Origin of the sequence: Embleya sp. NPDC059237, assembly GCF_042754105.1 — a bacterium.
Taxonomy (GTDB): domain Bacteria; phylum Actinomycetota; class Actinomycetes; order Streptomycetales; family Streptomycetaceae; genus Embleya.
In genome coordinates, this window is the sequence record NZ_JBHZAE010000001.1 from 1,624,612 (window position 1) to 1,681,752 (window position 57,141).

Sequence of the window (57,141 nt, forward strand, 5' to 3'; positions counted from 1 at the left end):
CGACCCGGGAAGCCCCCCGGCAGACCCAACCCGACCGCCCACCCACCCGCTCCTGCCGGCCGGGTCTCGCCGAGCAACACACTCGTCTCGTCGGGAGCCCCGCCTCTTGGAGCCCCGCACGCTGGCGGCGGCTGACCACCCGGCTCTGACCGGCCCCGGACCAGCCGGCCCGCAACCAAAGACGCCGCGCCCGCCGGAAACGCCCAGCCCACTCGGGAAGCCCCCTCGGCAAACTCGACCCGATTGCCCTCCTGCCCCGCCGCTGCCGGCCGGTTTTCGCCGAGCAACATGCCCATCTCGTTGGGAGCCCCGAGTCTCGAAGCCCCGCACGCCGGCGGCGGCCCACGCACGAGCCGGACCAACCCCGCACCGGTTACCCGGCAACCAGAAGCGCAACGGGTGCCGGGAGCGGCCGAGCCAATCGGGCAGACCCTCTGCCCGACGCGTGATCCCGCGTGCGTCGCAGCCGGTGTTCGAGCCCGATCCGGGGTGCCGGGTGGTGGATTCGGCGGAGCCGAGTCGGATACGACCCCGGCCCCCCGGCCCGGCCCGCGCCGAGGGCGGGCCGGGCCGGCCGGCGAATGCCGCCGACCCGACCCCGGCCGCCTCTCTCGACCTCGCCTCCGCCGCCCACCCCCTACCCGGCCGCCCGCACCTCCGCCGCATGCTCGTGCAAACGGATCACCGCCTCCGCCACCGTGTCGACCGTGGCCGTTTCCATGTGCGACCACAGCGGCAGTGTCAGGACCCGGTCGGCGATGTCGTCCGTTACCGGCAGACTCCGCGCCGGCAGGTGGGCGTAGGCCTTTTGGCGGTGTACCGGGGGGTGGAAGTAGCGGCGGGAGTCGATGCCCTCCGCCTTCAGCGCCCGCGCCAGCGTGGGGACGTCGAGGCCGAACGGCTCCGGGTCGATCACCAGCGTCAGGTCCTTCCACGTCGATACGTCGCCCTCGGCGAGTACCGGCAACCGCACACCCGGGACGTCTCGGATTGCCGTCGCGAATGTCGCGACCAGGTCGGTGCGCGTGCGTACCCGCTCCGGCAGGCCCCGCAGGGAGACCAGGGCCAACGCCGCGTGGAGTTCGGACATCCGGGCGTTCAGGCCCGGGAAGACGCAGTCGTAGTCGCCCGGGTTGCCGTACCCGCGCCCCAGTCGGCATGCCTGGGCCAGGCCCTCGTCGCGGGTCGCGATCAGGCCGCCCTCGCCCGCGACGACCACCTTCGTCGGGCTGAGCGAGAAGACCTCCGCCGCGCCGAAGCCGCCGATCGGGGTCCCGGCGCGCCGGCTGCCCAGCGCGTGTGCCGCGTCGTAGAGGAGCGGTACGCCCGCGTCGTCGGCGACCTGGGCCAGCTCCTCGACCCGACACGGGGTTCCGTACACGTGCGTGGCCATCAGCGCCGAAGCCCCGGACTCGGCCAGCAACTTCGCCGCGTCGGCCGGGTCCAGGGTCAGCGTGTCCGGGTCGACCTCGGCGAACACCGGCACCGCCCCGGCCCAGTGCGCCGCATGCGCCGTGGCCGAGAAGGTGAAGCCCGGCATCGCCACCGAGCCGTTGACCCCCATCGCCTGGAGCGCGAGCATCAGCCCGCTCGTGCAGTTGGACACCGCCACCACATACGGCACTTCGAGGTGCGCCGCCGCGGCCTCCTCCAACTCGCGGACCGTGGACCCGTCGGTCAGCTGACCGCCCGTCAAAATCGTGTCCAGGCGCCGCGCCAACTCCTCCCGCTCGGGCACCCGTACCCGCGTCAGCGGCAGGCCCTCCGCGAACAGCGCCGTTCCGCCGAGCACCGCCGGCTTGCCGGTCACCGCCATGTCCCATCCCCCCTGAATTCCCCGGGATACCCCGGATCCGTCGAACCTGTCCCCACCGACTCGGAATCGGCCGCGACCGGCATCGTCTGCCGCACGGGCACACGCCGCCGTCTCCGCTCCGAACCGCCGCCCTTCACGGTCTCGGTCCGTTCCGGTTTCGACACCGCGAGCAACACCAGCACGAACGGGAACACCTGGACCCGTTCGCGGGTGAGGATGCCGAAGTTGCGGATGTTCGCGAACGCCAGCGCGAACACCAGTGTGTAGACGATCACGAAGGCCACGTAGGGTCTTCGGATCAGCAGACCCGGAATACGTTTCAACCGGGGCAGCGCCACCACGAACAGGCCCATCAACACCACGCCTTCCAGCGAAGCGACCAGGGCCTGGATGTTGTGCGCCTCGAACGGGAACGGCCGGAACAGCACGGTCACCAACGACTGCGGCAACGCGGCCGGCGAGATCGCCAGCGCCGCCTGGTCGTCCACCGCCTGGGCCGAACCGCCCTGCGCGGTCTGCGTCTGGGTCTTGGCGATTACCTGGTTGGCCTGTGCGGCGCCGATGCCTGGCGTACCGAAGAAGGTGCCCACCTGCTGGAGCGCGAGCACGCAGCCCACCCCGAGCACCACGATGCCGAAGGCCGCGCGCAACGGGCCCAGCGCGGAGGCCTGTTGCGGCCGGTTGCGCAGCAGATACCCCACGCACAACCCGCACAGGAGCAGCACCGTCACGTGCGGTCGCACCATCGTGGTGCCCACCGCGCCCAGGATCAGGAACACGAACGCCCCGCGCTTGCGCACCAGAAGCAGCGCCACGCCGTAGGCGGCCATCCCCAGCGTGAACATCATCCACGTGTCCTTGCCGATCCCCGACGGCCAGAACAGCAGGGACGGCAGGAAGAACAGCAGCTTGCCGTAGCGGCGCCGATCGCCGTCCGGGTATGCCACGTTGAACGCGCGCCAGAACAGGTACAGCCCCCAGAACCCGAGCCACGAGTAGACCAGGTAGCCCGCGAGCAGGGACTGGCCGACGATCGCGTACACGATCCCGGTGACGATCATGATGAAGCCGGTGCCGATCACCTTGCGGCCGATGTCCACGGTGAAGTCGCCGTCCCGGAAGTGCGGCGCGATGGCCCGCCCGACCAGGTCGTAGGTCGCCGCGTCGGCGCGACCCTCGTAGAGCACGAAGGACATCCAGTAGCGGGCGAAGCACGCGAGCAGCTTGGCGACCAGTGCGCCGATCACCAACCGCCGTACCCACGGCGGCTCGTCGCGGGAGAACCGGGACAGCAACGGCACGCTGACGGTCAGCAGCAGCGGAAAGACGATCAGCGCGCCCCAGGTGTCGTAGGGGCGATACTCCATCGCCCACGCGAACACCGAGACGTAGACACCCACGGCGGCGAGCGCGAGCAGCGAACCCCACGGCAGCCGCGGCGAACGACCCGTCCACCGGGTGAACCACGCAAGTCGGGACGACAACGGAACTCCTTGCAGGAACGGCGAACCGGCGCGACGCGGGACGGCGGTGGCGCGCGCGGAACCGGCTCGGACCGGTCCGGCGCGGCATCGGCCGCGGGGTCAGAACACCTCCAAGTCCCCCAGGGAGAGCTGCCACGAGCGCAGGTCGTGGACGTCGATCGGATGCGGGTGCACGGGTCGCGCGACCAGGAGCATGCCGGTGCGCGGCGGTGTGGCGTAGCCCGCGTAGCGGGCCGCGCGGGCCGCCTCCGAGCCGCGCGCCAGGTGCGTCGCGACGTGATCGCACCCGGACATGGCCACCCCGGAGAACAGGGTGCGCGCGGTGTCCCGATCGCCCGGGCGGACCACCATCTGGGACAGCGTGAACTCGACCAACGGCCCGCGCAGGCGCGGCCGGCCGAACACCACGCCGGTCAACTCGCCGTTCTTGTAGGAGGCGACGATCCGGTAGTCCAGGCCCGGCGCATCCCCGTAGCGCCAGCGCAGGAAGTCGCCGGTGAGCGCGGTGCGCAGCCTGTCGTGCCCGATCGCCGCGTCGCCCGCGTCGGCCTCGGCGACCAGCTCGTCGAAGCCGATGGCGGCCCGGGGATCGGAGAAGAACTGACGGGCGGTGGGGAAGCGGCAACGGGCCGCCGGATCCACCGAGTTCCAGGTCTGCGAAGTGCCGGTCAGGTCACCCGAGGCCCGCAACTCCTTGAGCCCGCGCGCGAAGGCGAGCGGCCGGATCGGGTGCAGCGAGATCGGTACCTTCCCGACCTCCTGCCAGCCCATCTTCAGATAACCGGGCAGGCTGTTGCCGTTGGGGGTGTTGAACACCAGCGCGGTGTCCGCCTCGATCCGCTCCAGCAGATCCGTGGTCAGCCGGCGGAACAGGCCGCGGCCCTGCACGTCGGGATGGGTGGCGGTGTCCACCGCGCGCACCGCCCGGATCACCTCGCCGCCGAGGACGAACTCCCAGCGCAGGAAGAGCCGTACGGCCACCACGCGACCGTCGGCGCTCTCCGCGACCAGGCCCGGGCTGGCGCCGAACGGGTTGTCCCGATGCTTCCAGCGGAAGAACTCCGAGGTGCGCTCGCCGGTCGGCCCGCCGGACAGCGCCGTGCCCAGCAGGTCCAACACCCGGGGCTCGTCGTGTTTGCCCAGTTCCCGGACGGTGAAAGGCGAATTCCCGCGTTCCTGCCCACTCACCGCGACCCCTCCAACACTCTCGCGTACACATCCTCGATCCGCCGCTGGGCGCCCGCGACGTCGAACTCGGCGGAACGCTTGTGCGCCGCCTCGCCGCACGCCCGCCGGCGCGCCGGGTCCGCGGCGAACGCCGCCAGCGCGTCGCCGAACGCCCGGGGATCACCCGGCGGCACCACCACGCCCTCGATCCCGTCCGTGACGATCTCGGGCATCCCCCCGACGGCGGTCACCACCGACGGCAGGCCCACCGTCATCGCCTCCATCAACGAGACCGGCAGCCCCTCCTGACGCGAACTCAGCGCGAACACGTCGAAGGCGGACAGCAGCGTCGGCACGTCGCCGCGCGAGCCGGTGAAGACCACCGACCCCTTGAGGTCGACCCGGTTGGCCCGCTCGCGCAGGGTCGCCTCCAGCGGCCCCGAGCCGATCAGCACCAGGAGCGCGCCCACATGCCGCTCGCGGACCCGGGCATGCGCGTCCAGCAGGCCCAACTGGTCTTTCTTGGGCGTGAAGTTGGCCACTGTGCCGACGATGAAGGCGTCCTGGTCCAGGTCCAGCATCCGGCGGGCCCGCTCCCGGGCGCCGGGACCGGCGAACGCGTCGCCGAGGTCCGGGCCGTGATGGATCACCGTCGGGCTGACCCCGGGGCGCAGCCGGCCCGGGACGATGCTGTCGGCCACCGCCGACGAGACCGCGATCACGCCGCTGTTGCGCCGGTACGTCCACGCGTTGGCGAGCCGGGTGGGCCGCCGATAGCGCGGCCACATGTTGTGCTCGGTGTGCACGATCGGCACGCCGGCCGCCACCACGCGGGCGGCGACCGCCGGAACCGGCATGTGCGTGTGGATCAGCCCGTAGCCGCGCGCCCGCACCAGGGTGCGCAGCCGCAGCGGCCAACGCCGCCCGCCGCCCAGGCAGTGCACCGTGATGCCGAGCCCGCGCAGCGTCGGCACCAGCGCGTCCTTCCACGGCAACACGTAGGCGACCTCGACCTCGTAGCGTTCGTCGTCCAGGTGACGGGCGCAGTTGACCAGCAACTGCTCGGCACCACCGCGCCCCAGGCCCTTGGCGAGCCACAGGACACGAACGCGCTCTCCCATCAGCGATCCTCCGAGCCGAGTTCGACGGTGGACCACGTGTCGAAGTGCGGACCCAACCGCGCACCGTCACCGGCGCCGTTGTGCAGCGCCCGCTCGGCGGCCGACTGCACCCGGAAGCCGGCGGCGCCGTCCTCGGTCGAGGCGGGCGGCCCGGTGCGTTGCGAGCCGTGACCGTGCTCGTTCGACTCCGGCTCACCGTCGGTGAGTTGGTTGCGTTTGGCCCAGCTCGGCGCGGGCCGCTCGGCGTCCTCCTCCGGCTCGGTCGGCGTCCCGCCGGAGCGACCGCGCAGCACCAGGCCGCCGGCCGCGCCCGTACGGCCCACCGAGCCGATCCGCGACCCGCGCCCCAGGCCGCCGCCCATCGCCCCGGTCGGATCCACGCCCAGCAGTGCGACGCCGGCGATCGGTACCCCGGTCCGGGTCAACAGCTCGCCCACCCGAGACGCCTGATCGGCCGTCAGGTTGCCGCTGCGGGCCACCACCAGCATCGCGTCGGCGTGTTGTACCAGGTCGTTGGTGTCGTTCGCGTACATCAGCGGCGCGCTGTCCACCAGCACCACGTCCGCGTGGTGCCGGGCGCGCTGGACCACCTCGCCGGCGCGCAGCAGCAGTGCGGCCGGGTAGGCGGCCGGCGCCCCGGCGGTGATCAGCCGCACATTCGGGATGTTCGTCCCGCGCACCACGTCGCCGAGGTCGATCTCCTGCTCGGCCAGCAGGACTTCCGACATGCCCTTGCCCGGCTTGGCGCCCAGGTACAGATGGGTGGCCGGGTTGCGGAAGTCGCAGTCCAGGACCAGCACCGAGCGGCCCGCCTCGGCCAGTGCCGCGGCCAGGTTGGCCACCGTGCTGGTACGCCCGTCGCCCGGCTTCGAGGACACCACCAGGATCACCGGCGCCGGATCGCTGACCCGGCGCACCGGCATCGCGGTGGCCCGGGTCTGCCGCGGGTCGGCGCCGCCGAGCCGATAGGCGAGCCCGGGCGGGCCGGTGAGCAACAGCGCCGAACGCAGCGTGCGATACGCCTCCGCGACCGGGCTGTCCGGGCGCCCCGCGACCAGCACCGCGTGCCCGGCGCGCTGCCGGCGCGGGGCCCTGGGCACCTCGGCGATCACCGGGAGGCCGAACGCGTCCTCCAACTGGATCCGCCCGCGCAGCCGCACGTCCATCCGGTCGACCATGAGCGCGGCGATCAACCCGAGCGCGAGGCCCAGAGCCGCGGCGAGCGCGATCCGCAACGGCCGCGAAGTCGGCGCCAGGATGCTGGTGGTGGAGTCGGCCGTGCTCTTGAGGCCGTCCATCACCTCGATCTTCGGGTCGTTCAGCGGGTTGACCAACTCCTGCTGCTGCCCCACGAGGGTGGTGTACTGGGTCCGCTTCGCGTCGAACTCGGCCTGGAGGGTGGCGCGTTTGGTGGTGTTCTTGTCCAGCGCGTCGATGTCGGCCTTGAGCTTGTCCAACTGGGCGGTCATGCTGTCGGCCTGACCCTGCCGGGTCTTGCGCTGCGAGTCGGCGAACGCGGCCACCGTCTCCTGGGCCCACGCGCTCGCCAGATCCTCGGCGGCCTTGCGGCCGGGCGCCTTCGCGGAGATGGTCACCAGGCCCAGATTCGGGTTCAGTTGCGAGGTGACCTTGGCCGCGAGCACCGCCGGATCCGGGTTGTTCAGCCGCTTCGCCACCCGGCGGGCCACCTCGCCGCCGTCGGTCATCAGTTGCACCGGCGCGAGATTGAACTCCTTCGCCGAGTTCGGCGCGGGCAGCACGTTGACCGAGGCGGTCCACTGGTTGCCCGTGCCCTTGGGGTCCGATGGGGTCAGGATCAGCCCCGCGAGCAGTCCGATCGCCAGACAGGCGAGCACCAGCGGCCAACGACGCTGGAGAACGGAGAAGTAGCTAGAGGTTTCCACCGGTCCCCCTCCGGTTCGAGGTGCCACCGCGCGATGGGACCGCGGGGCAGGCCAAACGTAGAGCACGCGGGGTGCCGAACGACCCCTCGACTGTGCCGGAAGTGTGGAGATTCCGTCGAGATCCGACCCGCCGTGTTCGCGCGGCCGTCACCGCACCGGACCTGACAACCCGTCACGGCCCGCTCCGGGATCGAGTGCCCGGGCATAGAACGCGACCATCCGGTCGCAAACGCTGTCGATCGTGTACTCCTCGCCGAAACGTCGATACGCCGCTTCCGCGCGCATCGCGGTTTTCTCCCGCTCCGTCAGGGCCGAGACCAGCGCCGTCGCCAGCGCCTCGGGCGAATCCGGCGGCACCAGGGCCGCACAGTCGCCCGCCCCGGTGATTTCGCGCACCGGGGGCAGGTCGCTGGTGACGATCGGCGTCCCCACCCCCATCGCCTCGATCAGCACGCTGCCCAGGCCCTCCCAACGCGAGGGCAGTACGAACACATCGGCCGCGCCCATCAGATCGGGCACGTCGTCGCGATATCCCAGGAACCGTACGGGCTCCACCCCGTCCCGGGAATCCCCGGCCAGGCCGGCCGCCGCCTTCCGCAACGACGCGGTCTGCCCACCGGGCGGACCGGCCAGCAACAGCACCGCGTCCGGCACCTCGCGGCGCACCGACGCGAACGCCGCGAGCAGCACGTCCAAGCCCTTCTGGTATTCCTGCCGGGCCGCGGTGACCAGCACCGGCACGTCGGCGCCCAGGCTCAACTCGGCCCGGGTGTACGCCCGTCGCTCGCGCGCGGCGGCCAGCGCCTCGGGATCGCGTCCGCGCGGCACCACCTCGATCCGCGACCGGCGCACGCGCAACCGGCGCGACATCACTTCGGCCACATGCTCGGTCAACGCGTGGAACCGGCGCACCCCCTGCCCGCTGGCCGCGTCCAGACCCTGAGCGGCGCGCAGCTTCCACGGCCGAATCCCGGGCTGGGTACGCATCTCCGCCCCGTAGGAGGTGTTGACCAGGCTCGACACGACCGGAACACCGGTCGCCAGCGCGGCGATTCGCCCGGCGATGTCCGCCTCGTACAGGGTCGTGTGCACCAGGTCCGGTCGGCGATCGCGGATCACCCGCGCCAACCCGCGCACCGAACCTGCGCGCGAGCCACGATGCACCCCGAACAGCGACGCGCCCGCCTCCACCAACTCCGGTTGAAACCCGTCTAGATCCAGGAGATACGCGACATCGAGGGTGATGCCGCGCCGGATCAGTCCCGGAGCCATTGCCGCCGCCGCGCGTTCGGCGCCGCCGACCCGATCCACGCTGTCGATCACCTGGAGCACGTGCACTTGCCTCACCCCTGCCATCCCCCGCGCTCTCCCGACGCGGCCGTCGGTCACGGGACGCCCCCACCCCGCACCGCCGAGCATGTCATCGATACGCCCCCGGCGGGGCGGGATTCGTGACAACCTGTCACCCCATGGGGACAACGACCGATCGGCGTGGGGTCCTGCACGTCGTGACCGACCCCCGACGACGGGGTTCACAGGCGTTCGCCCACGATCTGGACGCGGCGCTGCGCGATCGAGGGCGGTCATCGGCGGTCGTCGCGCTGGCCGGTACCGGGGAGATGGACTTCCCCGTGCTCGGACCGGGGCGACTGCACCCGAGCACGCTGCGCGAACTGCGCCGACGGGCGGCGGGCGCGGGCGTGGTGATCGCCCACGGCTCGACCACGCTGGACGCGTGCGGGATCGCCCTCGCGGGCACCGGGACGCCGTTCGTCTACGTGAACATCGGCGACCCCCGACACTGGGCGCGCGACGCGCTGCGCCGGGCCCGGGTGGGGCTGTTGCTGCGCCGGGCGGCGGCGATCGCCTCGGTGTCGCCGACGGGTCGGGAAATCCTGCTGCACACCTACCGGTTGGCGCCCGGTCGGGTACGGGCGATCCCCAACGGGCGGCGTCCGGAGCGGTTCCCGCCACCGGACTCGACCGATCGGTCCAAGGCCCGCGCCGAGTTGGGGCTGCCGCCGGGCGCGACGGTGCTCGTCGTGGTCGGCGCGCTGGCCGTGGAGAAGCGCGTCGCGCTGGCCATCGAGGCATTCGCACAGCTTGTGGAAGGGGCTTCGGAGCGTGTCGAGGCGGCGCCGGACGGTGCCGAACTCCCGGTCTACCACCTGCTCGTGGCCGGCGAGGGCCCCGAGCGTGCGGCCCTGGAGGCGCTGGCCGCGCGCCGCGCCCCGGGGCGGGTCACCTTCACCGGCAACCTCGCCGATCCGGGCCCGGTGTACCACGCCGGCGACGTGCTGGTGCTCTCCAGCACCAGCGAGGGCGTGCCGGGAGTCCTGGTCGAGGCGGGCATGACCGCGATCCCGGCCGCCGCGACCGACGTCGGATTCGTTCGCGACGTGGTGGTGGACGGGGTCACCGGGGCGCTCGCCGAGGTGGGCCCCGGCGCCGGGGATCCGGCCCCGCTGGTCGCCGCGATCCACCGGGTGTTGGCCGACCGCGACGCGATGGGGCGTGCGGCCAGAGCCCGTTGCCTGGAACGACACGCGATGGAGACCGTGGTGGACGCGTGGACCGCGCTGCTCGACGAACACACGCGCTGACACCGCGGCGTCGAGGGAAGGATCGGGACGACGCCTCGGCGTCGAACGCAGGACTCGGGACGGGGCGTGAGCCCCGATTCCCGTACAGCCGAATGCGACTCGTGGGGAGATCGCATGTGCCAAGGTTGTTGTCGAACCAGGGAGGGGGAGTCCGTGGGGGAGTCTGTGGGGGGTGCCGTCGGCATGCCCGGCGACGGCATGAGCAGAATCGGCGATCTCGGCCGCGCGGCCCGGCATGCCCGACCCGGCGGCAGCGTCGACGAACCCGCCGATCACCGAACACACGTCAACGGAGCGCCCCTCGCGGGCCACGGGGGAGCGACCACGCCGACCATCGACAGTCGCACCGGCACCGGACGACACGCAGCGCCCACGGCCGGCGTCGGCAGCGGCACCGGCCGCATCGCCGCCGCCCAGGCACCCGATCCCGAGGTCAAGGGACCACCGCCGGAACTGCGCTTCAAGCGGCGCACCAGCCTGTTCCGCGGCATCCGGGAGTTGTGGCACTCGCGCGAACTCGTGCGCACCCTGGCCGAGCGCGACCTCAAGGCCCGCTACAAACAAGCCGTTCTCGGCTTCGCCTGGGCGATCATCACGCCCGTCCTGCTGATGCTGGTGTTCACCATCGTCTTCCAGCGGGTGGGCAACCTCAGCGAGACCGCGCACAAGTACGACGTGCCCTATCCGCTGTTCAGCTACCTGGGCCTGCTCCCGTGGACGTTCTTCATGTCCTCGGTCACCCAGGGCTCGTCCTCGCTGGTGTCCAACGGGCCGCTGCTGAACAAGGTCTACTGCCCGCGCGAGGTCTTCCCGTTCGCCACCGTGATCGTGGCCACCGTCGACATGCTGATCGCGTCGAGCGTGCTGGTGGTGCTGTTCGCGGCCTACACCACGCCGCCCGCCGCGACCATGTGGGCGTTGCCGATCCTGCTGCTCATCCAATTCGAGGTCACCCTCGGCGTGGTGCTCGTGTTGTCCGCGGCGGTGGTCTACTTCCGCGACATCCGACATGTGCTGCCGCTGCTCATGCAGATGGGCATGTTCGCCACCCCGGTCGCCTACGGCATGGACCAGATCACCAAGGACTGGCTGCTGCCCTACGTGATCAGCAACCCGCTCGCCGCGGTGATCGACGGCTACCGGCGCTCGATCCTGTACGGACAACAACCCGACTGGGAACTCACCGGTGCCGCCGGTGCATCGGCGACCGTGCTGCTTGTCGTCGGCTACAAGATCTTCAAGAAGCTCGAGGCGGGGATCGCCGATGTCGCCTGACCGCACGTCGACCGCGCTTGCGCCGGCCAAGCCGGGCACCCTCGCGCCGGGCACGATCCAGGCCGAACACCTGTGGAAACGCTTTCGCGCGGACAGCCAACGCATGCTGCTCCGGGACAACCTGGGCCGCATCGCGCGCAAGTTGTCCGGCCGCGACCAGGCCGACTGGCGCTGGGCGTTGCGCGACATCCACATCCACATCGACCCCGGCGAGGCGGTCGGCCTGATCGGCTCCAACGGGTCGGGCAAATCGACGCTGCTCAAGATGCTCACCGGCGTGATGTACCCCTACGCCGGCCGGCTCCAGGTGCGCGGCCGGGTCGGTGCGCTGATCGAGGTGCGCGCGGGCATCCACCCGGACCTGACCGGTCGTGAGAACGCCTTCCTGTACGGCTCGTTGCTCGGCCTCAAGCGAGCCGAGGTGGCCAAACGCTTCGACGACATCGTCGACTTCGCCGAACTGGGCACGGCGATCGACCGGCAGGTGAAGTGGTACAGCTCCGGAATGCAGATGCGCCTCGGCTTCGCGGTCGCCGCGTTCCTGGAGCCGGACGTGCTGCTCGTCGACGAGGTACTTGCCGTCGGCGACGCGCTGTTCCAGCAAAAATGCCTGGACCGGATGCGGGTGGTGCTCGAACAGGGCACCACGCTGGTCCTGGTCTCGCACGACCTGGCGTCGGTCGAGTCGATCTGCACGCGCGGCATCTGGCTGGAGCAGGGCGAGATCCGCACCGATGGCCCGATCCGGCAGGCGCTGCGCGGATATCGGGACAGCGTCGAGGAGGAGACGGAGGCGCGCACCCGCACCGACGAGGCGATCCGCACCACTTACGTCGACGTGCGCGGCGTGGACACCGCCGGTCCCACCACCAACCGGTCGATGGTCGTCGAGGCCGACTTCGTCGGCGACTTCCGCGGCTCGGCCACCGTGCACATCGGCGTCACCGAGGGCACCGCGAGCCCGGTCTTCACCACCCGCCGCGACGTGCGGTTCGGCCCGTCGGGCACCCGGGTCAAGTGCACCCTGGACCGACTGCCGTTGCCCCGGGGGCGCTACGCGCTGTGGATCGGCGTCTACGACGGCGACGGACATCCCCTGACCGCCTGGCATCCGGCCAAACAGTTCGACGTGGCCGGTCCCGAACTCGACACCCCGCCGCGCGCGGTCGTGCTCGCCGCGCCGGTCTACGTCGACCACACCTGGGAGGGGTGAACGAGCGTGCGCATCCTGGTGTGTCCGCACGACATGCAACTGGGCGGCAGCTCGATCAACGCGGTGGACCTGGCCCGCGCGGTGCGCGACCTCGGCCACGAGGTGTGGGTGATGGGCCGTCAGGGCCCGCTGCGACAAAGGGTCGCCGCCGCGGGCCTGCCGCTGCTCGCGCTGCCCGAGCGCGCGCACGTACGTCCCTCGCCCGCCGTCTCGCGCGCCATCGCGGCGGCGGTGCGCCGGCATCGCATCGACGTCGTGCACACCTACGAATACTGGCCGCTGGTCGAGGCGTTCCTGGGCGCGTTCGTCCCGCGCGGCACGCCCGTGCTGGGCACGATCATGTCGATGGGCAGCCTGCCGCCGTACTTCCCGCGCACCGGCGTGCCGCTCACCCTCGGCTACGGCGACCTCTACGAGGAGACCGGGGTGGTGCGCGGCCTGGAGGGTGCCCGCGTGCACCTTCTCGAACCGCCGGTGGACACGGCGATCGATCACCCGATCACGGAGGGGGCCGACGCCGAGGTCGACGTGGACGCCTTCGCCGCGGAACACGGGTTGCGGGGGCCCGCGCCCACCGTGGTGCTGGTCTCGCGCCTGGCCCGCCACCTCAAGCAGGAACATCTGGAACGCACCGTCGACGCGGTGGCCCGGCTTTCCCCGAAGTTGCCCGGGTTGCGGCTGGTGCTGGTCGGTGGCGGCTCGATCGAAAACGAACTCCAGGCCAGGGCCGCGGCGGCGAACGCCGAACTGGGCCGGCGCGCGATCGTGCTGACGGGCGAGATGGCCGATCCGCGACCGGCGTACGCATTGGCCGACGTGGTGGTCGGGATGGGCAGTTCGGTGCTGCGCGGGATGGCCTTCGGCAAACCCACCGTGGTGGTCGGCGAGCAGGGGTTCAGCAAACCGGTCACACCCGAGACGATCGGCGAATTCGACGGCCTCGGTTTCTACGGCCTGGGCGCGGGCCGGGTGCCCGTCGAACAGGACGCATTGGTCGACCAGTTGACCACGCTGTTGGACGACCGGGCCGAGCGCGAGCGCATCGGCGCCTGGTCGCTCGACCTGGTCCGCGAGCGCTTCGCGCTGGACAGCCAGGCGCTGCGGCTCGTGGACTGGTACGAACAGGCCCGCGCCGAACACCCGCCCGCCCGCGGTCGGGTCGGCGAGGCGGTGCGCGTCGGCGGACGTCTGGTCGGCTTCAAGGCCGGGCAGCGCGGTCAGGCACTGCGCCGGCGCACCCGGGGCGGGCGCGGAGCCTCGGCCCGATGACCCGGCCGGCGGGGCTGACCCTGCTGCACGTCGGGGCCTTCTCCGGGTCGGTGCCCGCGCTGTGCCGGGCACTCGCGGAGCGCACAGAGGTGGCCGTGCACGACCTGATGCCGCTGGCCCGCGCGCCGGGGCTGGCCGCCGCCCGGCTGCGGGCAGTGCAGGAGGCGCGGCGGGCCGGTCCCGGAACGCCGTGGACCAAGACCGGCGCGTGGACGGCGGCGCTGGACCGCCGGGTGCGCTCGCGCGGACTGCTCGACCCGGGGCGGCCGGTGCTGATCGTGCAGACGCTGCCCGCGCTGACCCCGCCACCGGGCGTGCGCTACGGCGTGTACACCGACCGGGTCGGCCTGGAGGGCGCGGCGGTCGGCGGTGTGCATCGATCCCGGTACTCCGACGGGTGGTTGGCCCGGGAGCGGCGGTTGTTGCTGGGCGCGCACCGGGTGTTCGTGATGGGGCCCAGCACGGCCGACGTGCTGGTGCGCGAGTACGGCCTGGCCGCCGATCGGGTGCACGTGGTCGGCTCCGGGACCAACGCCGAACCCGCGCCGGAGGGCGATCCCGGTTCGGGCGCCGCGGATCCGCCCCGGCTGCTGTTCGTGGGCACCCAGTGGGAGCTCAAGGGCGGCCCGCTCCTGCTCGCCGCCTTCGCCCGGCTCCACGCCCGCGACCCGCGCCACCGGCTGACGCTGGTCGGCAGCGGTCCGGCGGGGGAGTTGCCGGTCGGGGTGACCGCGCTGGGCCGCGTGCCGCACACCGCGATGGGCGCCGCGTACGCCGCCGCCGACGCGGTGGTCATCCCCACGCACATGGAGGCGTTCGGGATCGCCCTGATCGAGGGCCTGATTCGGGGGCTGCCGTGCGTGGCCACCACGGTCGGCAACCAGCCCTGGATCATCGGCGACGCGGGCCTGACCGTACCCCCGGGCAACGAGGACGCCCTGGTCGTGGCGTTGCGCCAACTGACCGCCGACTACCCCTCGTTCCGCAAACGCGCCGTGGTCCGGGGCGAGGAGCTGCGGGCGAGCATGACGTGGCCGACGGTGGCCGCGCACATTCTGGCGGAACTGCGCGGATAGCGGTTCGGTGACGGCCGGGCGCCGGCCGTTGACAGCCGCTTCGTCCCGGTCTGGGATGAGGCGGTATGGAGACGCTTTTCGAGCACGCGGGCGGACACGAGGGTCTGCGCCGGTTCATCGACATCTTCTACGGCGACGTGCTGGCCGACCCGCTCCTGCAGCCCCTGTTCGGCGCGGGACGCCCAGAGCACGTGGACCATCTGACCGCCTTCACCGCCGAAACCTTCGGCGGACCGGACGACTTCACCCGGACCATGGGCGGCTTCACCCATCTGATCGGGGTCCATCGCGGCCTGAAGATCTCCGAGGAACAGCGCCAACGTTTCGTCGACCTGTATCTCGCCGCGGCCGACAGGGCCGAACTGCCGTCCGACGAACCGTTTCGGGAGGCGCTGCGCTCGCACGTGGAGTTCGGCACCCACGTGGCCAAGCAGAACTCGCACGCCGAGACCGACGACGAACTGCACCCGCTGCGCGAAGTCCCGCACTGGGACTGGCCGCCGATCGTGTGAAGCCGGGCCCGGCGACGTTCCCCTCGCCGCCGGGCCCGGACCGATCCGCCGGGCAGGGCCTAACCCCGGCGCAGCGCGGCGCGTTCGTAGACCCGGGCGAAGCCGTCGAGCATGTGTTGCCGGGTGAAGCGGGCCAGGACCCGTTCCCGGCTCGCCGCGCCCATCCGGGCCCGGGTCTCCGCGTCGGTGAGCAACTCACGGCACGCCATCACCAGTCCGCCGCGATCGCCCGCGCGCAGCAGGCGCCCGGTGACACCGTCGGCGACGACGTCGGTGACCCCGCCCACCGCCGTGCCCACCACCGGGACGCCCGCGACCATCGCCTCGGCGACCGCGAGGCCGAAGCCCTCGTAGTGGGACGTGGACAGGAACAGGTCGGCCGCGTCGAACGCGTCGCCCAGCCGCGGCAGCGGTGGCACCACCCGCACGTGCTTGCCCACCCCCAACCGCTCGATCAGCGCCGGGATCTCCGGTTCCTGGCGGCCGATGATCAGGAACACCACCGGCGGCCCGGAGTCGCCGAGCTTGCGCACCACATCGGCGCCGACCCGCACCATCAGCGGGATGTTCTTCTGCGCGGCCCGGCCCACCCCGACCACCACGAGCGCCTCGGACGCGATGCCCAACTCCGCGCGCAGCGCGGCCCCGGCGGCCGGATCCGGCTCGTGGACCGGCACCCCGAGCGGGACCAGCGGGATACGCTCGGGCCGCCATCGCACGATCGCCGCCGTCGCGTCGCGCACGTGGGTCGAGTGGGCGAACGGCCGGAACCCGGCCGCCTTGACCATGGCGACCTCGATGCCGTTGGTCAACCGCGAGTGCAGGCCGTCCTTCAACGGCTCGTGCACCTCCATCACCCGGGGCAGCCGGGGGCACGCCAGCGCGGCGGGCAGCGAGAGGCGGGCCGTGCCGCTGTGCGCGTGCAGCACGTCCGGGCGCAACTCCCGGACCTTCGCCGCGATCCGCAGCCCCAACCGCACCTCGTCCCGGGGGCCGGCGGGCCCGGTGTGGTCGAGCGAATGCACCGTCACATTCGGCCCGAGTTCGCCGAGTTCGTCCTCCTCCCAGGCGGGTCGGGCGCTGATCGCATGGCAGTCGAAGCGCTCCGGGTCGAGCCCGGCCAGCACCTGGCGGCTCACTTGCGGGATGCCGCCGCCGACACTCAACCGCCACACCACGTGGACGAGCCTGATCCGCGCCTTCACGATTCCCCCCGCGCCGGTCGCCACCGGCGATCCCGGGCCCGGCGGGCCGCGGCCTTCGCGCCGAGGAGCGCGCCGGCCGGACCGCGGGCCACCAACCATGTCGTGTCGTATCGATCGGTCGCGCCGAACCGATGCTTGAACTCCTCGGCGCCGCGCAGGAAGTCGAACGTGGCCACCTTGCGCTCGGCCAACGCGGTCAACGTCTCGTGGAACAACACCGTGCCCAGGCTCGCCTTCGCGTAGGCCGGATCCCAACCCAACTGGTAGTACGCGAACGTGTCCAGCCACAGGAACCCGTACAGCACGCCCACCACCGCGCTCGCCGGATCCCGCGCCACCAACGCGCACGGCCCGCGCCCGGGTTCGGCCCGCGCCGCCAGCGCCGCGTGCAGCGGACGCCGAGAGGCGTCGAACGCGCTGGACGCGCCCATCGTGTCCCGGCGCAGCCGATGCAGCCGCAGCAGGTCGTCGAACACCTCCGGCGTCAGCTCGCCGGGCCCCGCCCAGGTGAAGACGACCCCGTCGGCCGCGAGCCGACGCGCCTTGCGCCGCACCCCCTGGCGGTGCCGAGCCGAGCCCAGGGCGTCCGGGTCGGCGGGCATCACCGGGCAGGCCGTGCGCTCGATCTCCCGTGCGCCGGGCGGTAGATACGGATCGCCCGTGCCCGGATCCAGGTGCGGGAAGAGCATGCTGCGCCGCCGGGCGAGTGTGGCCAGCCAGGCCCGTACGTCCTCGTGCCGGTGCGGCGCGACGGCGAACCCGCAGTGGTCCGCGGCGCCGATCCCACTGCCGAGCACGGTCCAGACCGGCACCCCGCCGGGCAGTCGGGGGTGCAGCCGCTCACGGGTGCGCAGCAGCGGTACGACCGCCTCGGCGGCGCCGTCGTCCCCGCGCCACACCGCGACCAGCACCCGCCCGGCCTGCTCCCGGCCCAGCGACTCGGTCCAGCCCAGCACCCAGTCGGGCGTGGCGAAGTACGACGTCCCGGGCGTCGCGGCGACCAGCGCGCGCCAGGACGGCACCAGCGCCGCCAACTCCCCGGGCGAGCGCAACAACGTGGGCAGAGCAAGCACGACGATCCCCCCGGACCTCGAAACCGACGCCGAACCGGACCCGACCCCTCACCGCCCGCCGCGCAACGCGTGCACGGCCGGATGCAGCCCGGAGACGATGGTGGCGAACCGATCCGGGCGGGTGTTCGAGCCGACCCGCAGGCGGGAGATCCGCAACGGGTGGTCGGGCAGCCGGGGCCCGAGCCGGTGGTCGAACAGGAAGCCCGAACGGTAGCCCAGTTCGTCGAGCAACCGCTCGGCGCGCACGTCCCAGTTCCCGTTCGGATACGCGAACGAACTCGGCGCCCGGCCCAAGAGCTTGGTCAACCGCTCGTGCGCGTCCACCACTTCGGCCCGCACATCCGCGTCGGAGCAGCGGTCGAGCAGCGGATGGGTGAGCGAGTGGTTCTCCACCCGGATCCCACCCGACTCCAGGGTGCGCAGGTCCGCGCCGGTCAACTGCTCGGCCGGCACCGGCTCGTGCCCCTCGCGCAGCGCGGCAAGCAGGCGCAGTCGGCGCTCCTGCGGCACGGTCTTGAGATACGCGACCCACCCGCTCGGTGACCGCTCCGGCTCGCCCGCGACCCGCGCTCCGGCGGCGACCAACCGGTGCGCCTCGTGCCACCAGAACGGCGTGCGCGAGTCGATCGCCGAAGCCACCACGTAGGCCACTCCCGGGATGCCGCGCTCGCGCAGCAGCGGCAGGCCGTGCTCCAGGATGCTGCGCTCGCCGTCGTCGAAGGTCAACAACACCGCCCGGGCGGGCAGCGGGCGTCGATCGCGCAGCGCCGCCTCCACCTCGTCCAGCGACACCGGCCGAGCGATCCGCTTGAGCCGGTCCAACTGACCGGCGAACACGGCCGGATCGGAGATCCCGTGATACCCGAGCACGGCCAGCCGCAGTCGGGACCGGCGGGCGAACCACACCTGCGCCGGCGACCGCCGCAACAGCGCGTCACCACCGCCCCGCAGCGAGGATCGCACCGACGACCCCACCGACGACCGCAACGTCCCCACCCTCGAACCGCCCACCCGCGCCTCCCCGGTCCCGCGGTTCCCCAGCCTCTCGGCTCCCGCTGCCGGAACCGTAACAGCGGGGTCACCTCCCGTCAGCCGGACACCGAACGTCCGCCCGGCCGACACCGCACATCCGCCCGAACTCCCGCCAGGTCATGGCAAGGTCGTCAACGTCGGATATCGCGGAACATCACCCCCGACTCGTGGACGGATCGCGAAACACCCTTCACGCGTGACCCATCCGGCCTAATCTGGTCGGCGGGCGACCCGAGCCCCGACCGTGTGGGGGCGGCGGCGCCGGTCGGGCACAAACGTTCCGATGCTGCTCACATCGGGACCGCGAGGTGGGGGCCGGGCGATGAATCGTGCATCGACCCTGCGCGCAGAGGAGATCGATGGCGATCTCGCTCGCGCGTGGGACGAATTGGTGGTCGGGAGGGGGGTTCAGGCAGACGTCTTCGACACCCCCGCATGGGCGTCGTCGTGGTTGGCGACCCGACCGCAACGTGCCGAACACGTGCGCATACCCGGCGTGTTCGTCGCAGATCGCCCGCTGGCCCTGCTGCCCCTCGAACTCGACTCGACCGGTCGCGCCCACGAACTCGGTCGCGGCCAGCGCGAACGCACACGTGTCGTCATCGGCACCCCCGAACCTCGCCCCGACGTGCTGGGCGCGCTCGCGGGCGAACTGCGCCGGCTCGGCATCCGCGAGTTGACGCTGCACCGCATGCCCAGCCGTGACCCGGCCACGCACGCGCTGCTCGGCGCGCTGCGCGAGGCCGGCTACGCGGTGGACGTGCGCGAGCGGATGACCGACATGATCGAGTCCACCCCCGACGGCTGGTCCGGCTACCGGGCCCGCCATCGCGGCTTCGACAGCGCCGTGGGACAGGCCACGCGCCGCGCCGGCCGGCTGTGGGCGTTGCGGGTCGTCGCGTACGGCGCCCCAGGCGGCCCACCGCTCGCGGGCGGACTGGCAGACCACGAAGAGCTGTTCGACCTGAGCTGGAAGGGGCGACTCGGCGCCGCGCCGGAACGACGCCGGTTGCTCACCCGCGCGCTCGACGAGCGTGGCCTGGCCCGGCTGTACGTGCTCTACGCCGAGGACCGCGCCATCGCGTCCTGCCTCGGCGTGCGGATCGGCCCGGTGATGCACTGGCACACCGTCGCTTACGACCCGGCCGCCGCGCTGCTGTCGCCGGGCAACGTGGTGCACTGGCGCGCCCAGGAACTCGCTTTCGCCGAGGGCGGGTTGACACTGATCGACCTGCTGCCGGGGGCGAGCCCGCTGAAGGACCGGATCAGCAGCGAACGACCCGCGTTGCTCGACGTGTGCGCGGCCCGGGTGCCGCGCCGGGTGTTGCCGCTGCTGCGCGGGGCCCGCGAGGTGCAGCGTGCCGTACCGATCGCCACCCGCGCCCGAATGGGCCGGCTGCGCGCCCGGGTCGGTGCCGTCCCGCCCGGCCACGCCGGCACCGCCCGCCGGCTGGAGGCGCGACCGGCGACCGAGGTACCGGCCCGACCCAGCCCCGAACTGACTTTGGATCAGCCCACCTTGCGCCTGCTCACCGTGGCCTGCGCGCGCCGGGGCCCGCAGGAGATGCGGGCCGACTGGGGACCGGACGACCGCTGGTACCGGATCGGCGCGGGCCCCCTCGCGGTGGCCCGGGTCGACACCGGTGAGCCGGTACCCACCCTGCGCGAGGTCGTGCGCTACGACCCGGCATACACCCTGGAGGCGATCGCGCTGATGCTCGCCGACCTGCTCGCGTCGCCCGTCCGCTACCTGGACGAGGTACCCGTGCGCGACCCTCGCCTGCGCTGGCCGCGCACCTGGACCGGGCCCGATCCCGGTGCCGCCGACCACGCCGCGCTCGCGCACGCCGTTGCCGACCCCGATGCCACCGACCACGCGGCCGCCGCCCCGCTCGCCGAAACCGACGCCGGCGGCCGGGAACACGACGAACACGGGGCCGCCGAGGCACCCGCAGCGCATGGAACATCCGGAGCGCACGAAGCACCCGGAGTACGCGAGGCCCCCGGAACACCCGGAGCGCACGGCGCGCTCAGCCGGGCCGAGGGGGCCTGATGCGGGCCCGCCCGATGCACCCCCTGGAGATCGACGGCGCCTTCGCCGGCTCCTGGGACCGCCTGGTCGCCGCGCGGGGCGTACACGCCGACCCGTTCGACACGCACGCCTGGTTCGCCTCCACCCTGCACGGCCACCACGACCCGCTGGACGACATCCGCGTGGTCTCCGTGCTCGACGACGCCGACCAACCGCGCGCGCTGCTCCCGCTGGAGCGGATCGGCCCCGACCGCTGGGGCGTCTTCTCCGCACACCGCCGCCCCCGCAGCCACGTGGTGGTACACCCCGACGAGCCGCACGGCGCCGACTCGATCGCCGACGCCCTCGCCCGCACCGGCGTACGCGAACTGCGCCTGCACCGCATGCCCAGCCGGGACCCCGAGACGCACCGCCTGATCGCCGGGCTGCGCGCCTGCGGCTACACGGTCGACGCCCGGGAGAAGGCCTGCGACATGCTCGCCGGCGTCGAGGGCGGCTGGGCCGGCCACCGGGCCCGCTTCCGCAGCTTCGACCGGTACGCGCACCGCTTCGCCACCCGCGTCCGCGCACAGTGGGACCTGACCGTCGACCGGATCGGCGGCCCCGGCACCCGCGAAGACGACTTCGACGCCGGCTTCGCCGTCTACACCGACCTGTTCGCCCGCAGCTGGAAGGGTCCGCTCCAACCCGCCGCCGCCGACGCGCGGCGCGACCTGATCGCCCGCGCCGCGCGCCACGACTGGGCCCGGCTGTACATCCTGCGCGTGGACGGCGTGCCCGCCGCGATGCACCTGTGGTTCCGCCTCGGCGACGTGGCCACCTGGCACTCCACCGCCTACGACGAACGATTCGCCGCCCTGGGCATCGGCACCGTGGTGCAGTGGCAGGCCCAGGAACTCGTCCTGGCCGAACCCTGGCCCGCCGGAACCGAGCCGCGCCTGGTCGACCTGATGCCCACCCGCACCCCGCAGAAGTTGCGCCTCGCCCCCGAACGCCCCGCCCTGTGGGACGTCGAGGCCGTCCGCGACCGACGCCTGCTCGCCGTCACCCTGCCCGCCCGCGGCTTCGCCCGGGCCACCCGGATGTCGGTCGAGCAACACCTGCGGGTGCGCCGAGCCAAGATCGCCCCGGTCGAGCCGACCCTGGTCGCCGAGACGGTGATCCCACCCGCGATCAATCCGCACGAGGGCGGCGACAAACCGGACCCGGTACACGAGGCCGGCCTCGCCGACAACCGCGCGATCGCGCTCGCCTGCGGCTACCGGGGCACCGACGCGGTCGACGCCGGCCGCTCCCGCGGCGAGACCTGGTGGCTGGTCGGCGAGGAACCGCACACCCTCGTACACCTGGCCCCGGACCGGACCGTGCACACCGTCGCCGCCCTCGGCGCCGACCGCACCCTGCCGCGCGACCGGCAACTGCACGAGGCCGCACGCAGCGTGGCCACCGCCCTCGGCGAGACGCTGCGCCTGTACCTGCCCGACCCCGCCGGCGCCCCCGGAACCCCCCTGCGCCGAGAACCGGAACCGGTTCCGTGGCCGGTCGCCCGCACCGGCCCGACCCGCCTCACCCCGAAGGGCACCACCCGATGACCGCCATCAGCGGCGACCGCGTGCGCACCACGCTCAAGCGCGGCCTGGCCGCCACCGCCCTCGCCCGCGATCCCGCGCCCGGCGCCACCCTGCTCATCTACCACCGCGTCGGCGGCGGCACCCGGGACGAACTGGACCTGCCCACCGACGCGTTCCGTGCCCAGCTCGACCTGCTGCCCGCCCGGCACGTGGTCTCCCTGGACACCGCCGTGGACCGCCTCGCGGCCGGCGACCCCACCCCGTCGATCGTGCTCACCTTCGACGACGGCTTCGCCGACGTATACGCCAACGCCTGGCCCGAACTGCGGGAGCGCAAACTGCCGTTCACCCTCTACCTGGCCACCGGCTGCATCGACGCCGAGATGCGCTGGGAGGGCTCCACCGGCACCAGCGGCGGATCCGCCGCGCTGACCTGGGACCAGGTGGCCGAACTGGCCGACTCGGGACTGGCCACCATCGGCAACCACACCCGCAGCCACGCCCGTCCCGAAGCGCTCACCGCGACCGAACTCGACGACGCCTCCGACGACATCGAACGCCGACTCGGCCGCCGCCCCGCGCACTTCGCCTACACGTGGGGCGTCGCCGTCCCGGACATGGAACACGCGCTGCGCTGCCGGTTCCGCAGCGCCGCCACCGGCGTGCTCGGCCGCAACCGGCCCGGCTGCGACCCGATCCGGCTGCGCCGGGTCCCGGTCCGGCGCACCGATCCGCCCGCGTTCTTCCGGGCCAAGCTCGGCGGCCGGCTCGGCCAGGAACGCGCCTACGCGGCCGTGGTCGGCCTCGGCAAGAAGGCCGGTGCGCATGCGTGAGCCACGCGGCCCGGGCGGGCGCCCGCTGCGGATCGCCCACCTGACCACCGTCGACATGAGCCTGGCGCTGCTGCTTCGCACCGAACTGGAAGAGGACGTCACCGCCGGCTTCGAGACCTTCGGGATCAGCGCGGCCGGCCCCTACGTGCCCGGGATCGAGGCGCTGGGCGTCACCCACGTCCCGCTGAACTCGCTCACCCGCGCCTGGAATCCGCGCCGCGACGCCGCCGCGGCCGGTGAACTCGTACGCACACTGCGCCGGTTGCGCCTGGACGTGCTGCACACGCACAACCCCAAGACCGGCGTGCTCGGCCGCCTGCTCGGCCGCGCCGCCGGCGTGCCCGTCGTGGTCAACACCTGCCACGGCCTGTGGATCCGCCCCGGCGACCCGTGGGCCCGGCGTGCGTTCGTCCTCGGCACCGAGAGCCTGGCCGCCCGCGCCTCACACGCCGAGCTGTACCAAAACGCCACCGACCACGCCACGCTGCGCCGGGCCGTGCCCGGATGGCGCTCGCGCGTGGTCGGCAACGGCACCGACCTCACCCGCTTTCGCCCCGATCCCGCCGCCCGCGCGACGATCCGCGCCGAACTCGGGGTGGCCGAAGACGAACTCCTCGTCGGCGGAGTCGGGCGGCAGGTCGCGGAGAAGGGCATCCTCGAATACGTGGAAGCAGCCGGACTGCTCGCGGGCAAGGCCCGATTCGTCTGGATCGGACCCGAAGACCCGGACAAGCCCGACGCGATCGCCCGGGCCGCGCACGACTCGCCCGTCGAATTCGTCGGAGCGCGCGCCGACATGCCCGCCGTCTACAACGCGCTCGACGTCTTCGTCCTGCCCTCGCACCGCGAGGGCTTCTCACGATCCGCCATGGAGGCCGCCGCGTGCGCGCTGCCCATGGTGCTCAGCGACATCCGAGGCTGCCGCGAAATCGGCACCCACGGCGAACACCTGTTGCTCGCGCCGGCCGGAGAGTCCCGCTCCCTGGCCGCCGCGATGGACCGCCTGATCAGCGAACCGGACCTGCGCGCCGCACTCGGTGCCGCGGCCCGGAGCCGCGCGCTGGCCGAATTCGACCAACGACGCGTGGCCCGCGTCTCGATCGACACCTACCGGGCCGTGGCCGCACGCCGCGGTCTGGGCTGGACGTGAGGCACACACAAGGCGCCGGCCGGTGAGGGAGACGCCACCGGCGCCCGCGGAACACCACAATCCAACGCCACACCAGGGGAGGGGCATGGCATGCGACGACTGTTCGACATCACCGTGGCCGCGGTGGCACTGGTTCTACTGGGACCGGTACTGCTCGCGATACACGTGATGATCCGCGCGACCATGGGTGGACCCGCGTTGTTCCGTCAGACCCGAAGCGGCCTACACGGCCGCGACTTCGAGATCCTGAAGTTCCGCACCATGCTCGACCCGCGATATCCGGACGAACCCGACGCCACCCGGATCACCCGGGTCGGGCAACTCCTGCGCACCACGAGCCTGGACGAACTGCCGCAACTGATCAACGTGTTGCGTGGGGACATGGGCATCATCGGCCCCCGGCCGACGCTGCCGAGCCAGGTCGTGCACTACAGTCCGCGCCAGCGCGGCCGACTGGACGTGCGCCCCGGCCTGACCGGCTGGGCCCAGGTCCAGGGCCGCAACGCGCTCAGCTGGCCGGTACGGATCGAGTACGACCTGTGGTACGTGCGCAATCGCGGTGCGCGGGTCGACCTGGTCATCCTGTGGCGCACCGTCGGGGTACTGCTGCGCCCGTCCGGGATCACCGCCGCCGGCGGGGTCAACCCGGGCTTCCCGGTGCCGGCCTCGGTCGAGGCGGGCGAGCCCGGGACGCAGCCGCGCCCCGGGCCCGTACGTACTCCGCGTACCGACGCGTTCCCGCTGCCCAGACCCATCGTCTGGAGCGGGCCGATCACCCACTCGCCGGTCGACCCGACCCGCCTGCTGCCCCCGCAGCGGCACGCGGGAGACTCGCTGGCCGAAGAGGTGTCCTGAGGCCGAGGCGACACCGAGACGCACGAATGTCCGTGCCCGATCGTGGGGATCGAGCACGGACATCGTCGTTTCCGGCCGAGCGCCGAGCGCCGAGCGCCGAGCGCCGAGTGCCATGCGTCGGGCGCCGACTGCCCGGCGCCGGCCGCGTCTTCGGATCAGCCCGTGCAGCTCGCCTGGACCTGACCGGCCGCCAGGTGCGCACCCGCGGTGCCGCCCCAGTCGACGCCGCGCGTGACCAGCTTCACCGCGACCTTGCCGTTGGCCACCGGGAAGGTGCCCGCATTCACCCAACGGCCCTTGTTGTTCACCTGGTTGACCTGGAACTGGGCGTACCAGGCACCGGTCTTGTCGTCGTCGCGCGAGCGCAGCACGAAGTACTGCGCCGGGTTCCCGCCCACGTCACGGCCGTTGCCCGAGGGCACGTACACGCTCAACTGGCAGCGCTTGGAGGCGTTGCCGACGTCGAACCACCACAACACACGCGCGCTCGCGTCGTCCTTGTTCTTGTCCCCGGACATCGGCACCGCGTCGAACTTTCCGTTGCAGCCATCCTTGTTCCAGCCGCCGCTGCCCACGGTGTACCAGCCCTTGGAGCCGTCGCTGTAGCGGCCGACCTCGGCGAAACCGCTTGCGCCGTTGTTCGCGCAGCCGTAGCCCGAGGTGCCCAGGAAGGTCTGCTTCGGGGCCAACGAATCGGGCTGCACCGGCGGCGGCGCCGGCTTGTTGCCGGATCCGCCCGGGCTGCCGCCACCGGGCGCGGGCGCCGTGCCGCCCCCGCCGCCGGGCGAACCCGTGGCCGGGTTGCGCGCGTCGGGCGTCGAACCGCCGCCGCCGAACGTGCCGGTCGAGCCGCCCGCCGCCGACCCGCCGCCACCCGACGCGCCCCCGCCGGGGGAGCCGCCGTTCGGGTACGGATAGCCCGGCGGGTACGCCGAACCGCCGCCGGGTGTGCCGGCGCCGGTCGGGCCGGGGTCGCCGGCCGGGTCGCCGGTGCTGCTCCCGGCGCTCGGACCGCTCTGCGGCGCCGCCCCGCCGCCGCTCGGCACTACCTCCACGGGCTTGTCCTGCATGGGCGCGGCCTGCGCCACCGGCTTGCGCCGAGCGCCGTCGTCGCCGCCGAGGTCGATCGCGGAGACGACGGTCACCGCCGCCAGCCCGGCTGCGGCCAGCACCGGCATGCCCAGGCTCACGGCCCAGACCCGGCGGCCGGGCCGCAGCGGTCGCATCGGCGTGCGCACCGAGCGGGCGAACGCGCGCTGGAAGTCCGCGTTCGGGTTGGGTGGTTCGGCCATGTTCAGCCTTTCGGAGTCGGTTCGGCCGCCCGGGCGGGATCGCCGGCGGCCGGAACGAGATCGGGGAGGTCGGGTGCGCGCAGGGAGACCAGATCCTCGGGGGTCACCTCGGCGATGGCGGAGATGCGTCGGGCATGCCGTTCGGTCATCTCCTGGAAGGCCTGCCGCGCGGAACGCCCGTTGCCGAACCGCCGGTCGCGCGGGACCGAGTCGAAGTAGGCCAACAGGCCCGCGCGTGCCGGTTCGTCGAGGGTGTACTCGTAGGCCGCGGCCTGGTGTTCGACGATGCGCACCAGATCCGCCGACGCGTAGTCCTCGAACACCACGGTGCGGTTGAACCGCGAGTCCAGGCCGGGATTGGAGTCGATGAAACGATGCATCTCGTCCGGGTAGCCGGCGACGATCACCACGATGTCGTCGCGGTGATCCTCCATCAGCTTGACCAGTGTCGCGATCGCCTCCTGCCCGAAGTCGCTGCCGCCCGCCGACGTCAACGAGTACGCCTCGTCGATGAACAACACGCCGCCCAGCGCCTTGCGGAAGATCGCCGTCGTGCGTGGTGCGGTGTGCCCGACGTACTCGCCGACCAGCGCACCGCGATCGGCCTCCACCAGGTGACCGCGCGAGAGCATGCCGAGCGCGGCCAGGATCCGCCCGTACAAACGTGCCACGGTGGTCTTGCCGGTACCCGGATTGCCGGCGAACACCAGGTGTCGACTCAGCGGCGGCGGGGTCAGCCCGGCCTCCTCGCGGCGGCGGACCAACTGCATCAACTGCACCAGGGTGGCCACATCGTGCTTGACCCGGGCCAACCCGACCAATTCCTCCAATTCGGCGAGCAACGTGTCCAGATCCGCCGGTGCCCGATCCGTGTCGTCCGCCGCGCCGGAGCCCTCGGCGAGGCCGTTCGGACCCGCCGGCAGCGTTGTACCCCGGCCGGACACCAGGACCTCGGCGACCCCGTGGGCCACGCAGTCCGCGAACACCGCCGAGGTCTGCTCCGGGTCCTCGATGGTCGCATCGCCCGGGCAGTCCCGGAACGTGCACGCGCGCAGCACGGGCGCCGCGCCGGCGGCCACGTAGACCGCCGGATAGGCCGAGCCGCCCAGCACACAGTCGGTGAACTCGCCGCCGGCGCCACCCTTGAGGTACACCCCGTTCTTGCCCGCGCCGGTCAGCGCGCCGGCCCGGACCACGGGCGCCGCGTCCGTCCACACCACCATCGCCGAACCCGCGCTGTCCGTGACCGCGCAGTCCTCCAGGACGGGCGCCGCTCGTTCGTGCACGACCACCCCGGCGGTGCCGGCGCGGGCGACCCGCACCCGGCGCAGCGTCGGCCGGGCGTGCGGTCCCACCTCGATCCCGGCCCGCCCGGTGGCGGCGAACGTGGCGTCCTCGACCTCCGCGTCGATCCCCTCGTCCACGCGCAGCCCGATCCCGCAGCGGTGCGCCGCGGATGCGTGCAGCCGGGCGGTGCCGGTGCCGCCGAGGTGGATCCCGGTCATCTCGGCGGCGCGCACCAGCAGGCCGGTCGCGGTCACGCCCGCGGCGCCCGCCACGCACAGGCCGTGTTCGGGGGTCGGGCCGAGCACGACGGCGGCCAGTTCGCCGTGCGCGTGCTCGTCCAGGTGTACGGCGGTGAACGCGGTGTCGGCGATCACGACGCCGTCCAGGCCGATCCGGGCCGACCCGCGGGCGAAGACGCCGTTGGCGCCGGTGGCCCGGATCAGGCCGCCGACCAGGTCGAGGCGGGACTCCTCGTCGGCGACCGCGCCGCTGAGCGCGGCACCGACGATCTGGCAGTCCAGCACGTTCGCCGAGGCCTGCCCGATCGCGGCCACCCCGGAGGCCCCGGCGCGGTCGACCGCACTGCCCCGCATGGTCAACTTCGCGACACAGCGCACCAGTACCGCGTCCTCGCCGCTGTCGGTGCAGCGGCAGGCGTCCAGGCCGGCCGTCGCCTCGTTCTCCACCAGCACGGCGTTGTGCGTGCAGCGCACGAACGCGCAGCCGCGCACCTGCACGCTCGCGGTGTCCCGCACGTTCAGGCCGACGCCGGCCTCGGTGACCACCGAATCGGCGAGGGTCACCGTGGCCGACCCGGTCAGGAGCACACCCGCGCCGTCCACCGCGCAGATCCGACACCCCGTCATGGACAGGCGCGCGTCGTCGGCCACCGACACTCCGGCCACCCCGGCGGCCGATATTCGGCAGTCGTTCAGCCGGACCCGGGCGGTGTCGGCGATTTCCACCCGGCCACCCAGGACGCGGCAGTCGTCGAAGGCGACCTCGGCGCCACCGGTGACCCGCACGGCCGGTGCGGCCGCGTCGGCGGCGATCAGGACCACCCCCTCGACTCGGACGCCGACCCCGCCGCGCACGGTCAGCGCGACATCGTGAGCACCCGTCAGGCGCACGCTGCCGGGCCCCTGTTCGGCGACCAGGACCACCCCGCGATCGAGCACGACATGCTCGCGGTACTCGCCGGGGGCGACCAGGACGCGGGCGCCGTCGGGCGCGGCGCCGATCAGTTCTGCGATGGTGCGACCGGTGGTGACGGGGCGACCACCACGCTGGGGGCGGTCGCCGCGGGGGCCGCGATTGCCGCGGTTGCCGAACACACTCACGGCTTTTGTCCGTTCTCGGGCGTGGGCGGGTAGAGATACTTCTCGTTCAGCCCGAGCGCCTTTTGGAAGAGCTTGTTGAGCTGGGCGTCGATCAACTTCTCACCGAACTTGATGCCGAGGTCCAGGATCCCGGACTTGCGCCAGAACCGCCCCGCCGCATAGGCGTCGTAGGCGAACTTGAACGCCCCCGGCCCGAACGCCGAACCGGCCAGCGAGCCGAGCGCCGCGACCCCGCCGAACTTCAGCGCGTCCAGGCCGTAGTGCTTGACGCCGTTCTTGTCGCCGAACACCGCGGCGTTGAGCGACCCGTTGACGAACGCGACGATCGGATTGACCGCAAGTCCCAGGCTGTACTTGTACATCCCCGAGCGCCAGCGCAACGCGGTGTCGAAGTTGGACCAGTCGGTCTTCCAGTTGTCGCCGAAGTAGGGGTTGGTGTTGAACGGCTTGCCGAAGTCGTTGGCGGTGAGCCCGTCCTTGAACTGCTTGGGGGAGAACGCCCCGGGCTTCAGCTTGAGTTCGTGGAAGCGGGCCATCAGACCGGCGAACGACGCGGAGACCGCCGAGTTGAGGAAGATCTTCCCCCAGTCGGCACCGGAGATGCTCCCGTCGTTGATCCACTCGGTGATCATGCCGGCCAGCACGGAGAAGCCGAAGTCCTGCATGAACTCCATGCCGACCTTGGTCCACACCTTCTGCTCGAAGGTCCACTCCGCCGAGCCGGTGACCCGGTCGTAGGCACCCCAGTGCCGCCGGTTGGTGTCCGCCAGAGCCCGGTTGTAGCCGCGGAAGTCGTTCAGTGCGCCGGGATGATCCACCCCGCGCCCGACCAGTTTGAACCGCGAGTCGACGCCCTTGGCCAGGGCCTTGTCGGGGTGCAGCTTGGACTCGATCCGATTGATCAGGCTCGGGTCCGCGGCCTGCGTCTTCTCGAAGATCCGGGTGGACAGGCCCTGATGGACCACGAGGTCGCCGTCGACGTCGTAGATGCGCTGCTGGAGATAGGCGATGTCCTTCTCCAGGTAGCCCACCGGCTGCCCACCGTGCGTGATCGGCTCGTACGAGCGGATTTTGGTGCCGTTGCGCAAGTCGTCCCAGTGCCGCGGATCGGCCCTGCCGTCGGTGACGTGATATTCGCGGATCGCGTCGCCGCGCCCCTCGCGCAGGGTGTGCACGTTGCCGTCGGCGTCGGTGAACTCGTCGTACCACCCCTTCGCGCCGGCGTCCATGTGCCGCACGTCGCCGACCCCGGGCGCCGCCTCGACGGCGCCGTCCCGGCCCCTGACCGTGGTCCGGTAGTTGCCGGCGCCGTCTCGCTCGATGATCGCGGTGCGGCCGTCGGCCAGCGACTTGCGCTCGTAGACCAGTACGTCCCGCCCGTCGATCCGGGCGAAGTCCTTGAACGCGTCGTCGAATCCCTCACCCCACATCTGCGCGCCGGCGCGATTGGTGGTGCGGGTGCCGGTGGTCGGTCCCTCGAAGGGCGGGTTGCCGGGGCCGACCTGTTTGGTCCAGGTGAACTCGCCGTCCGGTCCCTTGCGCATGTGGGCCTCGAGGAAGCCGCCGGGGATCTCGTCCCGACGCGCGACCAGTTGGCCGAAGCGGTTGCGATCCACCCAGGCGCCCGCGTCGCCCACGGTGCCCGGATACTCGCGCACCGTGCCCTTGGCGTCGATGGTCTTGCGGACCTCGATCGTGCGGGCCTGGTCGGCGTAGTCGATCCAGCCCCGGTTGTCGTCGAAGACCCGCGGCCCGCTGCCGGTACCGCCCACCTCCCGCCAGGTGCCGCTGCGCCCCGGGACGTCGGCGGTGAACTCGATCTTGCGCCCGTCGGCCAGGACCCGACTCTCCCGCACCAACTCGCGGTTCGCGGTGAAGTCCTGCCAGGTGCCGTCCAGACGCTGCACGCGCAGCGTGCGGGCGGTGGTCTCCGCGCCGCTCTTCTCCGAGACGGTCCAGTACCGGTACAGCCGACTGTCGCCGGTGACCGGGTTGCCGGGGAAGTCCACGTGCCCGGGGAAGAACGGGGTATTGAATCGTTGTTGCCAGATCCGCCGGACCTTCAGCTCGGTCTCGCCGAACTTGGCGAAGGTGGCCGCCTCCTCGTTCACGTAGTTGCGCTCGATGGAGTACTTGAACTGGTCCGCCGGTTGCGCGTTCGCGTCGAACGTGAACTGCCGGGTGCCGCGGGCCTTGTCGGGCGCGGAGAAGAACTTGTCGCCCTTCATGCTGCCGCGCATGGGCGCGAACCGCTCGAAGGCGACGAGAGGGCGGTCGGCGTCGGTGAGCCGGTGGAATCTGCCGTCGGGTAGCCGGACTTCGGTGGCCCGGGCCCGGAAGCCCAGGTTCGGGTCCACCCGGTATTCCAGCCGTCCCTTCGCCTGAAGCGCGCCCTCGGCGTCCCACTTTTGCCACTGCCAGTCCCGTAGGCCGCCCTTCTCGGCGACGAAGCGGCCCCCGTCGAGCTGCGGGAAGATGTCCCGGACCTTGCCGCCGAACAGGTGTCGGGCGTTGAGGTCGAAGACGCCGTCGATCACGTCGTACGCGGTGGTGTCCCAGCGCACGTATCGCCGGCCGGTGGCGATCGTGCGACCCTCGCCGGTCTTGTCCACCCACCGCCACTTGCCGGCGTGGTCGCGCATCGCCTCGATCCAGTGGCCGTCGACGACCGACGGGTCGCGGGTGTACACGATGGTGCCGTTGCCGTCGGTCAGCGAGCGGATGCCCTTGTACTCGCCGTTCGGCCCGGCGGGCCACTGCTCGACGGTGCCCTTGCGGAAGGGCATGTGTTCCCAGCCGAGGTCGTGGCCGAGCGGGGCGTTCGGGGGGCGTACGTCCTGCCAGGTGCCGTTCGTGTGATCGATCCGCCGAACGACTCCTGGGATGGGACCGTTCACCGGGTATTCGAGCAGCCGATGGTTCGCCAGGTCGGCGTTGTCCCACTTCTCCCAGGTGCCGCGGAGCCGATCGGTGACCCGGAAGTGGGCGGTCTCGCCGACCCGTTCCCCGACGTGTGTGACCTTCCCGCCGTGCACGGCGCCGTTTTGGTCGATCCGGAAGGCATCGCTCGCCCATACCTCGAAGTCGCGGTTGCCGGCCGTGGGCGGACCCTCGAAGACCTGGTATCGCCGGTCGGTCAGCCGGCGGGCGTCCTTGAACACCTCGGGCGCCGCGTCGTCCGCGCCGCGCGGTCCCCAGATCTGGAAGTGGTCGTCGCCGTCGTTGGTGACCCGGAAACGCTCCGTGGCCCGAATGCGGGTTCCGGTCCGGAGCGGGGCGTTGTCCGCGCCCCAGACCCGGAAGCCGTCCAACCGGCCGTGTGCGGCCCCTTCGTACACCTGCCAGGTGCCGTCGCCCAGCACGTACCCGTGCTGCGTGGCCGGCGGCCGGACACCGTTCGCGCCGGCCGGCCCATGGATTCGGAACCGCTCGGCGCTCCCGCGCGGCCCCTCGAACACCTGGAAACGATCCCCACCGAGCGCGTACCCGTCCTCGCGCACCGGATGCACACCGGTGTCGGGGTCCCGGGGTCCCCAGGTCTGGAAGTGCTCGTTGCCGGTGTTGGTGACGTGGAAGTCGCCGGTGGCCGCGCGGTATTGGGCGTGTTTGAGGATGGTGCCGTTGGTGTCGGACCAGATCTCGAAGCTCTGTCCGGGGGTGGAGTGAGGGCCGGCATGGACGTGATACGTACCGTCGGGTTGGGCGCGGGCGTCCCGGAGGAGGGGGTGGGCGCCGGTGTCCGGGTTGCGGGGTCCCCAGGTCTGGAAGTGGTTGTCGTCGACGTTGGTGACGTGGTAGTCGCCGGTGCCGGAGCGGAATTCGGCATGTCCGAGCAGCGTGTCGTCGGCGGCGGAGCGGATCTCGAAGTTGCGTCCGGGGTCGGTCGGGGGCCCGTCGTAGACGTGATGCGTGCCATTGCCCGGGACGTGCACGTCGCGCAGGACCGGGTGGGCGCCGTCGGCGCCGCGCGGTCCCACGATCCGGAAATCGCCCGCCGGGCGGTTCGCCAGGTTCTCGACCCGCCAGGTGCCGTCCGGCAGGCGGTGCGCCTCTCCCAGGACCGGATGGAGGCCGGTGTCGGGGTCGCGGGGTCCCCAGATGCGGAAGTCGTCGCTGCTGCCGCGAGGGCCTTCGTGGACGTGGAACGTGCCGTCCGGTCCCGGGTATGCGGTCCTGAGCACCTGCTCGTCCGCGTGCGCCCAGATCTCGAAGCCGTTGCGGTCGCCCGGCGCGCCATCGGTGACCCGGAAGGTCCCGTCGTCCGAAAGCCGCGCGTCGGCGAGCAGCGGGTGGGCGCCGTCGGCACCCCGAGGCCCCCAGATCCGGAAGTCGCCGTGATCCGTGGTGACCGTGAAATTGGGTCCCCCGCCGCGGAGTTCGCCGGTGGCGAGGCGCGTGCCGCCGGTGTCCGCCCAGATCTCGAAGGAGCTGTCGGCCCCGAACCTGCCGTGGAACACCTGGAAGGTGCCGTCGGGCAGGAGATGGCCGTCGTGCAGCAGCGGCCGTGTCCCGCCCGGGCCCATCGGACCCAGCACCTCGAAGTGGTCGACCGTGTCCCCGGTGCGGAACATGTGCACGACGGGATCGTTGTGTCCGACGACGGAGCCGCCGTGCGGCCACGAATCGGGCACCCGGATCCGCGCGTCGAGCGCGTACTCCACCGGCGGCATCCCACCGGGCAACCCGCGCAGCTTCGACATCGCCTCGGCGACCGCGGGGGCCGCGTGCAGGGGATCCACGCCCCACGCCTTCAACGCCGTGGTGGCATCCTCCAGGGCCAGACGGGCGTTGGCCCGCTCCGCGGTGGCGACCATCAGTTGGGCCCGCACCGTGCCGGAACTGGTGTCGCCGGTGAGCAGTCGGGTCCGCAGCCCCTGCTCGGTGGTCGCGGCCCGGTCGAACGCCTGCTTGGCCCGGGAGTAGTCGTGCCACGCCTGGAACCGCGAACCGGGCAGCCCCTGCGTGGACTTGCCGCCCGGACCCGGCCCGGTCGCCACGTCGTCCAGGGCCTTGGTGACGACCGTGCGCTGCTCCGCGCCGAAGTTCGCCAGTGCGTTCGGCGGCAGCGGTTCGCGGCCGAGCCCGACGGGCGGCGGAGGCGGGGTGGTCGGGGTCGCCGGCGGCGGGGGAGTGTGGCCGACCGGCGGCGGGTCGGCCCGCATCGAGATCTTCTCGCCGACCAGCGCCGACACCGTGTCGATCGCCTTCTGCCCGCCCGCCAGGTCCGGCCGCAGGGCACCGGCGGAGTTGCCGCCGGCGAGGTCGACCGGGGTGAATCGGGCCGAGGCAGCCGGGAGTTGATCGCCGGTGCGGGATCCGCCGGCGAGCAGGTTGAGTGCGTTGTCCTGGTGCAGGGCGGACACGCCCGGCCCGATCGGCGTGACCGGCGGCACGGATGGGGGCGGGGGCGGGGTCGAGCCGCCCTTGCCCGCGCCCGGCGCGAGCAGGTCGAAGACGTCGACCTTGACCGCACCCGCACCGGCGCCCGCCCCCGCGCCGATTCCGGCCCCCGCGTTGGGCGTGTGTACCGAACCCGCCGTCTGCACGGAGTTCGGCGCGTGCACCGACGTCGGCGCGCCCGGCGCGTGTACCGCGTTCGGCAGGGTCGGCGCCGGTACCGCGTTCGCGACCGTGACCTTGTTCGTGAGCGCGTCGGTGTGCGTCGCCACGAATCGGTCCATGCCGGACGTGGTCAGCGTGGTGTCGCCGTGGGTCAGCCGGCGGATCTCCGGCAGCGGCGTCATCCGCACCTCCTCGCCGACACCGATCGCGCTCTTCGTGAACGACTGGGTGCTCTCCACCGCACCGCCGAGCGTGTGCGGCGACAGGGCGCCCACGTCCAGGCCGCGCAGCGCGGATGTCCCGCCCACGGCCTGGTTCAGCACGTCGTGCAGCGAGTTCCACTGGAGTTGCGGCGTGACGCCGTGCCCGATCGTGGTGCCGAGCGTCTGCAGACCCTCGTGCCCGAGCAGGGTGTTGCCGAAGCTGTACACGCCGAGCCCGTGGTGCGCGGTGTACAGCCCGCTCGCGGCCGGCACGAACACGGCGGTGTCGAACGAGCTGCCGAGCCTGGGCATGTCGTGCAGCCCGAAGCCGGTGAACGAGGACAGGTCCCGGCCCGCGCCGAGCCCCGGCGGCATCGGCAACTTGTCCAGGGTGTGTCCGCCGATCTTGCCCGCGGTCCCGGCCGCGGCCGGCGGCACGGCCAGCCCGGCCCGGATGAAGTCCTTCTGGCTGCCCAGGACTCCGCGCTCCCAGAAGCCGATCTTCAGCGCCCGCGCCAGCCCCAGCTTGGCGATCTCGTCGCCGGCCACCGGCAGCAGAATGCCGAGCGAACCCCAGCCCTTGAGTTCGGCGAAGCCCTTCTTGCCCACCGCCCATGCGGTCTTGCCGACCCACACGATCGCCTTGAACGGCAACACCAGCAGCTTGCCGACCAGCACCCCGCCCTTGAACGCGAGCGCGCCGGTGAGCAGACCCGCGTACGCGAGCGCGAACCGCCAGCCGGACAGGTTGAATCCCTTGAGGCCGGTGCTCAGCAGCGACAGCAGGTTGCCGGCGCCCTTGAACAGGTTGACCGCACCCTTGCCCAGACCCACCAGGAGGTTCTTCAGGCCGCTGAGCAGCGCCGGCAGCAGGGCCTTGGTGGAGGGGAACAGCACGCCCAGGATGTTCAGGAACAGTTCGAGCCCGGTGGCCTTGCCGTTGGCGAAGTCCGCGATGGTCTTGCCCAGCACGACCAGGTTGGCGCCGAAGGCCAGCAGCCCCAGCGGTCCGCCGAAGAGCACGCCGAGCACGGTCAGCACGATGGTGAAGATCTTGAAGAAGTCCCAGAACTCCTCGGCCACCGTCTTCGGGCTGGTCTTGAGCGCGGTCGCGGGAGCCAGCGCCTTGCGGGCCTTCTCCACCGCCTCCAAGTACATCGTCCTGGCCGTGGCCATGGTCGACTTCGCCGCCGCCAGGCCCGGGTCGCCCTCGGGCAGCGGGGCCGCCGCGTTCAACGCCTCCTGGCCCTTTTGCTGGGCCGCGAGCAGGTCCGTCCCATAGGTGGACAGCGCGGTGCTCGCGATCTGGGTGGCCTGGGCCAGCCTGTCCACGAACAGCTTCAACTGGTCCTTGACGTGCCCGCGCAACTCGGTGGCGGCCTCGCCCATCAGCGGCGCGTTCGCGTCGTCCTGGACCAGCCCGGCGAGTTTGAGCGAGGCGTCGGATGCCTTCTTGGCCAACGCGGCCAGATACAGCGAGGCGTCCCGGATCGAGTCGGGATCACCCGGCGTCTGATCGACCGTGTACCCCAGCTTTTTCAACGTCGTGGTATCGACATTGCGTGGCATGGGCCCTCCGGGCGGAAGTTCGATCGCGTCGGATGTCGATGCTCTCGTGACGGCGGTGCAGCGCATCGGCGATATCGGGACGGGTCGCTGCGGCTCTTTATTCTCCGGCAATCTTGGCCGATGATGAGACGCGGCGCCAGTGTTCGGGCGCGGTGCGAGGCCGAACCCGACGTCGATCTGTCGAATGGAGTTCGCTTTGCCCGATATTTCCCTCGATTACACCGAGCTTCGCAAAATGGCGAGCGCGCTGACGCTGCTCGCCAATACGTTCAAGGAGGACGCGGCGAAGTTCCGTACCTATGGCAGCCAGGTGCCCGGCCAATACGGTACTATCCCGGCCGCGGACATCGGCGGCGTGGCCGCCCCGCTCGGTTCCTTCTATACCGCGTGGTCTGCACCCATGGGCAAGGCGGTCGACGGATTGGGCGCGCTGTCGAAACTCCTCGGTTATGTCGCGGACGGCGCGGAAGCCTGGGACGACGGCGTCGCGGCACAATTCGCGGCAACGCCGGGACGTAATCCGCTGGACCGCTGGATCCAGCAGAAGAAAGCCTGGGACGAATGGCTCAAGACCCACCCGGACGGAAAGCCGAAGGAGGGTGAGACGGCGCCGGAGAAACCGAGCGACCAACCACCCCTGCACTACACGAACACCGACAAGAACGGCGTCACCACCGACGTCACGGTCAAGGTCGACGCCAACTACAACGTCACCGAGCAGACGGTGACCATCACCGACCACGGCACCACCTACACCGAGCACACCACCTACGGCGACAACGGCGCCTACAACACCGTCACCACAGGTCGGGACGGCTCGGTGAGCACCGAGAAGGTCGAGGTGGACGGGGCCGGCCGGGGCACCAAGACGATCACCGACAAAGACGGCACCACGGTCTATACCAACCCGAACATCAAGGACCCCGAGTCCCCATGGACCAAGGTCGTCAAGGAGCCCCCGTACCGACCGCCGATCGGTGGCCATGGCCGGGACCCGAGGTAGTCCGACACACGTCCGCACACGGCCACGCAAGTCCGTGCAGCATTTTCGAAACATCACCACGGCGCAGTGAGGATTCTCCATGGCGAGCGATTTCAAGATTACCTACGACCAGGTGCACACCGCCCAACTGGAAATGAAGAAGGTATCCGACGCGGCGGTCCTGGAGATTCGCCGACTCCAGGGAAAGGTGGACGCGCTGCTGAAGCCCGGATCCGGCCTTTGGCTCAAGCTCAGCAGCGACGAACTGAACACCAAATACAAGACGCTGAGCGCGGACCTGGAAAAGGCGATCCTCAACATCATCACCTTCTCCCAACAATTCGACAAGATTGTCGAGGCGGCGCAGAAGCTCGACTCGTCGATGAAGGCGGCGCTGCAGAAGTCCGGCTGACCGAATCCACCCCCCCTGCTCCCGCACCACGAAAAGGATGGGCATGACCACTCCCACCGGCACGGATGTCGATGTCAATATCACCGAGGTCGAACACGTCGCCACCGACATGGTGACCAGTGCGAAGAGCACACAGGACGCATTGCAGAGTCTGCGGGGCGTCGTGACGGCATTGCTGAACCCCGACGGTGGCCTTTATCTGCGGAAGACCAGCCCGCAGATGACCCAGTCCTATGACGAGTTGACCACTTCGCTCGACAAGGCAATGGTTTCGATCAAGCAGTTCAGCGACACCTTCCAGGTCGTGGTGAGCAATTTGCGCAGCCTCGACGGCGAGGACGTCAAGCCGCCGCCCGCCCACACCACCTGACCCGGCCCGCGGTTCCCGCGTGGATCGACCACCGGGAACCGCGCCGCCGCTCTCCCGCGCCCCCCGCCGTCATTCGGCGGCGGGGCGCAGTTGTGTCTCCGGCACCAGCACCGGAGCCAGGAAACCCTTCCGGTCCCGGATCCAGGCATGGCCGATCCGCAGCGGTTGCCGAACCCGCTCGGTGGGCAACCGGGCGCCGATCAGATCACCCTCCCCACCGAGCTGCGGCGACAGCAAAATGCCCTGCCGGTTGCGCCGGACATCGCCCAACCATCCGCTGAGCGACTGGAGCAAGGTCTCGGCCGTCGCCGCGTACGCCAACCCGATACCCCGGTCGCGGCCGGAACCGATCACATCGCGCAGCGCGTACCCGACCATCGACCCCATCTCCGACAGCAGATCCGCGTCGTCGATCAACACCACCGCAGGCCCCGCCAGTTCCGTCACCGCCGCAGAGGTCCGCGAGCCGTCCGAGTCGGCCCCCTCCACCAGCGTCACCAACGGATGCGCCCGCAACAGGCGCAGCGGCGAATCGCGCGGCGTGATCGCCACCACCCGGGTCCCGCTCGCCAGCAGCGACACCGCCATCGTCGCGAGCGTGTTGCTGCGCCCACTGCCGGGCGGCCCGACCACCGCGAACGTGTGCTGCGCGTCGGCGAAATCCGCGCCGACCGCGCCCACCGCGTCGCCACCGATCCCCAACAGCCCCCACAGCGGGCGGCGTTGCTCCTCACTCACCGCCTCGTACGCCTCGGCGAAGCTGATCGAGGTGGGCAGCGGCGCCAGGACGAACGGCCGCCGCGCCGGATCCACCCCCGCATCCCGCTCGCGCGCGTCCGCCGCGATCCGGCGCAGCGCCTCGACCTGCTCCCGCCCGCTCTCACCCGGACCGAGCAGACACACCTGCGCCTCCGTCCACGAACCCGACACCAGGATCCGCCCCGGCGGCATCGACCCCGGGATCGCGGTCCGCGGCACCCCCGCGCCCGAATACTCGGCCCGATCGGCCAGCCGCAACAGCACCATGTCGTCGTTGACCGACGACAACCGCCCGTTGATCAACGTGCGTTCCGAGGTCATCACCAGATGGATCCCCGCCGCCGCGCCCTCGCGCAACAACCGCACCACCTCGTTCATCACCCGGCCGTCGTCGTACTCGTACAACGTCGGCGCCAGCGGATCCCACCCGTCGATCAGCAGGAACACATGCGCCGGACACCCCCGCGCGTCGCTCGCCCGCAACTCGGTCAGATTCGCGCACGCCTGCCGGGACAACAGCTCCTGACGGCTGCTCAACTCCTCGCCGAGCCGGGAGATCAACCGGTCGATCCGGCTCAGGTCGTTGCGCGGCACCACCGTGCCGCAGTGCGGCAGATCGGCCAGCGCGGCCAACGCCCCACCCCCGGCGTCGATCGCCTGGATGTGCACCACACCGCACGAGTGCCGCCGGGCCAGCGCCGCCGCCATCGTGCGCAACAACTGGCTGCGCCCGGTGCGCGGCGCGCCCACCACGAACAGGTGGCCGAACGTGCTCGGATCGAGCAACACCGGCTTGCGCGCCTGGAGATGCGGCACGTCCTCCATCGCCCACGCCACCGGCTCCAGCGCACCGGGCGGTCGTTCTGCGCCGGGCGCGGCCGGCGGCAGATCCGCCGGCAGCACCCGATGCGGCAGCGGGTCCAGCCACGGGCTCGGCGGCTTGACGAAGTCCGGCAGGGCCGCGGCAGCCGCCGAGATCGCGGTGACCAACTCCTTGAGGTCGGTGGTCGGTTCGGCGTCCCCCGGCTGTGGTTGCGGCTCGACGTCCACCTCGACGGCGGGCGGACGCGGCCGACCCAACCGGCTCCAGGACAACACCGAGGTCTGCGGCCGTACCGGCTCCACCGGAGCGGGCAGCGCCCGGATCGCGTCGGGATCGGCCTTGGTGTCCACCCGTTCGGTGCCCGCGTACGCGGTCTGGAACGGGATCACCGTGTGATGCGAGGTCCGGGCCAGCGCCCGGCCCGGCGTGGACGAGGAGATCGCCACCGCGTCCTTGGTGTCGATCACGTCCGAACTCTCCCCGGCATCGGTCACCCGCAACGCGATCCGCAGATTCGTATTGGCCCGGATGTCCGCCGTGATCACCCCGGCCGGACGCTGCGTGGCGAGCACCATGTGGATCCCCAGCGAACGACCGCGCTGGGCGATCCCGACCAGACCCGGGATGAAGTCCGGCACCTCGCGCACCAGCGTGGCGAACTCGTCCACGATCAACAACAGTCGCGGCAGCGCGGGCAACTCCGCGTCCCGCATGCGCTTGCCCCGATACTCCGCGTGGTCCTTCGCCCCAACCATCGCCAACAGCAGCTCACGCCGGGTCAGTTCGGCGCCGAGGGAGGCCATCGCCCGATGCACCAGTTGGGCGTCGAGGTCGGTGACCATACCGAGCGTGTGCGGGAGTTCGACGCAGTCCTTGAACGCGGAGCCGCCCTTGTAGTCGACCAGCACGAAGGTCAACTCGTCCGGCCGGTTCGCCGCCGCCAGCGCGGCCACGAACGACTGCAACAGCTCCGACTTGCCCGACCCCGTGGTGCCCGCGATCAACGCGTGCGGACCGTCGAGGACCAGGTCGAACGAGACCGGGCCGTCGTACCCCGCGCCCAGGAACGCCCGCGTGGACGCGGGCCGCCGCCGCCAACGCTCGCCGATCGTCGCCGGGTCCGGCGGATCCAGCGCCAACAACTCCGGCAACAACACCCGATCCGGCAGTGCACCCTCGTCCGGCGAGGTCACGTCCCGCACCGGCGCCAACGCCCGCGCGATCGACTCGCACCACGCCGGCGTCGGCAGATCCGGCCGCACATCGGCGACCGTCGGCGTCCCGTGCCGGCGCAACGTCGCGACCGGACCACGCCCCTGCCCCGCGTCGGCGAGGCCGATCACCGCCGTGCACTCCTGCGGCAGGAAACGCTCCTCGGTGTCCACGCAGATCGAGAACACCCGTACCTGCGGGCCCTCCTGCAACACCTGCGTCATGCCCGGGATCTCCCGCAACCGCCGGGCGCCGTCCACGACCAGCACGATATCCGGCTCGGCGAACACCGCGTTGCGCAACAACGTCTCGGCGGCGGCCCGGCGCGCCCGTACCACCTGGACCAACTCCGCGACCCGCGCCGCGATCGTCTCCGGATCGCTGCCGAGCAACACCTCGGGCCCGCCGGGCACCATGCCGCGCGCATGCGGCAACCAGGCCAGCCACCCCCACTCCTCGGCCCCCGCCGCCCCAGTGAGCAACCGCACCTGCACATCGCGAGGACTGTGCAGGATCGCCGCCTGCGCGACCAGCCACCCGGCCATCCGCAACGCCGGCCCACCGGGCCCGGCCACGCCGAGTACACCCTGCTGCGGCAGATCCACCGCCGTCGGCACGTCCGGCACCGTCCACGACGCGCGCCGCTCCAACGACTGCGAATCGGGATCCTCGACCTCGTTCAGCGAGGTGTGCGCCGACGTGCCCACGCGCAACACCAGATGGTCCGGATCGACCCGGCGCCGCTCCCACAACCGCTGCCCCGGGCCGGTGGCGAACAGACCGGTCGTCGACGGGTCCGGGATCGCGTCCACCCGTCCCCGGCGCTCCACCTCCGTACTCGCGGCCACCTCGGCCAGCACCTCCGCCTTGCGCACCCGGTAGGCGGCCAGGTCCTTGACGAACTGCTTGCGCCCGCTGCGCCGCGAGGAGATCCAGTTGGCCAGCGCCATGATCGGGCTGAAGATCGCGAAGATCAGGAAGAAGTAGGAGTGGAAGACCTTCACCATGACCAGCCCGAGCAACATCGGCGCGAGCGTGACCAGCATCGGGAACGGCTGCCGGAACGAGCCGCGCGGCCGGGTCGGGATCCGGAACCGGCCGCCCTGGACCGGCTCCACGATGCGCGGGGGCCGGTTGAAGTCGAGGCCCGCGCCGTCGGCCGAGGGCACGATGTCCGCGCCCGCGTCGAACGGCGCGGCGGGGCGCAGCAGTACCGGGCCCACGGTCAAGCCCACGCCGAGGTCCCAGGCAACCTCGTCGACGATCGGCGCCTCCGGGTCCGGCGGCGGCTCGTCGGCGAACTCCTTCTCCTTGGGGTCGACCGGCCGCTCGGGCGTGTCCTCCTTGGTCCGGTACACCCGCCCGAGCCGGACCGCGCTCCCGGCCGGCGCGGCGACCCGCACCCTGCCGTTCGGGCCGACCGTGACCCGGATGCCGTGCGCCGGTACGCCGGGTTCGTCGATCCGGATCGCGCACTCCGGGGCCGAGCCGATGTCGTAGGTACCCATCGGCAGCGGCCAGACCCGCCCGGCCCCGGGCCCCGCCGCGAGGTGCAACTCGGCGAGCGGCGGATCGGGGCACGGGGGCGGCGCGGTGGGGGCCGCCCCGAGCGTGAGTTCGCCGCCCTCGCGGATGCCGCAGGCCGACAGGGGCTCGTCGGGGTCGAGCACGGTGTCCGCGAGCCGACAGGGCAACCCGGGCGCGCCCAGGTCGTGCGTGTCGGCGAGGTGTTCGAGCAGATCCCGAACGGTGCTCTCGGCCGGCGCGTCGACCAGAATCGACTCCCGCCGCCCCCGCGCGGGCTCGGACACGGTGATGGTCAATCGCATGGGATCGCCTCCAGAAGCACACGGACGACGGTCACGGCCGGGCGGGGTTGATGGGCGGGGCGGCGAACTCATCCGCCCCGAGCACGTCGGACGCGGCGGGGGGCTCGGATCCGGTGGTTGCCGGGGGCTCGGCGGGGGGCTCGGATCCGGCGGTTGCCGAAGGTGCTGCGGGTGGTTCGGTGGGTTGGTGGGGTCGGCGGGCCGAGGCGAAGGCCGGGGGTCGGCGGCCGGTGGTGGTTGCGGCCGGTGGCCTTTCGGGGGTCGGTGGCGTGGTCGGCGATCCGGTGTTCGCGGATGCCGTGGGAGTTGCGGTCGTGGGACGCGGCGAGGCCGCCGGAGTCGGACGGTGGGTCGCTTCGGGTGCGGGGGAGGCCGACACCGCCCCGCCTTCGGAGCGGAGATCGACGTCGGATCGCCGCTGACCGGCGGTCGACGGCGACACGCGCGATCGAGCCCGCCCCGGAACCCCCGCATCCGCGGCGGCGGTCGCGGACGCCGACGCCGAAGTGCCTGTCGACGCGCCGGCAGCCGCAGGACCCGCAGGGCTCGACGCGGACGCGGCAGCCGAGGCCGAAGCGCTCGTCGACGCGCCGGTACCCGCAAGACCCGATGCGGGCGCGGCAGCCGTGGCGGCACCGCCCGAGGAGGCCCGCGTACTCACCCGCCCGTCGCCCACGCTGCCCGCCGAGCCGGACCCATGCCCGGCGGATCCACTGCGCCCGCCGGCGGACTCCGCCCCGCCCGGCTCCACCGCCGCAGCGGCACCCCCGACCGGGCCACCGTCACCGCCCACACCCGAGCCGGCGGCCAGGTCACCGCCGGTCCGCGCGCCGACCGCACCGATCGTGGCCACATCGCCGACTCGACCGGCCCCGCCGGCGCCGGCCGTACCGCCTCCCAAGCCGGCCGCGCCCTGTTCACCGATGGGCGCGATCACACCGTCCGCCCGGTCCAGCGCGCCGCCGCCGACATCCGTGCCGTTTCTGGACGTAGCTCCCGCACCGACCCGCACGGGCGCGGCGTCCGCAACTCCCGCCCGCCCCACACTCGTTCCGCCCACGACCCCCGGTACCGGCCGGCCCGTGTCCGCCGCCGGCGGCGTCGTGCTCGGCGGGTTCACCGTCGGCCCCGTCGGGCGCCCCGACCGGATCACGCGGGCCACCGCCCGCGCCAAGCCGGCCGTTTCGACCGGACCCAGGCCGTCCGCGGCCGGCAACACGCCGAAGGCGTCCGGACGCAGGCTCAGCCGCCGCCCCCGCACCTCCCCGAGGACGAGCACCGTACGTCCCGGCTGCGCCGCGAACGCCGCCGGTTCACCCGCCGCCTCCGGAGCGGGCTCGGCGCACACCAGGACACGTACCGCCGGATCGGCGGCCAGTTCGGCCGCCGACCGCCCGGCGAACCCCGGATGCACACCGTGAGCCACGCCCACCACACCCGAGGGCAACCGCCGAACCAGCTGTGCGGTCAACGCATGGCCCAGATCGGTGCCCGCCCGGTCCCCGGTCACCGTGACCACCGGCCCCACCGCCGCCGCATCCAGCAGGACCACATCGCTCCCGATCAACCCGACCACGATCGGCAGCGGCCCGACCTCCGTCGGCTCGGGCACCCCCAGATCGGCCACCGCGGCCGTCCATACCAGCGCGTCGTCGGGGTCCACCGTCCAGGGTTCCGCGACCTCCGGCGCCCGGATCGCCGCGAGCCGTACCGCCACGCGCTCGCCCGTCAGCACCACCGCCCACGGCCGTGCCCCCGCCGCCCGGGCCGCGCCCAGCGCTCGCGCGGCCCGTTCGAAGGTCTCCGGCGCACCCAGATGCCGGGCCAGCACCGCGACCCCGCGGCGATCCCGTCGCCAGGCGAGGAACGGCGCGGCGAACGCCCGCCCCGTCGCGGTCACCTGATGCCCGAACCCGCGGAACAGGCCGCGCGGGCCCGCCCGTCGGGACAACACACGCAGCAACACCGCGACGAGGATCACGAGTTCGAGCAGGGCGAGCCAGCCCACGCCCCGGTTGCCGCTCCAGAAGTCCGCGCCGAAAGGATTGGCGGCCGTCGTGCTGCTGATCGTGCCCTCCCACTGAACAGGTGATACCGGGGCCACCCGGAGATCAGTGGGCATTGAAGCAGTCGCGCAGCGTATTCGAAAGAGCCGGCGCAGAATTTCGAGTTGGGCTTTTCGGAACCATCCGACACCGTTTCGGGGGCATGGCGAGACGTCGGTTCACCGCGCCGGCCCGGCGGCCGGCCGGTCCCACGCCCGCCTGATGACAGGGCAGTGACCTGCACGTACAACGGGATGTCGGGGCTCGTACCCACCCGAACGGCAGACGGCCCCCCGGACCGTCCGTCCCGCCTGTTCTCATTCTCTGGAAAATCCCGCAACGAACTCGAAACGGGATTCCGGCAATCCTGCACGCAGATCGACAAACCTGCGAATCGACGTGACATTCCCCTTGCCTGGGAAATAGGTGCGCCCGTGGTGCGGCGATTCCACAAAATAGACGGGGACCCGCCTCGACGTGACGGATCTGAGCTTCATCTGAGGTTTCCCGAGCATAGATCGGGTGAAGCGGGCAAGTCGCGCAAAGCCCTCAATCAGGCTGACCCGGACAAACCGCGACCCCGGCAACTTCGGCCTTCGGCCGCCTCGTTTACCCGATCACGCCGGAAAAGACCGCGCCCGCGCTATGAAGCCCCCACCGCCGGAACCGCCCGCACCCGCGCGTCCGGCCCCGCCGTCGCCACCCCCACCAGCGCCCCGACCGCCGCCAACACCGCCGGAAACTCGGCCACATAGTCCATCGACGCCTGCACCACGAACGCCGTGAAGGTCACCGATCCCACCGCCACCACCGCCGGCGACCGCGCCGAGCGCCACAACCGCACGTACACCCATCCCACCACGACGACCAGACACAGCGCGCCGGGGATGCCCTGCTCGGCGCTCTGCCGCAGCCACATCGAATGCGCCGAGTGCACATCCGCGTCCGAACGCACTGTCGGACTGTTCCGTACGAACGTGCCGGGACCCGTCCCGCGCACCGGGAAACGCTTCGTCAGATGTACGCCGTCGCCCCACAGTTGCACCCGACGCTCGGTCAACCCCGCCCGGGCGGCGCCCTCGACGCCCTCCGTCCGCGTACCCAGCGCCCCGAGGACCACGGTGCCCAGCACCACCCCGGCCGCACACAGCGCAGACAACGCCACGACCGTGCCCCGCCGCCGCACCAGCGGCGCCAGCAGCGCGGTCGACAACACCGCCAGCGCACCCGCCGCCGCGGCCACCGACCGCGTCGCGAACGTACCCACCACCAACACCCCGGCCAACACCAGGAGTCCGGCCCGCCACCGACCCGACACGGCGGCCAGTGCGGCCAGACACGCCGCCCCCACCCCCTGCGCCACCAGCGCGCCGTCCGCGTTCCCATAATCCAACGGCGGTGCCGTCGCGTCCCCACTCACCGCGTCGGGCCACACCACCAACATCACCGTCACCGCGCCGGCGAGCATCGCCGGCACGGGTAACGCGAACCGCCCGCCGCACAGCCGCCCCAGCACGTACGCCCCGGCTACGACCGCCAACGCCAGCAGATACCTCCCCGGCGCACCCACCCGGTTCGCCGCCGCCACCGGAGCCCACAACGCCGCCACCGCGATCAGCGCGGCACCCAGCGGATCCAATCGGGACAGATATCGCGCCCTGCCGCGGACCCGAAGGTCGCCTTCTCGGTCAGTACTCACCGCACCATTCGCTTCCACTCGACGACCCGGGCCCGTCCTGCCGCGCCCGCGACCGCGTTCGTGCCCACGCTCGCGTTCGTGTGCGCCCCACCCCGACCGCCCGGCGGTGCCAGGATGTCCCCCATGCAGCTCTACATCTGCGGAGCCGGCGGCGTCGGCCGCGAAGCCCTCGACACCGCGCTCGCCGCCGCGCTCACCGTCACCGCGTTCCTCGACGACGCCCGCGCCGGCGAACAGGTGCGCGGACTGCCGGTGTTGCGCCCCGACGAGGCCGGCGGCGGCGAATATCTGGTCGGCATCGCCGCGCCCGCCGCCCGGGCCCGGCTCGCCCTCCTGCTGGAGCGGCAGGGCCTGCGCCCGGCCACCCTCGTACATCCGCGCGCGGTGATCGCGCCGGATACGGTGCTCGCGCCCGGCTGCCTCGTCCAGGCCAACGCGTACGTCTCCAGCAGTGTCACCCTCGGCCCGCACGCGCAGGTCCACTACAACGCCACCATCGGCCACGACAGCGTGCTCGACGCGCGCGCCACCGTGTATCCGGGCGCCAACATCTCCGGCAACGTGCACCTGTGCGCGGGCGCCACCGTCGGCAGCAACGCCGTCGTCCTACAGGGCCTGACCATCGGCCCGGACGCCTTCGTCGGCGCGGGCGCCGTGGTCACGCGCGACGTACCCGCCCGCACCACCGTGGTGGGCGCACCCGCCCGCCCCCTCCGCACACCCGCCGACGACTGACCCGCCCGACCGCGCCTCAGCCGAGCCGCGACCGGAACCACTCGACCGTCCGGGCCAGCCCGTCGCGCAACTCGACGGGCTCGGCCGCCGGGAACAACGCGCGCAGCCGCGACCCGTCCGCCTGGGAGTCCCGCACGTCACCGGGCCTGGGCGAGGTGTGCTCCACCTCGACCGCATGCCCGAGCACATCCGCCAACAAGGCGATCAGCGCGTTCAACGAAGTCCGGGAGCCGAAGGCCAGGTTGACCGGGATGTCCGAGACCACCCGGCGCAACACCGCATCGGTCAACACCGCGCACACACTGTCGATGTTGGTGAAGTCGCGCGTCTGTTCGCCGTCGCCCTGCACCGCCAGCGGCCGACCCGCCAACGCCGCGTCCACGAAGCGCGGAATCACCGCGGCGTACGCGTGATCGGCCGGTTGGCCGGGGCCGAAGACGTTGAAGAACCGGAACGGCAACACCGGCAGCCCGTAGCAGTTGCCGTACGCGATCAGATACGCCTCGGTGGCCAACTTGCTCACCGCGTACGGGCTCAGCGGCGCCGTGCGCATGTCCTCACGCTTGGGCAACTCGCGATTCGCGCCGTACACCGACGACGAGGACGCGGCCACCACGTGGATGTTCCCGGCCCGCCGCGCCGCCTCCAACACCTCCACGGTGCCCGTCGCGTTGGCGTGGTGGCTGGCCAGCGGTGCCTCCACCGACCGGGGCACCGACGGCAACGCGGCCAAGTGCACCACCGCGTCCGCACCCTCGAACGCGCGGTCGAGCAACTCCGGTTCCAGAATCGAGCCCTGATGCAACGTCACCTTCAACCCGGTGAGGTTCGCCAACGACCCCGTGGACAGATCGTCCACCACGTGCACGTCGCGCACCACATCGTGACCCTGCAACGAGGCGGCCAGATTCGCGCCGATGAAACCGGCACCGCCGGTGATCACTACCTTCACAAAGTCCCCCCGGACCGTCGCGCCCTACCATCCCCACCCGAGCCGCCGATTCGAACTCCCCGGGCCCGACCCGGAGTCGCCCCACCCCCGGCTTCCCGCACTGTACCCACGGCCCGCTGCACGAGAGGGCAAAACCCGGACAACAGGCCGGAACGTACGCCACACTTTCCCGTATCTCGGCCCCGGGACACCGCCCCGGGGACCGATATTCGGGTGGGGGACACTCATGAAGATACCCAGACCAAGGCTGCGCAGAGCGACCGTGCCGACACTGTTCGCGCTACTGCTCGCGTTGACCGTCGCGGCACCGCAGACACCCAAGGCGGCCGCGGGTCCCTGCGACGCGCCGGTCGCCAACGCCGTCGCCTGCGAGAACAGCAAGACCGGCAATCCTCGGACCGAATGGGACGTCAGCGGCGCCGGCAGCAATTCCATCCAGGGCTACTCCACGGACATCAGCGTCAACGCCGGTGGCCAGATCAAGTTCCGGATCGACACCACCGCGAGCTCCTACCGCGTCGACATCTACCGACTCGGTTGGTACAACGGCAACGGCGCGCGCAAGGTCTACACGATCCCGGCCTCCGCCACGACGCCCAAGCGGCAGGACGACTGCGACATCGACAACCTGGTGACCGGTCTGATCGACTGCTCCGACTGGACCGACTCCGCGTCCTGGACCGTGCCCGCCGACGCGGTATCCGGCTACTACATCGCCAAACCCACCCGCACCGACGGCAGTTCCGGCGCGAGCCAGATCCCGTTCATCGTCCGCAACGACGCGTCGCACTCGGCACTGCTGATGCAGTCCTCCGACACCACATGGCAGGCATACAACGCCTATGGCGGCAACGACCTGTACACGGGACAACCGGTCGGGCGCGCCTACAAGGTCAGCTACAACCGGCCGTTCACCACGCGCGCCGACAACCCCGAGGACTCGCTGTTCAACGCCGAGTTCGCGATGTTGCGCTTCATCGAACGCAATGGCTACGACGTTTCCTACACGACCGGCGTCGACACCGATCGACGCGGCCAACTGATCAAGAACCACAAGGTGTTCCTGTCCGTCGGCCACGACGAATACTGGTCCGGCCCACAACGCGCCAACGTCGAGGCGGCCCGGGACGCGGGCGTCAACCTCGCCTTCTTCTCCGGCAACGAGATGTTCTGGAAGACCCGTTGGGAGAACGGCGGGATCAACGGCAACGGTCCCGACCACCGCAACCTGGTCGCCTACAAGGACACCCACGCGAACCAGTCGATCGACCCGCTGGGCCCGAGCATGTGGACCGGCACCTGGCGCGACCCGCGCTTCTCGCCACCCGGTGACGGCGGTCGACCGGAGAACAGCGTCACCGGCACCATCTTCACCGTCAACTGCTGCACCACCGACATGAATGCCAACGGCGCCGACGGGCGGCTGCGCCTGTGGCGCAACACCCGCCTGGCCACCCTCGGCCTCACCGCGCAGACCACCCTCGGCAGCGGCACTCTGGGCTACGAGTGGGACTCCGACCTGGACAACGGCGCCCGACCCGCGGGCCTGATCCGCCTGTCCACCACGGTCAAGTCCGGCATGTCGGTGCTCCAGGACCAGGGTTCGACCTACGCCGACGGCAGTTCCACGCACAGCCTGACCCTGTACCGCGCGCCCAGCGGCGCCCTCGTCTTCGGCGCGGGCACCGTGCAGTGGGCCTGGGGCCTGGACGTGTACCGGGTCGGCGCGAACGGCACCGTGGACACCGCGATGCAGCAGGCCACGATCAACCTGTTCGCCGACATGGGCGTACAACCGGGCACGCTGATGAGCGGCATGGTCGCCGCGACCCAGAGCACCGACACCACGCCGCCCACCTCGACCATTACCGCGCCGACCAACGGCGGCAGCCTGCCCACCAATTCCAACGTCACCATTACCGGCACCGCGACCGACACCGGCGGCCGGGTCGGCGGCGTCGAGGTCTCCGTCGACAACGGCGCGACCTGGCACCCCGCCACCACCGGCCGGGACAACTGGACCTACGTGTTCACCACCGGCGCCGGCGGCTCGATCACCATCAAGACCCGCGCCACCGACGACAGCGCCCGTACCGAGACCCCGTCGGCGGGCGTCACCGTCACGCTCGGCGGCCCGCCGCAACCCGTCACGTGTCCATGCACCCTGTGGGCGCCGACCGACCAACCCTCGGCCGGACCCGACCCGGACACCGCCGCCACCGAACTCGGCGTCAAGTTCCAACCCGACCGGGCCGGCTTCGTCACCGGCGTGCGCTTTTGGAAGGACACCGCGAACACCGGCACGCACACCGGGACCCTGTGGTCCGCCTCCGGCACCCGACTCGCCACCGCCACGTTCACCAACGAAACCGCGTCCGGCTGGCAGCAGGTGACGTTCGCTCAGCCCGTGGCGGTCACTGCGGGCACCACCTACGTGGCGTCCTACCTGGCCCCCAACGGCAGGTACTCCGCCGACCAGGGCGGCCTGACCACCGCGCACATCCGCGGCCCGCTCACCGCACCGGCGAGCAATGCCGCCGGCGGCAACGGGGTGTATCGCTACGGCACCGGATTCCCGACCTCGACCTGGAACGACTCCAACTTCTGGGTCGACCCGGTGTTCACCACCACCAACGGCGGCCCGACCGGCACCGCGCCGCAGGTCACCACGACCGTCCCGGCGAGCGGGGAGGGCTTCGCCCCGGTCGGCGGCAACATCACCGCCACGTTCGATGTGGCGGTACAGCCCGCGACGATCGTCTGGACCATCGACCGGGGCGAAAGCGGCCGGGTCACCGGCACCGCGAGCTACAACGCCACGACCAGGGTCGCCACGTTCGATCCGGCCACCGACCTGATACCCGGCGCCACCTACTCGGTCACCCTCGGCGGCGCACAATCCGCCGACGGTACGCCGATGGCCGACAAATACTGGTCCTTCACCACGGCCGGCAGCACCCCGCCGCCCACCTGCAACCCGTCCTGCACCATCTGGCCCGCGACGGCGACGCCGGCCGTACTCTCCGACACCGACACCGCCGGCATGCAACTCGGCGTCAAATTCCGCACCACGGTGCCCGGGAAGATCACGGGCCTGCGGTTCTACAAGGGCCCGAGCAACACCGGCACGCACACCGGGACCATCTGGTCCGCCGCGGGCAGCATCCTGACCAGCGCGACCTTCACCGGCGAGACCGCGTCGGGCTGGCAACAGGTGAACTTCGCCCAACCGGTCGTGATCGCCGCCAACACCACCTACGTGGCCTCGTACTACGCGCCCGTGGGCCGCTACTCCTCCACCGAGGGCGGCCTGACGGCGGCGGCCGGAACCGGACCGATCACCGCCCCCGCCTCCGGCACCGTCGGCGGCAACGGCGTGTACACGACCGGCACCGGCTTCCCGACCGGCACCTGGAACGACAGCAACTACTGGGTGGACGTCGTCTTCACCACCAACTAGTCCTCACGGACCGGCTCCCACCAACCAGTCTCCACCGGCCAGTTCCCACCAACCCGTCCCGGCCCGGGTCCCGGCGCCGGCAACCGGCACCACCCGGAACCGACCCACGGAAACCGCGTCGCCGACGGCAACACGCCGCCGGCGGCCCGGTCTCCGGGACGGGCGCGGCGACCCGAGTTCCGGCGCGCCCACGCCCGCCCGCACCCACGAACCGACGACCGACCGTCATGCCATTGAGGAGCACCAACTCGATGAAGGTTGCCTGCGCCAGAACCAGACCGGGACTTCGACAACGCCGAGGGACATGGGCGAGCATCACGTTCGCCGCGATCGGCGCATTGTTGTTCACCCTGTTCGCCCCGATCACCGCGGCCCAGGCCGCACCATGCAGTCCGTGCTCGCTGTTCGCGGGCGCCACCCCGGGCGGCGCGGTGACCGACACCGACGCGGTGGCCGTCGAGTTGGGCGTGCGCTTCAAGCCCGCCCAGGACGGCACGATCACCCAGGTCAAGTTCTGGAAGGACGCGGCCAACACCGGCACCCACACGGGCCGGATCTGGAACACCGGCACCGGCACCGCCACTTCGGTGACCTTCACCGGCGAGAGCACGTCCGGCTGGCAGAGCGCCACGTTCGCCACGCCGATCCCCGTCACCGCCGGCACCGAGTACATCGCCTCCTACGTCGCGCCCGTCGGCCGCTACACGGTCACCGCCGACTACTTCGCGACCGACCGCACGGTCGAACAACTCGTCGCCCCGGCGAGCAACGGCACCCAGGGCAACGGCGTCTACACGTACAACCCCGGCGGCGGCATGCCGACCGACTCCTACCGGGCCGGCAACTACTGGGTCGACGTCTCCTTCGTCCCCGGCGCCGACACCACGCCGCCCACGGTCACCCAGACCGTCCCGGCCGCCAACGCCACCGGAGTGGCCACCGCCGCACCGCTGTCCGTCACCTTCAGCGAACCGGTCCAAGCCGCCACCGTGCAGTGGGCGGTCACCGCGACCGGCGGCCCGGCCGTCCCGGGCTCCGCGTCCTACAACGGCAACACCGCCACGTTCACGCCCACTTCGGCGCTCGCCGCGTCCACCGGCTACACCGTGAGCGTGTCCGGGGCCAAGGACGCCGCCGGCAACACCGCGGCGACCAAGTCCTGGTCCTTCACCACCGGCAACGGCAGTACCCAGAACATCGAGACCAGCATCTGGACCGGCCCGGTCAGCCCGACCACCCCGAACCAGACCGACAACAACAGCGTCGAGGTCGGCGTCAAGTTCCGCACCGCCACCGACGGCCAGATCAAGTCGATCAGGTTCTGGAAACTCGCCGGCAGCACCGGCCCCTACGCGGTCAGCCTGTGGGACAAGAACACCCAGACCCGGCTCGCCACCGTACCCAACGTCAACCGCACCGGAACCGGCTGGCAAACCGTCGACCTGCCCACCCCGATCACCGTGCACGCCGGCGTCACCTACGTCGCCTCCTACTTCGCCCCCAACGGCAACTACCCGGCCAACACCGCGTCGTTCTCCCAGGCCGTCGGCAACACGATGATCAGCGCACTCGCCGACGGGGTCGACGGCGGCAACGGCGTCTACAAGTACAACGCCGGCAGCATCTACCCGACCGACAGCTGGAACGGCAGCAACTACTGGGTCGACGTGGTCTTCAGCACCAACGCCGAGGACACCGTCGCCCCCGCCATCACCGACCAGTCGCCGACGCCCAACGCCAACGGCGTACTCGCCGGTGTACAACCCTCGGTCACCTTCAGCGAACCGCTCAAGACCACCGGCCTGACCTTCGAACTCAAGCGCAACGGCACGGTCATACCCACCGAACTCGAATTCGACAACCCCACCAACCCGACCCAACTCACCCTCAAGCCGAACGCCGAACTGGCCTACGGCACGCCGTACACACTCACCGTCGGCGGGGTCAAGGACCGCTCCGACAACGCGATGCCCGACGCCAACTGGTCCTTCACCACCGGCCAGGCCCCGCCCACCCCGCCGTGCGACGCGCCGAACACCGGCCCGATCCTGGTGATCAAGGCCGACTCGAATCCCTTCAGCTGCTACTACACCGAGATTCTGCGCGCCGAGGGCCTGAACTCCTTCGCCGTCAAGGACGCGAGCACGGTCACCGCGACCGTACTGAACGGCTACACCACCGTCGTCCTCGGCGACTTCGCACCCTCCGCACAACTGGTCGCCGACCTCACCACGTGGGTCAACGCCGGCGGCAACCTGATCGCCATGCACCCGCGCGCCGCCCTGGCCGGCCTGCTCGGCCTCGGCACCTCCGGCGGCTTCCAGGCCAACCAATACATGAAGGTCGACAGCGGCACCGCGCCCGGCGCCGGCATCTACAGCCAACTGAGCATGCAGTACCACGGCCCCGCCGACGTATGGACGGTCCCCGGCGGCGTCGGCACGATCCGCGTCGCGGACCTGTACACCCGCACCGGCACCAGCCCGCTCGGCCCGGCCGTCACCACCCGCACCGTCGGCAGCGGCACCGCCTCCGCCTTCACCTACGACCTGGCCCGCTCCATCGTGCAGACCCGCCAGGGCAACCCCGCCCAGGCCGGCGTCGAGAACGACAACTTCTCCGACAGCGGCGGCCCGCTGATGCGCGCCGACGACATGTTCTACCCGGACTGGGTCGACCTCAGCCGCGTCCGCGTCCCGCAGGCCGACGAACAGCAGCGCCTGCTCGCCAACCTGATCGAGATCGGCAACCGCGCCAAGGCCCCGATCCCCAGGACCTGGTACCTGCCCGGCAACGCCGCCACCGCCGCGCCCGACCTGCTCAAGGTCGTGATGGTCTCCACCGGCGACAACCACGGCCAAAACCTCAGCGACATGCAGGGTCGGGTCACCCGCTACAACAACAACAGCTCCGACCCGAACTGCTCCAGCCCCATCGCGGCCCTGCGCGACGCCGCAGTCCGGAACTGGAAATGTATGCGCGGCACCATCTACGTCTGGGGCCCGGGACCCCAGGGCACCCAGGCACCCCCGGTGTCCGACGTACAGAACTGGACCGCCCAGGGCTTCGAGATCGCCCGACACGTCGACGAGAACGGCAGCTGTCCGCAGATGCGCGCCGGCGCCTCGCAGGCGGACATCAACGCCGAACTCTCCGCGGTGTACGAGAACAGCCTGGACGACTTCACCCGCTACGCCCCGCTGAAGCCGACCACCAACCGGACCCACTGCCTGATCTGGCCGGACTGGAGTTCCAACGCGACGATCGCCCGGGCCAAGGGAATCCGGCTCGACACGAACTACTACTACATGCCCGACTACTGGAAGAACACCTGGGGCGGGGCGCTGATGAAGGCCAGTCCCGGATTCTTCACCGGCTCCGGATTCCCGATGCGCTTCACCGACCCCAGCGGTCAGATGATCGACATCTACCAGGGCACCACGCAGATCAACGACGAATTCCAACAGGTCTATCCGGATACGTTCGACCAACTCGTCAGCGGTGCCAACAACGACGGCTTCTACGGCGCGTTCGTGATGAACAACCACACCGACTCGGCGAACGCCAACGGCGGGGTGGGCAACGTGGGCCAGCTCGACATCGAGGCCGCGCTGATCGCCTCGGCGAAAGCGAAGAACGTCCCGATCGTCTCCGCCAAACAACTCCTGGACTGGACCGACGCGCGCAACGCCTCGACCGTCACCGGCCTGAACCGGGTCGGCAACACGGTCACCTTCACGGTCAACCAGAACGCGGCCGCGACGAACCTGATGACGATGCTCCCGACCACCGGCTCGGGCGGCACCACGCTCACCGGTCTGTCTCGGGGCGGCGCCCCGGTCACCTTCCAGAAGACCACGATCAAGGGCATCGAGTACGCCGTCTTCGACGGGACCTCCGGCGCGTACACGGCCACCTACGCCACCCCGGTCGCTCCGCTGATCGCCCGGGCCGAGGCGGCCCCGGCACCCGACGGCTCGGGCACCCTGACCTGGACGACGGACGTCCCGGCCACCACGGAGATGCAGCTCGGTACCCAGCCGGACCAGCTGCCCATCACCCAGCAGAGCGTGGAGACGGCCGGCGAGCACAAGGTGGCCCTGGGCGCGCTCAAGCCCGACACCACCTACTACTACCGACTCACCTCGGTGAACGCGAAGGGCGACCGCACCACCTGGCCCGCCCCGAACGCCAAGCCCGCCGAGTTCCGCACCCCCAAGGCCGACCGCAAGGCCCCGGTGATCAGCGACGTCGCGGTCAAGACCTGGCCGGACGGCAGCGCCGACCTGACCTGGAAGACGGACAAGCCCACCACGACGTCGGTCCTGCTCGGCGACACAGCGGCCGCGGTGCGCCCGGTATACACGGACGCGAAGCAGCGCACCACCACCCACCACGCCAAGCTCGGCCACCTCGGCGCCGGCGCGACGTACGCCTTCCGCCTGGCGGGCATCGACACGGCCGGTAACGAGGGGACCTGGACGGGCGGCGGCGGAAAGAAGAAGGACACGGCCCGCCTGGTCATGCCGAGGCCGGGCGTCGCCGAGACGGGCGCCTTCGACTTCACCAACGGCACGGTCTCGGGCGGAGCGGTCAGCGGCGACCGCCCCGACGCCCTCACCCTGGACCGGGCTCGCACCGGTACGTACGTATCCAAGGCCCTGGACGCCGGCCAAATGGTCACGTGGCTGGCGAGCGACTGGCAGGCCGACATTCCCAAGGGCACGACGCTGCGGGTATCGGTCCGAACCGGCACCACCGCGATTCCCGACGCGAGCTGGACACCGTGGAAGGACCTGGCCAAGCCGGGGGACACGGTGGGGACGTCGTCGCGATTCCTGCAATACCGGGTGGAGCTGACCGGCGACGGCGCGGCAATGCCGACATTGAAGGGCATCGGCTTCACACACGACGGCAAGGTGACCCCGACGGCCCCGGTGACGGAGGCGGGCCCGAACACCGCGCCGGGGCCGAACACGCGGACGGGGAAGGGGCGTTGAGGCTGCGCTGAGCTGGCGGCGAGGCGACGGTGACCCGCCGCCGAGGCCGTGGGGAGAGGTACGAGCGGCCGGGCCCGGAGCGATTTGGCGCTCCGGGCCCGGCCGTGTACTGTTGCGAAGTCCGCCCGGGAGGCGAGCACAATCCCCGATCACCGATTAGGCGATCGGAATGCGCTCCGCTAAAGTCGGCGGGCGCCGCCAAATGCCTCGGAAATGCGAATTCCCGATGCCCGAAGCGGCGGGACGAAGCGGGTCGGAAGATCTGCTAGAGTCTGAAAGGCGGAAAGCGCGGGAACGCGCCGGACGCCGAAAGCGAGGAAAGCAAAGCGGCCGAAACGGTGTGCTAAGCTGGAGACGCGAAAGCGAAACAAGAGAAACACAAAAGCAACACAAACCGAACGTCAAACGCCCGGAGGGCG

Annotated in this window: 33 protein-coding genes; 17 read left to right on the forward strand and 16 right to left on the reverse strand. The window is 71.7% G+C overall.

The window, feature by feature from the left end; genetic code table 11:
- Positions 1-637: 637 nt before the first annotated feature.
- From ACFXKZ_RS06915 to ACFXKZ_RS06940, 6 genes are all read right to left on the reverse strand, one after another.
- Entirely contained in the window at positions 638-1,816 is a 1,179-nt protein-coding gene (locus ACFXKZ_RS06915; RefSeq protein ID WP_379997163.1) for a DegT/DnrJ/EryC1/StrS family aminotransferase, read from the reverse strand.
- Positions 1,807-3,300 (reverse strand): hypothetical protein, encoded by a 1,494-nt coding sequence (locus ACFXKZ_RS06920; protein ID WP_379997165.1) that lies wholly within the window; start codon positions 3,298-3,300, stop codon positions 1,807-1,809. The genes ACFXKZ_RS06915 and ACFXKZ_RS06920 overlap by 10 nt, the downstream gene beginning before the upstream one ends.
- Positions 3,301-3,399: 99 nt before the next feature.
- On the reverse strand, positions 3,400-4,488 hold the full coding sequence (locus tag ACFXKZ_RS06925; protein ID WP_379997167.1) for a GNAT family N-acetyltransferase: 1,089 nt from the start codon (positions 4,486-4,488) through the stop codon (positions 3,400-3,402).
- Complete coding sequence (locus tag ACFXKZ_RS06930; protein ID WP_379997169.1) at positions 4,485-5,588, reverse strand: glycosyltransferase; 1,104 nt, start codon at positions 5,586-5,588, stop codon at positions 4,485-4,487. Before ACFXKZ_RS06930 ends, ACFXKZ_RS06925 begins: the two co-directional genes overlap by 4 nt.
- Entirely contained in the window at positions 5,588-7,492 is a 1,905-nt protein-coding gene (locus ACFXKZ_RS06935; RefSeq protein ID WP_379997171.1) for an AAA family ATPase, read from the reverse strand. The genes ACFXKZ_RS06930 and ACFXKZ_RS06935 overlap by 1 nt, the downstream gene beginning before the upstream one ends.
- A gap of 147 nt (positions 7,493-7,639) precedes the next feature.
- Positions 7,640-8,839, reverse strand: a complete 1,200-nt coding sequence (locus ACFXKZ_RS06940) for a glycosyltransferase family 4 protein (protein ID WP_379997173.1) — start codon at positions 8,837-8,839, stop codon at positions 7,640-7,642.
- A 122-nt stretch (positions 8,840-8,961) separates the two neighbouring features.
- On the opposite strand from ACFXKZ_RS06940, the gene ACFXKZ_RS06945 reads away from it, so the two are divergent.
- From ACFXKZ_RS06945 to ACFXKZ_RS06970, 6 genes are all read left to right on the forward strand, one after another.
- Entirely contained in the window at positions 8,962-10,095 is a 1,134-nt protein-coding gene (locus ACFXKZ_RS06945; protein ID WP_379997175.1) for a glycosyltransferase family 4 protein, read from the forward strand.
- 153 nt (positions 10,096-10,248) lie between these two features.
- The gene (locus ACFXKZ_RS06950) at positions 10,249-11,370 is read left to right on the forward strand and encodes an ABC transporter permease (protein WP_379997177.1); all 1,122 of its coding nucleotides are present in this window, start codon (positions 10,249-10,251) and stop codon (positions 11,368-11,370) included.
- A complete protein-coding gene (locus ACFXKZ_RS06955; RefSeq protein WP_379997178.1) occupies positions 11,360-12,583 on the forward strand; it encodes an ABC transporter ATP-binding protein in 1,224 nt (407 codons plus the stop codon). Before ACFXKZ_RS06950 ends, ACFXKZ_RS06955 begins: the two co-directional genes overlap by 11 nt.
- Before the next feature lie 6 nt (positions 12,584-12,589).
- Positions 12,590-13,852 (forward strand): glycosyltransferase family 4 protein, encoded by a 1,263-nt coding sequence (locus ACFXKZ_RS06960; protein WP_379997180.1) that lies wholly within the window; start codon positions 12,590-12,592, stop codon positions 13,850-13,852.
- Entirely contained in the window at positions 13,849-14,928 is a 1,080-nt protein-coding gene (locus tag ACFXKZ_RS06965) for a glycosyltransferase family 4 protein (protein WP_379997182.1), read from the forward strand. The genes ACFXKZ_RS06960 and ACFXKZ_RS06965 overlap by 4 nt, the downstream gene beginning before the upstream one ends.
- A gap of 65 nt (positions 14,929-14,993) precedes the next feature.
- Entirely contained in the window at positions 14,994-15,440 is a 447-nt protein-coding gene (locus ACFXKZ_RS06970) for a group II truncated hemoglobin (protein ID WP_379997184.1), read from the forward strand.
- Positions 15,441-15,499: 59 nt separating this feature from the next.
- Here the strand turns inward: ACFXKZ_RS06970 and ACFXKZ_RS06975 are convergent, their stop codons facing one another.
- From ACFXKZ_RS06975 to ACFXKZ_RS06985, 3 genes are read right to left on the reverse strand one after another with little or no spacing between them, the layout of a single operon-like run.
- Positions 15,500-16,669 carry a glycosyltransferase family 4 protein gene (locus ACFXKZ_RS06975; protein WP_379997186.1) on the reverse strand — a complete coding sequence of 390 codons (1,170 nt, stop codon included), beginning with the start codon at positions 16,667-16,669 and terminating at the stop codon, positions 15,500-15,502.
- Positions 16,642-17,718, reverse strand: a complete 1,077-nt coding sequence (locus tag ACFXKZ_RS06980; RefSeq protein ID WP_379997188.1) for a GNAT family N-acetyltransferase — start codon at positions 17,716-17,718, stop codon at positions 16,642-16,644. The genes ACFXKZ_RS06975 and ACFXKZ_RS06980 overlap by 28 nt, the downstream gene beginning before the upstream one ends.
- A gap of 48 nt (positions 17,719-17,766) precedes the next feature.
- Positions 17,767-18,681 carry a polysaccharide deacetylase family protein gene (locus ACFXKZ_RS06985; protein WP_379997190.1) on the reverse strand — a complete coding sequence of 305 codons (915 nt, stop codon included), beginning with the start codon at positions 18,679-18,681 and terminating at the stop codon, positions 17,767-17,769.
- Positions 18,682-19,072: 391 nt separating this feature from the next.
- Between ACFXKZ_RS06985 and ACFXKZ_RS06990 the strand changes: the two genes are divergently transcribed.
- The 5 genes from ACFXKZ_RS06990 to ACFXKZ_RS07010 all read left to right on the forward strand — a co-directional run bounded on the left by ACFXKZ_RS06990 (position 19,073) and on the right by ACFXKZ_RS07010 (position 25,191).
- Positions 19,073-20,803, forward strand: a complete 1,731-nt coding sequence (locus ACFXKZ_RS06990) for a GNAT family N-acetyltransferase (RefSeq protein ID WP_379997192.1) — start codon at positions 19,073-19,075, stop codon at positions 20,801-20,803.
- Entirely contained in the window at positions 20,803-22,374 is a 1,572-nt protein-coding gene (locus ACFXKZ_RS06995; protein ID WP_379997194.1) for a GNAT family N-acetyltransferase, read from the forward strand. Before ACFXKZ_RS06990 ends, ACFXKZ_RS06995 begins: the two co-directional genes overlap by 1 nt.
- Positions 22,371-23,186 (forward strand): polysaccharide deacetylase family protein, encoded by an 816-nt coding sequence (locus tag ACFXKZ_RS07000; RefSeq protein ID WP_379997196.1) that lies wholly within the window; start codon positions 22,371-22,373, stop codon positions 23,184-23,186. The genes ACFXKZ_RS06995 and ACFXKZ_RS07000 overlap by 4 nt, the downstream gene beginning before the upstream one ends.
- Positions 23,179-24,336: a glycosyltransferase gene (locus ACFXKZ_RS07005; protein ID WP_379997198.1), complete on the forward strand. Its 1,158-nt coding sequence runs from the start codon at positions 23,179-23,181 to the stop codon at positions 24,334-24,336. The genes ACFXKZ_RS07000 and ACFXKZ_RS07005 overlap by 8 nt, the downstream gene beginning before the upstream one ends.
- 90 nt (positions 24,337-24,426) lie before the next feature.
- Positions 24,427-25,191: a sugar transferase gene (locus tag ACFXKZ_RS07010; protein WP_379997200.1), complete on the forward strand. Its 765-nt coding sequence runs from the start codon at positions 24,427-24,429 to the stop codon at positions 25,189-25,191.
- Positions 25,192-25,346: 155 nt separating this feature from the next.
- Here ACFXKZ_RS07010 and ACFXKZ_RS07015 read toward each other — a convergent pair whose 3' ends face one another.
- Genes ACFXKZ_RS07015 through ACFXKZ_RS07025 form a run of 3 tightly spaced genes read right to left on the reverse strand, consistent with a single transcriptional unit; the run spans position 25,347 to position 36,444 of the window.
- The gene (locus ACFXKZ_RS07015; protein ID WP_379997202.1) at positions 25,347-26,483 is read right to left on the reverse strand and encodes a hypothetical protein; all 1,137 of its coding nucleotides are present in this window, start codon (positions 26,481-26,483) and stop codon (positions 25,347-25,349) included.
- A 2-nt stretch (positions 26,484-26,485) separates the two neighbouring features.
- Entirely contained in the window at positions 26,486-29,110 is a 2,625-nt protein-coding gene (locus ACFXKZ_RS07020) for a right-handed parallel beta-helix repeat-containing protein (protein ID WP_379997204.1), read from the reverse strand.
- On the reverse strand, positions 29,107-36,444 hold the full coding sequence (locus ACFXKZ_RS07025; RefSeq protein WP_379997206.1) for a hypothetical protein: 7,338 nt from the start codon (positions 36,442-36,444) through the stop codon (positions 29,107-29,109). Before ACFXKZ_RS07025 ends, ACFXKZ_RS07020 begins: the two co-directional genes overlap by 4 nt.
- A 196-nt stretch (positions 36,445-36,640) precedes the next feature.
- Here ACFXKZ_RS07025 and ACFXKZ_RS07030 point away from each other — a divergent pair, with 196 nt between their 5' ends.
- From ACFXKZ_RS07030 to ACFXKZ_RS07040, 3 genes are all read left to right on the forward strand, one after another.
- Positions 36,641-37,447, forward strand: a complete 807-nt coding sequence (locus ACFXKZ_RS07030; RefSeq protein ID WP_379997208.1) for a hypothetical protein — start codon at positions 36,641-36,643, stop codon at positions 37,445-37,447.
- Positions 37,448-37,526: 79 nt separating this feature from the next.
- The gene (locus ACFXKZ_RS07035; protein ID WP_078974492.1) at positions 37,527-37,838 is read left to right on the forward strand and encodes a hypothetical protein; all 312 of its coding nucleotides are present in this window, start codon (positions 37,527-37,529) and stop codon (positions 37,836-37,838) included.
- Positions 37,839-37,881: 43 nt separating this feature from the next.
- The gene (locus tag ACFXKZ_RS07040; protein ID WP_379997210.1) at positions 37,882-38,208 is read left to right on the forward strand and encodes a hypothetical protein; all 327 of its coding nucleotides are present in this window, start codon (positions 37,882-37,884) and stop codon (positions 38,206-38,208) included.
- Positions 38,209-38,277: 69 nt separating this feature from the next.
- Here ACFXKZ_RS07040 and ACFXKZ_RS07045 read toward each other — a convergent pair whose 3' ends face one another.
- The 3 genes from ACFXKZ_RS07045 to ACFXKZ_RS07055 all read right to left on the reverse strand — a co-directional run bounded on the left by ACFXKZ_RS07045 (position 38,278) and on the right by ACFXKZ_RS07055 (position 46,575).
- Positions 38,278-42,831: an FtsK/SpoIIIE domain-containing protein gene (locus ACFXKZ_RS07045; RefSeq protein WP_379997212.1), complete on the reverse strand. Its 4,554-nt coding sequence runs from the start codon at positions 42,829-42,831 to the stop codon at positions 38,278-38,280.
- Between the two features lie 31 nt (positions 42,832-42,862).
- Positions 42,863-44,953: a hypothetical protein gene (locus ACFXKZ_RS07050; RefSeq protein ID WP_379997214.1), complete on the reverse strand. Its 2,091-nt coding sequence runs from the start codon at positions 44,951-44,953 to the stop codon at positions 42,863-42,865.
- 566 nt (positions 44,954-45,519) lie between these two features.
- A complete protein-coding gene (locus ACFXKZ_RS07055) occupies positions 45,520-46,575 on the reverse strand; it encodes an O-antigen ligase family protein (RefSeq protein WP_379997216.1) in 1,056 nt (351 codons plus the stop codon).
- Between the two features lie 123 nt (positions 46,576-46,698).
- Here ACFXKZ_RS07055 and ACFXKZ_RS07060 point away from each other — a divergent pair, with 123 nt between their 5' ends.
- Entirely contained in the window at positions 46,699-47,310 is a 612-nt protein-coding gene (locus ACFXKZ_RS07060; protein WP_379997218.1) for a NeuD/PglB/VioB family sugar acetyltransferase, read from the forward strand.
- 16 nt (positions 47,311-47,326) lie between these two features.
- Here ACFXKZ_RS07060 and ACFXKZ_RS07065 read toward each other — a convergent pair whose 3' ends face one another.
- Positions 47,327-48,262 carry an NAD-dependent epimerase/dehydratase family protein gene (locus ACFXKZ_RS07065; protein WP_379997220.1) on the reverse strand — a complete coding sequence of 312 codons (936 nt, stop codon included), beginning with the start codon at positions 48,260-48,262 and terminating at the stop codon, positions 47,327-47,329.
- 226 nt (positions 48,263-48,488) lie between these two features.
- Between ACFXKZ_RS07065 and ACFXKZ_RS07070 the strand changes: the two genes are divergently transcribed.
- Both ACFXKZ_RS07070 and ACFXKZ_RS07075 read left to right on the forward strand, forming a co-directional pair.
- Positions 48,489-51,722 (forward strand): DUF4082 domain-containing protein, encoded by a 3,234-nt coding sequence (locus tag ACFXKZ_RS07070; protein ID WP_379997222.1) that lies wholly within the window; start codon positions 48,489-48,491, stop codon positions 51,720-51,722.
- 251 nt (positions 51,723-51,973) lie between these two features.
- On the forward strand, positions 51,974-56,722 hold the full coding sequence (locus ACFXKZ_RS07075; RefSeq protein WP_379997224.1) for a DUF4082 domain-containing protein: 4,749 nt from the start codon (positions 51,974-51,976) through the stop codon (positions 56,720-56,722).
- Positions 56,723-57,141: the final 419 nt, after the last annotated feature.

Coding starts and splice junctions, on each gene's coding strand:
- ACFXKZ_RS07015 (WP_379997202.1), bottom strand. CDS start 26,483: ATGGCCGAACCACCCAACCCGAACGCGGACTTCCAGCGCGCGTTCGCC.
- ACFXKZ_RS07045 (WP_379997212.1), bottom strand. CDS start 42,831: ATGCGATTGACCATCACCGTGTCCGAGCCCGCGCGGGGGCGGCGGGAG.
- ACFXKZ_RS06990 (WP_379997192.1), top strand. CDS start 19,073: ATGAATCGTGCATCGACCCTGCGCGCAGAGGAGATCGATGGCGATCTC.
- ACFXKZ_RS07040 (WP_379997210.1), top strand. CDS start 37,882: ATGACCACTCCCACCGGCACGGATGTCGATGTCAATATCACCGAGGTC.
- ACFXKZ_RS07060 (WP_379997218.1), top strand. CDS start 46,699: ATGCAGCTCTACATCTGCGGAGCCGGCGGCGTCGGCCGCGAAGCCCTC.
- ACFXKZ_RS06945 (WP_379997175.1), top strand. CDS start 8,962: ATGGGGACAACGACCGATCGGCGTGGGGTCCTGCACGTCGTGACCGAC.
- ACFXKZ_RS06955 (WP_379997178.1), top strand. CDS start 11,360: ATGTCGCCTGACCGCACGTCGACCGCGCTTGCGCCGGCCAAGCCGGGC.
- ACFXKZ_RS07000 (WP_379997196.1), top strand. CDS start 22,371: ATGACCGCCATCAGCGGCGACCGCGTGCGCACCACGCTCAAGCGCGGC.
- ACFXKZ_RS07010 (WP_379997200.1), top strand. CDS start 24,427: ATGCGACGACTGTTCGACATCACCGTGGCCGCGGTGGCACTGGTTCTA.
- ACFXKZ_RS06915 (WP_379997163.1), bottom strand. CDS start 1,816: ATGGCGGTGACCGGCAAGCCGGCGGTGCTCGGCGGAACGGCGCTGTTC.
- ACFXKZ_RS06965 (WP_379997182.1), top strand. CDS start 13,849: ATGACCCGGCCGGCGGGGCTGACCCTGCTGCACGTCGGGGCCTTCTCC.
- ACFXKZ_RS07075 (WP_379997224.1), top strand. CDS start 51,974: ATGAAGGTTGCCTGCGCCAGAACCAGACCGGGACTTCGACAACGCCGA.
- ACFXKZ_RS07070 (WP_379997222.1), top strand. CDS start 48,489: ATGAAGATACCCAGACCAAGGCTGCGCAGAGCGACCGTGCCGACACTG.
- ACFXKZ_RS07025 (WP_379997206.1), bottom strand. CDS start 36,444: ATGCCACGCAATGTCGATACCACGACGTTGAAAAAGCTGGGGTACACG.
- ACFXKZ_RS07050 (WP_379997214.1), bottom strand. CDS start 44,953: ATGCCCACTGATCTCCGGGTGGCCCCGGTATCACCTGTTCAGTGGGAG.
- ACFXKZ_RS06970 (WP_379997184.1), top strand. CDS start 14,994: ATGGAGACGCTTTTCGAGCACGCGGGCGGACACGAGGGTCTGCGCCGG.
- ACFXKZ_RS07035 (WP_078974492.1), top strand. CDS start 37,527: ATGGCGAGCGATTTCAAGATTACCTACGACCAGGTGCACACCGCCCAA.
- ACFXKZ_RS07005 (WP_379997198.1), top strand. CDS start 23,179: ATGCGTGAGCCACGCGGCCCGGGCGGGCGCCCGCTGCGGATCGCCCAC.
- ACFXKZ_RS06930 (WP_379997169.1), bottom strand. CDS start 5,588: ATGGGAGAGCGCGTTCGTGTCCTGTGGCTCGCCAAGGGCCTGGGGCGC.
- ACFXKZ_RS06995 (WP_379997194.1), top strand. CDS start 20,803: ATGCGGGCCCGCCCGATGCACCCCCTGGAGATCGACGGCGCCTTCGCC.